Annotated in this window: 45 protein-coding genes and 1 pseudogene (1 of these 46 only partly in view); 27 read left to right on the forward strand and 19 right to left on the reverse strand. The window is 64.8% G+C overall.

Annotated elements, in window-relative coordinates; genetic code table 11:
* Positions 1-63: 63 nt before the first annotated feature.
* Positions 64-846 (reverse strand): sulfite exporter TauE/SafE family protein, encoded by a 783-nt coding sequence (locus OW493_RS10095; protein ID WP_077375183.1) that lies wholly within the window; start codon positions 844-846, stop codon positions 64-66.
* A 93-nt stretch (positions 847-939) separates the two neighbouring features.
* Positions 940-3,825 carry a response regulator gene (locus OW493_RS10100; RefSeq protein ID WP_176503159.1) on the reverse strand — a complete coding sequence of 962 codons (2,886 nt, stop codon included), beginning with the start codon at positions 3,823-3,825 and terminating at the stop codon, positions 940-942.
* Positions 3,826-4,094: 269 nt separating this feature from the next.
* Between OW493_RS10100 and OW493_RS10105 the strand changes: the two genes are divergently transcribed.
* Positions 4,095-4,988: an NRDE family protein gene (locus OW493_RS10105; protein WP_289864020.1), complete on the forward strand. Its 894-nt coding sequence runs from the start codon at positions 4,095-4,097 to the stop codon at positions 4,986-4,988.
* A 91-nt stretch (positions 4,989-5,079) separates the two neighbouring features.
* Here OW493_RS10105 and ptsP read toward each other — a convergent pair whose 3' ends face one another.
* On the reverse strand, positions 5,080-7,383 hold the full coding sequence (gene ptsP, locus OW493_RS10110; protein WP_084208018.1) for a phosphoenolpyruvate--protein phosphotransferase: 2,304 nt from the start codon (positions 7,381-7,383) through the stop codon (positions 5,080-5,082).
* Between the two features lie 202 nt (positions 7,384-7,585).
* Positions 7,586-8,050, reverse strand: a pseudogene (locus tag OW493_RS10115) (RNA pyrophosphohydrolase); the annotation flags it as partial.
* Positions 8,051-8,309: 259 nt separating this feature from the next.
* Here OW493_RS10115 and OW493_RS10120 point away from each other — a divergent pair.
* Together OW493_RS10120 and OW493_RS10125 are read left to right on the forward strand one after the other, a co-directional pair.
* The gene (locus tag OW493_RS10120) at positions 8,310-8,966 is read left to right on the forward strand and encodes an HAD family hydrolase (protein WP_077375196.1); all 657 of its coding nucleotides are present in this window, start codon (positions 8,310-8,312) and stop codon (positions 8,964-8,966) included.
* 254 nt (positions 8,967-9,220) lie between these two features.
* The gene (locus OW493_RS10125) at positions 9,221-10,612 is read left to right on the forward strand and encodes an FAD-dependent oxidoreductase (protein WP_077375199.1); all 1,392 of its coding nucleotides are present in this window, start codon (positions 9,221-9,223) and stop codon (positions 10,610-10,612) included.
* Positions 10,613-10,801: 189 nt separating this feature from the next.
* On the opposite strand, the gene rsd is transcribed toward OW493_RS10125, so the two are convergent.
* From rsd to OW493_RS10155, 6 genes are all read right to left on the reverse strand, one after another.
* A complete protein-coding gene (rsd, locus tag OW493_RS10130; RefSeq protein WP_077375202.1) occupies positions 10,802-11,296 on the reverse strand; it encodes a sigma D regulator in 495 nt (164 codons plus the stop codon).
* A 125-nt stretch (positions 11,297-11,421) separates the two neighbouring features.
* Complete coding sequence (locus tag OW493_RS10135) at positions 11,422-11,982, reverse strand: disulfide bond formation protein B (RefSeq protein WP_077375205.1); 561 nt, start codon at positions 11,980-11,982, stop codon at positions 11,422-11,424.
* Positions 11,983-12,242: 260 nt separating this feature from the next.
* Positions 12,243-13,841, reverse strand: coding sequence for a glutamate--cysteine ligase (gene gshA / locus OW493_RS10140; protein ID WP_289864021.1), 1,599 nt, complete (start codon positions 13,839-13,841; stop codon positions 12,243-12,245).
* A gap of 163 nt (positions 13,842-14,004) precedes the next feature.
* Positions 14,005-16,428, reverse strand: a complete 2,424-nt coding sequence (locus tag OW493_RS10145; protein WP_289864022.1) for a Tex family protein — start codon at positions 16,426-16,428, stop codon at positions 14,005-14,007.
* A gap of 139 nt (positions 16,429-16,567) precedes the next feature.
* The gene (gene msrB, locus OW493_RS10150; protein WP_084208014.1) at positions 16,568-17,065 is read right to left on the reverse strand and encodes a peptide-methionine (R)-S-oxide reductase MsrB; all 498 of its coding nucleotides are present in this window, start codon (positions 17,063-17,065) and stop codon (positions 16,568-16,570) included.
* 196 nt (positions 17,066-17,261) lie between these two features.
* Positions 17,262-18,023 carry an SDR family oxidoreductase gene (locus tag OW493_RS10155; protein WP_084208013.1) on the reverse strand — a complete coding sequence of 254 codons (762 nt, stop codon included), beginning with the start codon at positions 18,021-18,023 and terminating at the stop codon, positions 17,262-17,264.
* A gap of 565 nt (positions 18,024-18,588) precedes the next feature.
* On the opposite strand from OW493_RS10155, the gene OW493_RS10160 reads away from it, so the two are divergent.
* From OW493_RS10160 to OW493_RS10180, 5 genes are all read left to right on the forward strand, one after another.
* Positions 18,589-19,131 carry an FxsA family protein gene (locus tag OW493_RS10160; protein ID WP_289864023.1) on the forward strand — a complete coding sequence of 181 codons (543 nt, stop codon included), beginning with the start codon at positions 18,589-18,591 and terminating at the stop codon, positions 19,129-19,131.
* Positions 19,132-19,612: 481 nt separating this feature from the next.
* The gene (locus tag OW493_RS10165; RefSeq protein ID WP_043331438.1) at positions 19,613-19,906 is read left to right on the forward strand and encodes a co-chaperone GroES; all 294 of its coding nucleotides are present in this window, start codon (positions 19,613-19,615) and stop codon (positions 19,904-19,906) included.
* Between the two features lie 56 nt (positions 19,907-19,962).
* Positions 19,963-21,612: a chaperonin GroEL gene (gene groL, locus OW493_RS10170; protein ID WP_065392449.1), complete on the forward strand. Its 1,650-nt coding sequence runs from the start codon at positions 19,963-19,965 to the stop codon at positions 21,610-21,612.
* Between the two features lie 313 nt (positions 21,613-21,925).
* A complete protein-coding gene (locus tag OW493_RS10175) occupies positions 21,926-22,735 on the forward strand; it encodes an RNA methyltransferase (RefSeq protein WP_289864024.1) in 810 nt (269 codons plus the stop codon).
* A 334-nt stretch (positions 22,736-23,069) separates the two neighbouring features.
* The gene (locus OW493_RS10180; protein WP_077375227.1) at positions 23,070-23,279 is read left to right on the forward strand and encodes a hypothetical protein; all 210 of its coding nucleotides are present in this window, start codon (positions 23,070-23,072) and stop codon (positions 23,277-23,279) included.
* Positions 23,280-23,533: 254 nt separating this feature from the next.
* Here OW493_RS10180 and rpsA read toward each other — a convergent pair whose 3' ends face one another.
* From rpsA to OW493_RS10220, 8 genes are all read right to left on the reverse strand, one after another.
* Positions 23,534-25,213 (reverse strand): 30S ribosomal protein S1, encoded by a 1,680-nt coding sequence (gene rpsA, locus OW493_RS10185; protein WP_077375230.1) that lies wholly within the window; start codon positions 25,211-25,213, stop codon positions 23,534-23,536.
* A 334-nt stretch (positions 25,214-25,547) separates the two neighbouring features.
* On the reverse strand, positions 25,548-26,267 hold the full coding sequence (cmk, locus tag OW493_RS10190) for a (d)CMP kinase (protein ID WP_289864026.1): 720 nt from the start codon (positions 26,265-26,267) through the stop codon (positions 25,548-25,550).
* Positions 26,264-28,513 (reverse strand): bifunctional prephenate dehydrogenase/3-phosphoshikimate 1-carboxyvinyltransferase, encoded by a 2,250-nt coding sequence (locus OW493_RS10195; protein WP_289864110.1) that lies wholly within the window; start codon positions 28,511-28,513, stop codon positions 26,264-26,266. Before OW493_RS10195 ends, cmk begins: the two co-directional genes overlap by 4 nt.
* A 38-nt stretch (positions 28,514-28,551) precedes the next feature.
* The gene (gene pheA, locus OW493_RS10200) at positions 28,552-29,658 is read right to left on the reverse strand and encodes a prephenate dehydratase (protein WP_077375694.1); all 1,107 of its coding nucleotides are present in this window, start codon (positions 29,656-29,658) and stop codon (positions 28,552-28,554) included.
* Positions 29,659-29,703: 45 nt separating this feature from the next.
* Complete coding sequence (gene serC, locus OW493_RS10205; protein ID WP_289864027.1) at positions 29,704-30,798, reverse strand: 3-phosphoserine/phosphohydroxythreonine transaminase; 1,095 nt, start codon at positions 30,796-30,798, stop codon at positions 29,704-29,706.
* Positions 30,799-30,856: 58 nt separating this feature from the next.
* On the reverse strand, positions 30,857-33,670 hold the full coding sequence (gyrA, locus tag OW493_RS10210) for a DNA gyrase subunit A (protein WP_084208008.1): 2,814 nt from the start codon (positions 33,668-33,670) through the stop codon (positions 30,857-30,859).
* A 282-nt stretch (positions 33,671-33,952) separates the two neighbouring features.
* On the reverse strand, positions 33,953-34,444 hold the full coding sequence (locus OW493_RS10215) for a thioesterase family protein (RefSeq protein WP_084208007.1): 492 nt from the start codon (positions 34,442-34,444) through the stop codon (positions 33,953-33,955).
* Positions 34,445-34,624: 180 nt separating this feature from the next.
* Positions 34,625-35,752: a YHYH protein gene (locus OW493_RS10220; protein ID WP_289864030.1), complete on the reverse strand. Its 1,128-nt coding sequence runs from the start codon at positions 35,750-35,752 to the stop codon at positions 34,625-34,627.
* A 330-nt stretch (positions 35,753-36,082) separates the two neighbouring features.
* On the opposite strand from OW493_RS10220, the gene OW493_RS10225 reads away from it, so the two are divergent.
* Positions 36,083-37,003: a recombination-associated protein RdgC gene (locus OW493_RS10225; RefSeq protein ID WP_176503170.1), complete on the forward strand. Its 921-nt coding sequence runs from the start codon at positions 36,083-36,085 to the stop codon at positions 37,001-37,003.
* Positions 37,004-37,057: 54 nt separating this feature from the next.
* Positions 37,058-38,314: a 1-acyl-sn-glycerol-3-phosphate acyltransferase gene (locus tag OW493_RS10230; protein WP_077375253.1), complete on the forward strand. Its 1,257-nt coding sequence runs from the start codon at positions 37,058-37,060 to the stop codon at positions 38,312-38,314.
* Between the two features lie 102 nt (positions 38,315-38,416).
* On the opposite strand, the gene OW493_RS10235 is transcribed toward OW493_RS10230, so the two are convergent.
* Positions 38,417-39,880, reverse strand: coding sequence for a TrkH family potassium uptake protein (locus tag OW493_RS10235; protein ID WP_136938958.1), 1,464 nt, complete (start codon positions 39,878-39,880; stop codon positions 38,417-38,419).
* A gap of 429 nt (positions 39,881-40,309) precedes the next feature.
* Here OW493_RS10235 and OW493_RS10240 point away from each other — a divergent pair, with 429 nt between their 5' ends.
* The 17 genes from OW493_RS10240 to OW493_RS10320 all read left to right on the forward strand — a co-directional run.
* The gene (locus OW493_RS10240; protein ID WP_289864033.1) at positions 40,310-41,017 is read left to right on the forward strand and encodes a beta-ketoacyl synthase chain length factor; all 708 of its coding nucleotides are present in this window, start codon (positions 40,310-40,312) and stop codon (positions 41,015-41,017) included.
* A complete protein-coding gene (locus OW493_RS10245; RefSeq protein WP_289864034.1) occupies positions 41,017-41,862 on the forward strand; it encodes a lysophospholipid acyltransferase family protein in 846 nt (281 codons plus the stop codon). Before OW493_RS10240 ends, OW493_RS10245 begins: the two co-directional genes overlap by 1 nt.
* A gap of 160 nt (positions 41,863-42,022) precedes the next feature.
* Positions 42,023-42,292 (forward strand): phosphopantetheine-binding protein, encoded by a 270-nt coding sequence (locus OW493_RS10250; protein WP_077375262.1) that lies wholly within the window; start codon positions 42,023-42,025, stop codon positions 42,290-42,292.
* A complete protein-coding gene (locus tag OW493_RS10255) occupies positions 42,282-42,554 on the forward strand; it encodes an acyl carrier protein (RefSeq protein WP_240499665.1) in 273 nt (90 codons plus the stop codon). Before OW493_RS10250 ends, OW493_RS10255 begins: the two co-directional genes overlap by 11 nt.
* Positions 42,551-43,162 (forward strand): hypothetical protein, encoded by a 612-nt coding sequence (locus OW493_RS10260; RefSeq protein WP_077375266.1) that lies wholly within the window; start codon positions 42,551-42,553, stop codon positions 43,160-43,162. Before OW493_RS10255 ends, OW493_RS10260 begins: the two co-directional genes overlap by 4 nt.
* Complete coding sequence (locus OW493_RS10265; protein WP_289864036.1) at positions 43,162-45,153, forward strand: AMP-binding protein; 1,992 nt, start codon at positions 43,162-43,164, stop codon at positions 45,151-45,153. Before OW493_RS10260 ends, OW493_RS10265 begins: the two co-directional genes overlap by 1 nt.
* Positions 45,150-47,099, forward strand: a complete 1,950-nt coding sequence (locus OW493_RS10270) for a glycosyltransferase family 2 protein (RefSeq protein WP_289864037.1) — start codon at positions 45,150-45,152, stop codon at positions 47,097-47,099. Before OW493_RS10265 ends, OW493_RS10270 begins: the two co-directional genes overlap by 4 nt.
* A gap of 153 nt (positions 47,100-47,252) precedes the next feature.
* Positions 47,253-48,860, forward strand: coding sequence for an aromatic amino acid ammonia-lyase (locus OW493_RS10275; protein ID WP_289864039.1), 1,608 nt, complete (start codon positions 47,253-47,255; stop codon positions 48,858-48,860).
* A complete protein-coding gene (locus tag OW493_RS10280; protein WP_289864040.1) occupies positions 48,857-49,456 on the forward strand; it encodes an acyl-CoA thioesterase in 600 nt (199 codons plus the stop codon). Before OW493_RS10275 ends, OW493_RS10280 begins: the two co-directional genes overlap by 4 nt.
* Positions 49,456-50,031, forward strand: coding sequence for a LolA-related protein (locus OW493_RS10285; RefSeq protein WP_136938820.1), 576 nt, complete (start codon positions 49,456-49,458; stop codon positions 50,029-50,031). Before OW493_RS10280 ends, OW493_RS10285 begins: the two co-directional genes overlap by 1 nt.
* Positions 50,028-52,451: a hypothetical protein gene (locus tag OW493_RS10290; protein WP_289864112.1), complete on the forward strand. Its 2,424-nt coding sequence runs from the start codon at positions 50,028-50,030 to the stop codon at positions 52,449-52,451. Before OW493_RS10285 ends, OW493_RS10290 begins: the two co-directional genes overlap by 4 nt.
* 84 nt (positions 52,452-52,535) lie before the next feature.
* On the forward strand, positions 52,536-53,930 hold the full coding sequence (locus tag OW493_RS10295; RefSeq protein ID WP_289864042.1) for a tryptophan 7-halogenase: 1,395 nt from the start codon (positions 52,536-52,538) through the stop codon (positions 53,928-53,930).
* A 158-nt stretch (positions 53,931-54,088) separates the two neighbouring features.
* Positions 54,089-54,631, forward strand: coding sequence for a DUF3261 domain-containing protein (locus tag OW493_RS10300; protein WP_289864044.1), 543 nt, complete (start codon positions 54,089-54,091; stop codon positions 54,629-54,631).
* Between the two features lie 23 nt (positions 54,632-54,654).
* Positions 54,655-55,956, forward strand: a complete 1,302-nt coding sequence (locus OW493_RS10305) for a beta-ketoacyl-ACP synthase (protein WP_289864045.1) — start codon at positions 54,655-54,657, stop codon at positions 55,954-55,956.
* On the forward strand, positions 55,950-56,594 hold the full coding sequence (locus OW493_RS10310; protein WP_289864046.1) for a hypothetical protein: 645 nt from the start codon (positions 55,950-55,952) through the stop codon (positions 56,592-56,594). The genes OW493_RS10305 and OW493_RS10310 overlap by 7 nt, the downstream gene beginning before the upstream one ends.
* Positions 56,594-57,388, forward strand: a complete 795-nt coding sequence (gene fabG / locus OW493_RS10315) for a 3-oxoacyl-ACP reductase FabG (protein WP_289864047.1) — start codon at positions 56,594-56,596, stop codon at positions 57,386-57,388. The genes OW493_RS10310 and fabG overlap by 1 nt, the downstream gene beginning before the upstream one ends.
* A protein-coding gene (locus OW493_RS10320) for a beta-ketoacyl-ACP synthase (RefSeq protein ID WP_289864048.1) crosses the window boundary here: on the forward strand, positions 57,388-57,671 show its start. The gene runs 973 nt beyond the window's last position; only the first 284 of its 1,257 coding nucleotides appear in the window; it begins with the start codon at positions 57,388-57,390; its stop codon lies beyond the right edge, outside the window. Before fabG ends, OW493_RS10320 begins: the two co-directional genes overlap by 1 nt.

Raw genomic sequence — 57,671 nt, forward strand, 5'->3', positions numbered from 1 at the left:
AACAGCTCGCGCATGAACGCCACCTAGCAGCCCTTTCCGGCAAAGCGGACATGCCGAGATGACTCACGAGACGAGAAAGCGCAGCCCCACGATCACGAGAATCAACGCGAACAACCGCTTGAGCAACAGCGCCGGCAACGCATGGGCCAGCCGTGCGCCCACTCGCGCGAAAGGCACCGACACCAGCACGATGCCGAGCCAGGCAACCCAATGTACATAGCCGATGGCATGCTCCGGCAAGCCCGGGGCGTGCCAGCCCACCGCGATATTGGTCAGCGCTGCCACCAAGGCGATGGGAAACCCGGCCGCGGCCGCCGTCCCGACCGCCTCGGTCATGCGCGCCTGCCAGCTGGTCAACATCGGCACCATCACCGTCCCCCCTCCGATCCCGAAGAGCGCGGATACCACCCCGACGGTGCCACCGCCAAGAAACTGCCCGGCACGCCCCGGCGCCTGCGCCAGCTGACCCACCTTGAGATCCAGTCCCATCTTGACGGCGACCAGCAGCACGAAGCCACCGAACAGCAGCTTGAGCATCTCGCTGCTCAGTCCGCCCGCCAGCACCACCCCCAGCGCGGTTCCCACCACCAGTCCGGGCAGCAGGCGCTTGAGCCAGTCCAGACGCACGGCGCCACGCTCATGATGCGCACGCGCCGATGACAGCGAGGTCACCACGATGGTCGCCAGTGAGGTACCTATCGCCAGATGCATCAAGACATCAGTGGCGACACCTTGCAGCGCAAAGGCTGCCGCCAGCACCGGCACGATGACCAGCCCGCCACCGATACCGAACAGGCCGGCGATCAGACCCGCCACGGCCCCCAACACGGGATACCACCACCACATGCCCCACTCCTTGCACCTGTCTTCATCGAGAACCTCTGTCAAAGGGCCGGGTTGAGGCCATGAACCGATGGCTCATCGCTCACCCTTGCCAACTCAGACCCCATCACCCGTCACGCCACCTTCTGCTCCCGGTGCCTTCATCGTGGCCCGAGGCAGCCATTTGCGAACCTTGTCGATCAACGCCTGAGGACGATAGGGCTTGCCAAGATAATCATCCAGACCTGCCGCAAAGAAACGCTCGCGGTCCGCCTCGCTGGCATTGGCCGTCAGGGCAATGATCACGCTACGCCTGTCACTGCCGGCCCCGGCCTCCTGTTCGCGCCAATTCCGGGTAACGCTGACGCCATCCATGCCGGGCATGAAGATATCCATGAACACCAGGTCGTAGAAATGGCGCTCGCGCGCGGCCAGCGCATCTTCTCCACTGCTCGCCGTATCCACCACCAACCCCTGGCGGCCGAGCACCGTGCGCGCCAGCATGGCGTTCACCGGACCATCATCGACGACCAGAATGCGAGTTTCGACAGGATTGTCCGGCCAGGACAACGGCACCAGGATCTCCAGCACCTCCTCCCCTTGCGTCTCATGCTGTCGGTAGCGCCCGCCGAGCTCCTCCACCAGACGACGAGCCATCAACAGCGAGGAAGGGGCATTGCGCCCGACATCGAGGCCACAGTGATCGTGAAGCTCAAGCCTCAGCCAGCATTGCCCCCCTGTCTCCGTGTCCCTCAGGCCAGCTCCCGTCGGGCCACCGGCCAGCGACGACGCACCCTCGGCGTCCACCACCTCGACGAACACGCGATGCCGACCCGCGCTGGCGCGTCGACAACCATCTTCCGACAGATGCTCGAAGAGCTGCGCCAGACGCCGTACATCGCCACGCAGCAATGCAGGCAGCGCGCCCAGCTGCCACTCGAAGGGCAGTCCCACGTCGTGGTAGCGCTGCTGCATGTCATTGAGCAGCGCTCCCAGCGCCTCGGCCGGCGTGAACAGATTCTCCTCCAGCGGCGTGCGCACGACATCGTCGCGCTCCGTCAGCACATTCAGCAGCTGTGCCACGCTATCGAGACGCCCCTGCAGCAGGCTCAGCTCGGCATCCTCCAAATGACGCTCGCGACGCAACTGCCCCAGCTTGCGCACCAATCCCTGCAAGGGAGGCGTCAACTCGGCGTGCAGCATGTCCAGATAGTCACTCTTGAGGCGGGCTTCCTCGCGCGCCCTGTCGCGTGCGACCAGCAACTGCTGGCTGGCCTGATCATGTTCTGATTCATCAATCATCACGCCCAGCACCTGGGCGGGGTCGTTGTTGAAACGGCACAGCTCGAGACGCATGCGCCGCATGCGGCCCTCGGCATCATGGACACGCAATTCTCGACTGTTGGGTACGCTCGGGTTGGGCTCCAGCATCAGTAGACTCCCGACCGAGCGCCCCAGCGCTTCATGTAGCACCAGCCCGAACAGCTTCTCGAAGGCAGGATTGGCCATCGCCAGCAGGCCATGACGCATCACGAAGGCAGGCAGTGGCAAGGCATCCAGTTCGTGGCCACGACCACGGCGCAGCAATGCCACGGCAGCACGGTGACGGCGCAGAATCTCGTCGGCCGGATACGCCTGATGGGCCGAGACGGGATACTCCTCCATGACCTGCCCCTGCTCGAGCCGCACGCTCTGGCGTGCCAACCATTCCAGTGGCTGCCCCAGGCGCTGATCAAGGCGACGCAGGCGCCATTGCAGAATCAGCATGCTCACCGCGAAGACCAGCAGCAAGGCACCGGCGCTGCCCAGCAGCAATGACAGCAATGGCATCTCGCCCGGCACGTCAAGATCGCGCCGCGCCACCAGTCGCCAGCCATTGACAGGCAAGGTGTCCCAGACGACGGCACGCGCCGCAGGTCCTGGCAGCAAGGTAGCGCCACGCAGACCGCCGTCCACCGCCTGGGCCACGTCATCGGGCAGGCGTCGCGGCCGAGGGTCACGCGTATTGCTGCTGGCCGCCCACACTTCCAGGTCCTGACCGATCAGCCAATAGGGGGCCGTGCGGCCCTGACCAGGCAGCAGCAAGCGAGATTCCATCTGGGGGACCGCGAGATCCAGCCCGACATGGACCTTCTGTCCCGCGTTGAGTTCCACCTCGACCAGCGCGGTGATCTGAGGCAGGCCCGCCGGACCGGGATGTGGCGGCAGCCAGACGACCCGCGGCGCGCCGTTGTCCGAGCTGCTGGCCAGCTGGCGCTGAGTGGCAGGTGTGACATCGGTGTAGGGAAGGAGCCTGGTGCCCGGTGAGAAGGCATCCAGCACGTTGAACCAGGGGTAGAGCATGATCATGCTGTTGTCGAGACTGACGAACAGTCGCGAGATCAATGGGTCCGTGGAATACAGATCCGACAACAGCCATTGCATCCGGATCAGGCGTCGCGCCACGTCGTGATCCTGCTCATCCAATGCGCGGTGAAACTCTCCGTACAAGGCAGCGCCGCCACGCGTGATCGGCCGGAACAGCTGACCTTCCTCGGTCAACACCAGCTCATTCAATGACGAATCCGCCTCGCCCCCGGCATGGTCGAGATGGCGACGCGTGTAGCGCGCCAGGATCTGCAGACGACGCTGCTGCGCCTCGAAGCGCTCATTCACCAAGGCAGTGGCCAGCGAATGCTGCTGGCGAAGCTCGCCCAGGGCGCTGTCCACGAGCTTGTGCCGCTCGCTGTCCCAGGTGACCCAGGCCCCGACCAGACAGCTGAGCGCCACTGCCAGCTCGGCGAGCAGCAGCGGGCCCACCGTCAGGCGACTCATGCGCCGCCATACCGATTCCAGTCCACTGGGGCTGCTCTCGCTGCGGTTCCCCGCACTGCCGCCATCCTCGAGACGAGTGGCGTCGCCGGTGACGCCGGACGCTCCCGTCGGGGGAGCCTCCGCTTGGGAAGATTCAGCCTCGGGCGAGCGTGACGCTGGCTCGACAGGGGGAGGACGGCGCGAGAACATGGTCTGGGAGCATCCTGTAGATGGACCTGACAGCAAAAACCATCGGGCATGGGTGCAGCGATTCGTGACGTGGCGTGACATTGCCGCAGCAGTACGATCGGGTCGCATCGAGCCATACTGCCCGTAGCCCGACGTCACGGCAGATCGTCGGCCCGTTCGCCACAAGACTGCAGCATACGCAAGCCACTGACGGGCGTCATGTTCCCGGCGCGACACCTGTCACATCCTGATCCCCGGGAACCTCGCCCACCCTCTTTCGGAGTCTCGCCATGTGCCTGATGGCATTCGATTGGCAGCCAGATGCCACGACAGGACACTGCCTCACGCTGCTGGGCAACCGCGACGAGTTTCATGCCCGTGCGACCACTGGTCTGTGCCGCTGGCCGGATACCGCTCTGTGCGGTGGTCGTGATCTGGTGGCAGGAGGGGGATGGCTGGTCATGCATCGGGCCGGCGCCCTGGCGACGCTGACCAATGTCCGCCAGCTGGACCGCCCCTCCCATGCAGCCACCATCAGTCGCGGTCAGCTGGTCACGGCCGCCGTGCGACAGGCGGTGGCCAATGCCTCCACCCTGTCGCTTGGGGACTGGCTGGAGGCCCTGAGCGCTGGCGAGACCGTCATGGCAAGGCTCGCGGCGGACTCTCCCGAGCACTGCGAACCCCTGAGCTTGAGCGCACTTGACTGGTGCAATTTGCTGGTCTGCGATGGCCGGACTCTCTGGCGACTCCATCATGGGCCCGACGGCAGCCAGCTAATCCGACTCCCCCCTGGGCTGCATAGCCTGTCCAATGGTCACCCGGACAATGAATGGCCAAAGCAGCGGCGACTCAGACAGCGCCTTGCCGCGCTGAAGGCGTCTGCGGTCATGCACGATGACGATGCCTGTCTGGGTATCCTGCAGGATGGCTGGCGGCCGCCGACGGCACAGTTGCCGGCCACCGGCCTGGCACTTGAGCGGGAAGCCCTGCTGTCCAGCCCCTTCATCACCAGCCCCGAGTACGGCACCCGCGCGGCCACCCTGGTGCGCTGGCAGCGAGATGACAAGCGGACCTCACTGACACTGCATGAACGCCGCTTTTCACCACAAGGCCAGTGTGTCGCTCATCGCAAGGCCGTGTCGCACCTCCAGGAGGAAGCGACACGGGGATGGCATCTGAGCTGACGATTGCCTGCAGGGGACGTCTTGAGGGAAGGCCAGCGAGAGGACGCCACCCAAGGCAGGAGCGCAGGTCTGCGATCCTGCCTGCAAGTCGCTAACGAGAGACTGCCGCCTGGACCGCACTGGCATCCGGCGTGTGGTCACGCGGTGGCAACAGATGCGCCAGCTCCCATGCCTGCATGCGCTCCAGCAGCAGGCCATGCACCTGATTGGCCGTCGGCTGACACAGGACCTCGCTGACCAGCCCCTGGGCTGCCGCCAACGACACGCGGCGAATGGCGGCACGGACACGTGGCAGGCTGGGCGCATTCATCGACAGACCATCAAAGCCCATTCCCAGCAGCAGCAAGGCGCCGGCAGGGTCACCGGCCAGCTCACCGCAGACGCTCACCGGCATGCCCAGCGCTTTCGATTCTTCCGCCAAGCGCGCCAGCGCGCGCAATACCGCCGGGTGACACGCATCATAGAGACTCGCCACTCGCGGGTTGTTGCGGTCCACCGCCAGCAGGTACTGGGTGAGGTCGTTGGACCCCACCGAGAAGAAGTCGACCCGGGTCGCGAGCGCTTCCAGTTGATAGAGGGCCGCCGGCACCTCGATCATCACGCCGACGCTGGGCCGTGAGACGTTGACACCGTCTTCCGCCAGCTCGATCAAGGCACGATTGACCAGCGCCAGCGCGGCATCCACCTCCTCGATCCCCGAGACCATCGGCAACATGATACGCAGATTGTCCAGGCCCTCGGCGGCGCGCAGCATGGCACGCAGCTGCACCATCAGGACTTCCGGGTGATCCAGTGTCACGCGTATGCCGCGCCAGCCAAGGAAGGGGTTGGCCTCCTTGATGGGGAAATAGGGAAGATCCTTGTCGCCCCCGATATCCAGCGTACGCATGGTGACAGGCAGAGGGGCAAAACCGGCCAGCTGCTCACGGTAGAGTCGTGCCTGCTCTTGCTCGCTGGGGAAGCGATCATTCATCATGAAGGGCACTTCCGTGCGGTAGAGCCCCACGCCGCCAACCCGGGTCTTGAGCGAGGCCACGGCATCCAGCGCCAGGCCGGTATTGACCATCAATGGCATCACATGGCCATCAGGCGTCACGCTCGGCAGATCCTGCTCCTGCTCCAGCAGCACGCTCAGCGCCTGCTCCTCGGCGATCAGCCGCGAATAATGCACGCTGAGCTCATGCTCCGGACGCACCACCAAACGACCGCGATGGCCATCGAGGATCACCGGCGCGCCACCCAGGCGTGACAGCGGCAGGTCCACCATCCCGAGCACGGTCGGAATTCCCATGGCCCGCGCCAGGATGGCGACGTGGGAGGTGCTGGATCCGCTGACCGCCACCAGCCCCTTGAGCCGCTCCCGCGGTACCTCGCCCAGTGTCGCCGGGCTGATCTCATGGCCGATCAGGATGGTGTTCTCGGGGTACTCGATCGGGCCGCTGTCGCCCTCCTCCTGCAGATGCGCGAGCACCCGCCGGCCAAGATCGCGGATATCCGCGGCGCGCTCACGCAGATAGTCATCATCCACGCGCTCGAGATACTGAACATGCCGGCGCACGATATCGGCCAGTGCCGCAGGCGCCCACTGCCCTTCCCGGATACGCTTCTCGACCTCCTGACCCAGCGCCGCGTCGCCCAGCATCTGCTGGTAGACCTCGAACAGCGCATGCTCCTGAGTGGAGATACGACTGGCCAGCCGCTCTGCCGCGACACGGATTTCCTCGCGCACGGCGTTGATCGCCTCCTTCAGGCGAGCGATCTCGAAGTCGATGTCGGTGGGAATGAGGTCCGGCACCGAGTCCAGATCCGCCGGCGGAGAGAGCACGAAGGCCTTGCCGATGACGACACCGGGAGACCCGGCGACTCCCTTGAAGGTCGCCTGGCCGCTGGTCCCGGCCAGCTTGCCCAGTGCCCCGGTCGCCAACGCATGCGCCAGCACACCTGCCAGCTGCGCGCCCAGCGTGACAAGAAAGGCTTCTTCGCCCTCATCGAAACGACGCTTCTCGTGCTGCTGGATGACCAGTACGCCGAGCACGCGGCGCTGATGGATGATGGGGACGCCCAGGAAGCTGGAGAAGCGCTCCTCGCCGGTTTCCTCGAAATACCGGAACTGGGGATGCGCCGGGGCATCCTCGAGGTTGAGCGGCTCCTCTCTGAGCGCCACCATGCCCACCAGCCCTTCACCGCGCGCCATGCTGACCTGTCCCACGGAAGACGAGCGCAGGCCAATGGTGTCCTTGAGCACGAATCGGTCCGTCTCGGGCGCCAGAAGGTAGACGGAACAGACATCCGTCTTCATGGCCTTGCGAATGCGCAACACCATCGTCGCCAGCGCCGCGTCGAGTGAACGCGCGCCATTGACCTCCTGAACGATACGCCGCAATACCTCAAGCATGGTGTACCTCGAGCATGACGCGCCTCACGAGGAAACAGGGTTCCTGGCCCGGACGCGCACGTTGCAGATGATGAGCCCGACCTCAATCGGGGATGTGGCGATCATTTCCCGTCGGCCTGATGGCGGCCTTGTCCTCGTTGCAGGGCATGTTGCCTTGCACCGCAGAGAGCGGCAGATTGCCCTGCGAATCCACCAGTCGTTGCAGACGCGGTGCCAGTTCGCGCAACGCGCGCCGGTAGACCTCGCGCTTGAAGGCCACGACCTGACCCAGCGGATACCAGTAACTGACCCACCGCCAACCATCGAACTCCGGCTTGGGCGTGGAATCCACACTCACGCGGTTGTCCTGACAGCGGATCTGCAACAGGAACCACTTCTGTTTCTGACCGATGCAGATCGGTCGGGAGTGCGTTCTCACCATGCGTCTGGGCAACCGGTAGCGCAGCCATCCTCGGGTACAGGCCAGTATCTCGACGTCCTCGGCCTTGAGGCCGATCTCTTCCTCGAGTTCACGATACAACGCCTGTTGCGGTGTCTCGTTTGGCTTGATGCCCCCTTGCGGAAACTGCCACGCATTCTGTCCTACCCGGCGCGCCCAGAGCAGCTGGCCCTCACAGTTGGCAATGATGATGCCAACGTTGGGGCGAAAGCCGTCAGCGTCGATCACGGATGTCACCTTTGATTCGTTAATTGAAACCATTCTTCCACAAAGGCTGAAAGCGCTTCAATACGCGGTTTGGCGGTGTGAAAGGCCAGGCACGTCTGCAATAATCGACCCCTTCACCGTATTGCACTGCAACACCGCCTTCGGAAATCCTCCGTTGGCCCCCGTACACCCGCGCAAACACTGGGCCGGCGACCTTGCCGCGCCCCTCTGTCTGCGTCCGTCGCCCACGCCAACGGCTGGGCTGAGCAAGGAGTTCTCCGTGAGTCTGGCCATCTTTGATCTCGACAATACCCTGATCGCCGGGGACAGCGATCACGCCTGGGGCGAGTTCCTGGTTGAACAAGGCGCTGTCGACGCTGACACCTACCGTGAAGCCAACGAGCGCTATTTCCAGCTCTATCAGAGTGGCGAACTGGACATTCACGAGTACCTGGCCTTCTCACTCAAGCCGCTGGCCGAGAACAGTCCGGAACAACTCGCCGCCTGGCACCAGCAGTTCATGGCCGCCAAGATCGAGCCCATCATTCTGGCACGGGCAGAAGAGCTGCTGGCGCGTCACCGTGCACGCGGCGATACGCTGCTGATCATCACCGCCACCAACCGCTTCATCACTGCCCCCATCGCCGAGCGTCTTGGCGTGGATGACCTGATCGCCATCGAGCCCGAGATCATCGACGGGCGCTACACCGGCCGCGTCGACGGAGTTCCCAGCTTCCAGGGCGGCAAGGTCACTCGCCTCGAAGCCTGGCTTGCCGAGCGTGATCACACCCTGGATGGCAGCACCTTCTATAGTGACTCCATCAATGATCTTCCGCTGCTCGAGCGTGTCGATACTGCCATTGCAGTGGACCCGGATGAGCAACTGTTGGCGACCGCCCAGCAGCGCGGATGGCGCATCATCTCACTGCGCGACTGACAAGCCATTGATTTTAAAACAAATAATCGACCTATAAGGGAATGCAGCTTCATCTATAAGGTTTTCATGTGGCTACAGGCATTCACCATAAAGTCGACCTTATTTGCTGAATCATTTCGCGTCCGATGTGTCTATAATGTGTGTCCATCGAACCGTCGAGCCTGACGAGGCATGCCCCGTCACGGCAGGACGGCCCCCGGTAGCCCGGTCGGGTGCCGGGGGATGTCCCTCACCAACTCTGAGCGTGAGCAGCCATGTCCTCAACGACATACGATGTCCTGATTGTGGGTGGCGGCGTGTCCGGCACCGCCCTTCTCTATGAACTCGCCCGCTACACCGACCTCTCGTCGGTCGGCCTGGTGGAAAAATACGACCATGTCGCGATCGTCAACTCGCACGGTCGCAACAACTCCCAGACCATCCACTGCGGCGACATCGAGACCAACTACACGGTCGAGAAGGCGCGCGTGACCAAGCGCACCGCAGGCATGGTGGTCAACTTCGCCACCAAGCTCAGCGAGAGTGAGCGCGATCACATCGTCTACAAGTACCCGAAGATGGTACTGGCGGTCGGTGCCAAGGAATGCCAGTTCCTACGCAAGCGCTTCGAGACCTTCAAGCCACTGTTCCCGAATCTGAAGCTGCTCGAGCGTGATGACATCGCCGAGCTTGAGCCGAAGGTCGTGGAAGGTCGCCGTCCGGACGAGGAAATCGTCGCGCTGGGTTCCACCGACGAATACACCGCCGTCAACTACACCACCCTGTCGGAGGCCTTCGTCAGCGAAGGCGAGAAGGCAGCGGCCGAGAAAGGCATGAACTTCGACGTTCGCCTCTCGACCGCCGTGGAAGACATCCGCAAGGAAGGTGACGTCTACAAGGTCAAGACGGACAAGGGCGAGCTCAGCGCACGCTATGTCGTGGTCAGCGCCGGTGGTCACTCCCTGCTGTTCGCCCACAAGATGGGCTACGGACTGGACAAGTCCTGCCTGCCGATGGCTGGCTCCTTCTACTTCACGCCGAAGGTGCTCAACGGCAAGGTCTACACCATCCAGAACGAGAACCTGCCGTTCGCCGCCGTCCACGGCGACCCGGACGTGCTGGTGGAAGGCAAGACCCGCTTCGGGCCGACCGCTCTGATGCTGCCGCTGCTGGAGCGCTACAACGGCAAGACCTTCTGGGAGTTCCTCAAGGTACTGCGCATGGACCGCAACGTCGTCAAGGCCCTGTGGGACCTGATGAAGGTGCGCGACATCCGCAACTACATCTTCAAGAACTTCATGTTCGAGGTGCCGGTACTGCGTGAGCGCCTGTTCCACGGCGACATCAAGAAGATCGTCCCGAGCCTGGACGTCAAGGATGTCAGCTTCGCCAAGGGCTTCGGCGGCGTGCGCCCGCAGCTGATCGACAAGAGCAAGCAGAAGCTCGTGATGGGCGAAGCCAAGATCAATCCGGGCACCGGCATCGTCTTCAACATGACGCCGTCACCGGGTGGCACCAGCTGTCTGGGCAACGCCGAGAAGGACATGTATCTCGCTCAGGAATTCCTTGGTTTCAACATCGACAAGGATGCCTTCGAGCGTGACCTGCTCACCGGCGAGATCGAGCTGACCGAACTCGAACGCCCGGAAGCCTCTTCCCTGATGTGATACGCCGCGCGGCGCCAACCGCCGCGCAGGTGAGCTGAAGGAAGTCGAGCCGAACGAAAAGCCCCCGCCAGCATCTGCTGACGGGGGCTTTTTCGTGTTGCCACTGACGGCGGCTGGCACTCAGCACTCAGTACTCAGCACTCAGCACTCAGTACTCAGGCGGACAGCATGTCTGCCTGAGTCATTCGCTCATGCCACGGGTTGCCGCGAGTGAGCCAGTGGCTCGTGTACCGCATGCAGGCGCTGAATCAGTTGATCTTCCAGCGCGAAGCGCTCCGTCAGCCCCTCCTGAAGACGGGCCAGCCACTCGGGCAGGCGTGTGCGGTAGTGCTGGCAGCGGGTCGGACTCGAGAAGTCTTCATCGAAGGACAGTACCAGCTCCGTCGAGGGCTCCAGACGCAGCATCAACTTCTCCGCAGCGGCCAGAGCCTGGGTGTCCTCGAAGACACGCCCCTCTTCCTTGAGCTGAGGATAGACTTCGAAATGGCCCGCCGAGATGTAATCCATCAACAGCTCGATGAAGCGATTGACGCGTGTCATGTCGAGCTGCTCGAGATCATTGACGCAGGCCTCGTGCAGATCCATGAAGCAGACCAGCATCTCGCGTCGCTGATCCAGCCAGCGATCAACCAACTGATGAACGCCACGAAAGCGTTCCGCCGCAGTGGTGCATTCCTCCAGCATGGGCGCCTCCTCTGGCATGACCCGAACGGTGGGGCTGACATCAGGTGCTCACCCCGCTGCCAACCCACTATCCTCCATGCGACGGACGCTGCCAACCCCCCACCATGGTGGCAGGCGTCATGCCCTCAACGCCGGAAGCTGCTCCACAGCATGGCCAGCGGTACCAGTGCCAGAGCACAGAAGCCGATCAGCGACCACTGAGGGATCGAGAGACCCAGCCACTGGGCACTGATCTGCGCGCATTCACCGGAGGCATTGAGCACTTGGGTGATCACGTCCCATACCGGCAGCACTTCCAGCATGTAGTTGAGGCCCGGGCCACAGGCCGGCACCTGATCCGGCGGAAGGGATTGCAGCCAGACATGACGACCGGCCAGCACGATGGCACCCACACTGCCCGCCAGCGCACCCAGCGCGTAGACGCGGGTACCGATACGCCCCGGTCCATGCACGGCACCCAGTAGGAAGAAGACGCCTGCCACGGCCACCGCCACGCGCTGGAAGATGCACAGCGAACATGGTGCCAGACCGAAGGCAAACTGCAGCACGAAGGCGACACCGAGCAGCAACGCGCACCCCAGCGCCCCCAGCAGGCACCACTGACGCCCGCTCCAGCGCGCCAGACAGGCGAGACCCCCACCCTGGCGTGTCGGCTGTTGTCCTGATTGATTGTCCGCGTGTGTCATTTGCTGTCCTTGCCGTCCGACTCCACTGGAGTCATTGGTGAGAAATGGCGCGATCACGAAGACATCTCTCCATGACCACCTCAGAGCATGCGTGGCGTCATTGCCTGGCCAGAACGCACGCATGGGCCAGAGACATCATCGGCGCCTCAAGTCTGAGGCGCCGATGATGTCGCGATGGCCGGTGTCGCCGCGATCAGCGATGGATGCCTATCATGCCGCGCAGGGATGACCTGAACATGAATCGGCGTTGCATCGACGAGTCAGGCCGGTTGCGTGGCATGCGCCGAGGCAAAGTATTCGGCCATGAAGGTATCGAAGTCCTGATGGTCGCCGGCCTCGATATCGCCCTGTTGCTGCAGGGAAGTCTCGACCAGTTGATCCAGCAGGTAGCCACGTGCACGCTCCATCGGCTCCGTCTTGAACTGCTCGGCCTGCCCCTTGGCCAGCGCCAGCACCTCATCGACGAAGTTGCTGCCGTTGTCGAGCATGCTGGTCAGCAGACGGCCCGAGGGCGTGGTCTGGGCATCGTCGAAGCGCGGCGCGAGTGCCGCCAGCGCATCGCGATGCTCGCTGCCTGACTTGTGATTCTCGTCCAGCAGGCTTGCCACTTCGCCAAGCTCATCCATCACGTTGGCGGCCAGTTCACGCAGACGCCGCTCCTCACCCTTGACGTTCAGGGTCAGCTCGGGGTCACGCCCCGCCTCCACGACGCGTCGCTTGCTGTCGTCAAGGTTGGCGCATTCCTCATCATCGATCCATGGGCTATCGGTCAGCAGACACCAGATCAGGAAGGTATCGAGGAAGCGGATCTGCGTCTCGTCGATCCCCACCGGCAGGAAGGGATTGAGATCCAGACAGCGCACCTCGATGTATTCGACGCCCCGGCCTTCCAGCGCCTGGCTGGGCGTCTCGTTGTGCCGGGTGACACGCTTGGGACGGATGTCGGAGTAGTACTCGTTCTCGATCTGCAGGATGTTGCTGGAGAGCTGCGACCAGCTGCCATCGGCCTGCTTCACCCCCAGCTTCTCGTAGTCCTTCCACGGCGTGACGATGGCGTGACGCAGCGTCCCGACGAAGTTGTCCAGCGAGTTGAAGCAGATCTTGAGCTGTGCCTGGACCTTGTTCTGATAGCCCAGGTCCGACATGCGCAGGCTGGTGGCATAGGCCGAGACCAGACTGCGGTCGGCCTGACGCTTGAGGCGGTCATCATTGCCGCCATCCAGGAAGCTTTCGTCGATCCCCGGCGAGGCGCCGAACAGATAGAGCAGAATCCAGCTATGGCGCCGGAAGTTGCGGATCAGCTCGAAGTAGCGGCGCGAGCGGAAGTCACGCGCATCCTCGCCTTCGGCATTCTCCATCTTCTGAAGCAGCGTCCAGAAATCATCCGGCAGCGAGAAGTTGTAATGGATACCGGCAATGGACTGCATGATGCGCCCGTAGCGCACATCCAGCCCCTTGCGGTAGACATGCTTCATGGTGCCGGTGTTGGAGGTGCCATAATCCGCGATCGGCACGCTGTCATTGCCGTTCAGCCTCGGCGGCATGCTGGCCGGCCAGATCAGCTCATCCCCCAGATTGCGATAGCTGAAACGATGCAGGTCCGCCAGAAACTCCAGGGAATCCTTGGGACGCGAGAAGACCGGCGTGATGTACTCGAGCAGCGACTCGGAATAATCCGTGGTGATGTACGGGTGAGTCAGCTTGGACCCCAGAGCACGCGGGTGCGGGGTCTGGCTGATGCGGCCGTCGGCGTCGACCCTGAGGCCTTCTTTCTCGATGCCACGGCGCAGACGCCCGAAGAGTCCCTGACGGGCGGGGGCCTTGAGTCGCGCAATGGCGGACGCGAGTTGCTCGGACAAGGTATTGACCCTTTCGCATGGGGAGAAGCCCAGCCTCTCCGGTCGAGTTGGATGACCATGGCCCGCGGACTGCACCGGATGCCATGCAAGACGCGAACGGCATCCACCGTTCGCGTCAGTCAGTATGCCCACATTATGGGCGCGTAAAAAATGCTTTCAAGGCTTATGATTTCGACTTGCGTGCATTGAGCAGGGCCGCTGCCATGGCATTGTTGGCGGGTGCCGCGCCGCCTCCTGCACTGGAGCCGCTGCCGCGACCGCCTCGTTCCTGACGGCCACCGCCGGTCTGGGAGCGCCCTCCACGATTGCCCTCGCTCCCGCGTCGCGCCTCGCCTCCCGCGCCTTTTTCACCGGGAGTATCGCTCATGCGCATGCTCAGCGCGATGCGTCCACGCGGTATGTCGACCTCCATCACCTTGACGCTGACGATGTCACCGGCCTTCACCACTTCACGCGGGTCGGCAACATACTTTTGCGACAGAGCAGAGATGTGTACCAGGCCATCCTGATGCACACCGATGTCCACGAAGGCCCCGAAATGGGTGACGTTGGTCACGACACCTTCAAGTTTCATGCCCGGTTCGAGATCCTTGAGCGTCTCGACCCCTTCCTTGAACTCGGCGAAGCGGAATTCAGGACGCGGGTCGCGCCCCGGCTTGTCCAGCTCCCGCAGGATGTCCGTGACTGTCGGCAACCCGAAGTGATCATCCGTGAACTCGGCAGGCTTCACGCTGCGCAGGAAACTGCTGTCGCCCAGCAGGCTGGGCAGCTCACGACCATGCGCTCTGGCGATACGCTCGACCAGCGGGTAGGCCTCAGGGTGAACGGCGCTGGCATCCAGCGGGTTCTCACCCTCGGCGATACGCAGGAAGCCGGCGCACTGCTCGAAGGTACGTGGCCCGAGCCGACTGACCTTCAGAAGCTCCTTGCGCGAGGCGAAGCGGCCATTGGCATCACGATGCGCGACGATGTTCTCGGCAAGCGTGGTATTCAGACCCGCGACGCGTGACAGCAGCGCACTGGACGCCATGTTGAGATCGACACCGACGCCATTGACGCAGTCCTCGACCACCGCCTCCAGACTGCGCCCCAGCTGCACCTGACTGACATCATGCTGATACTGGCCGACCCCGATGGACTTGGGCTCGATCTTGACCAGCTCGCCGAGCGGGTCCTGCAGGCGACGGGCAATGGAGACCGCACCACGAATGGTCACGTCCAGATCCGGGAACTCACGCGCGGCATATTCCGAAGCGGAGTAGATGGACGCCCCTGCCTCGTTGACCATCACCTTCTGCAGGCGACGACCGGACAGGCGGGTCAGCACGTCGGCGGCCAGCTTGTCGGTCTCGCGTGATGCGGTCCCGTTGCCGATGGCGATCAGCTCGACATCATGACGCTCGACCAGCCTGACCAGCTCCGCCACCGAGGCATCCCAACGATTGTGAGGCGCATGCGGGTAGAGGGTGGCCTGATCGACATACTTGCCGGTGGCGTCCACCACCGCGACCTTGACGCCGGTACGCAGGCCCGGATCCAGCCCCAGGGTGGCCTTGGGCCCCGCCGGGGCTGCCAGCAGCAGATCCTTCAGGTTGTCGGCGAAGACCTGGATGGCCTCCTGCTCGGCACGCTCACGCAGGCGGCCGATCAGCTCGCTTTCCAGATGGGTATAGAGCTTGACCCGCCAGGTCCAGCGCACCACCTCCTTCAACCAGCGATCCGCGGCGCGCCCCTGGTCCTCGAGGGAGAAATGCGCCGCGATGGCACCCTCCATCGGGTGCCGCGGCAACTCGTCCTCGCCTTCCAGCTTGAGCGCGAGGCTCAGCACGCCTTCATTGCGACCCCGCAGCATGGCCAGCGCGCGATGCGACGGTGCCTTGTGCAGCGGCTCGTCGTGTTCGAAGTAATCGGAGAACTTGGCGCCTTCCTGTTCCTTGCCCTTCATCACCCGGGCACTGAGGATACCGTCATCCCACAGACGCTGACGCAGACGACCGACAAGCGCGGCGTCTTCCGCGAAGCGCTCCATCAGAATCTGCTTGGCCCCATCCAGTGCCGCCTTGGGGTCGGCCACGTCCTTGTCGGCATCGACGAAGCCAGCTGCCTCGTCTTCCGGCACGAGCGTCGGGTCGCCAAGCAAGGCATCCGCCAACGGCTCAAGACCCGCCTCACGGGCAATCTGGGCCTTGGTACGACGCTTCTTGCGATACGGCAGGTAGAGGTCTTCCAGACGCTGCTTGCTGTCGGCAGCCAGCACATCGCGCTCGAGACTCGCGGTCAGCTTGCTCTGCTCGGCAATGGATTCGAGTACCACCTGACGGCGCTCTTCCAGCTCACGCAGGTAGCGCAGGCGCTCTTCCAGAAGACGCATCTGGGTGTCATCCAGCCCGCCGGTCGCCTCCTTGCGGTAACGCGAGATGAAGGGCACGGTGGCGCCGCCATCCAGCAGCTCCACCGTCGCGGTGATCTGTTCTTCACGCACGTCCAGCTCCGCCGCCAGCGCCTGCTGGATACGGCGAGCGGTAGCAGCAGGCGACAGCGTCGGTGCAGGGCGAGCGGTAGTGGCGTCAGTTGCGGTAGCGTCCATGAAACATCGATCCCTTCACGACTATGATTCTGGTGACAAGACGCAGGCGGCCCGGTCGCTGAGTCGACCGGGCCGCCTGCATCACGATGCCGTCACGTTACCACAAAGCCCGTGGATTGCTTTAGCTTCACAGGCCCCCTCAGGCCGGCACGAAACGCAGCGCCACCCCATTGTTGCACCAGCGCAGTCCCGTGGGCCTGGGGCCGTCCTCGAACACGTGTCCCTGATGCCCTCCGCAGCGTGCGCAGTGATATTCGGTACGCGGCCACACCAGCCCGTAGTCCGTCTTGGTCAACAGATGCCCTTCGATATGATCGAAGAAACTCGGCCAGCCAGTGCCGGACTCGAACTTGGTACGCGAGGTGAACAGCGTAAGGTCACAGCCGGCACAACGGTACTCACCGTCACGCGATTCCTTGTTGAGCGCGCTGGAGCCTGAGCGCTCGGTGCCTTCCTCGCGCAGCACGCGATACTGCTCTGCACTCAGGCGTGCGCGCCACTCGTCGTCATCCAGCACGAGCTCGGCAATGTCCGGCGAGCGCTCCAGCTCAAGCTCCGGGCGAGCGGCAGCCAGTCCCGGCAGTGCCAACATCGCACCGCCACCCAATACAAGCCCCATGAATTGGCGACGTTGCATGACGAATCTCCTTTATCCGATATGAACCGCGATACCGGGATTACGCACGGCACGCCTCGTTGGATGCATGTCACCTTGGCCCTCGCACGCAAGTCGACTCTCTCGCATGCACGAAAAAGCCCCCATATCGGCAGATCCGGCATGGGGGCTTGCGCATTCACAGAGGGAGGCATGACGTCAGGCAGGAGACATCGGCTCAGATACGCAGACCGCCATCACATTCGATCACGCGCCCCGTGAAGTAATCATTGTCGAAGATGAAGGCCACGCTGCCCGCGATGTCTTCCGGACGTCCCAGATCACGCATCGGGATGCCACTCTTGATCTTGTCGAGCATCTCCGGCTTCATGCCGGCGGTCATTTCAGTGGCGATGAAGCCCGGTGCCACGGCACCGACACGAATCTTGTAGCGCGCCAGCTCCTTGGCCCAGGTGACGCTCATCGCGGCGACACCCGCCTTGGCTGCGGTGTAATTGCTCTGCCCCATGTTGCCGGCGCGCGAGATGCTGGAGATGTTGACGATCACGCCCGGCTGACCGGCCTCGATCATCTGACTGGCGGCTTCACGCGTGCACAGGAAGACACCGGTCAGATTGACATCGATGACCTGCTGCCAGCTGGACAGCGACATGGTCTTCTCCACGACTCCATCACGCGCCTTGATCAGCAGACCATCTCGGGTAATGCCGGCATTGTTGACCAGACCACTCACCGGACCCAGCGCCGCCTTGATGGCAGAGAAGGCTTGCGTGACGGAGGCCTCGTCCGCGACGTCGGTCACGAACCCCTGCGCCTTGATGCCCGCCGCTTCCAGGCTCGAGACAGCGTCATCCAGACCGCCCTGTTCGATATCCAGCAGCGCCAGCACGGCGCCCTTCTCACCCAGATGTCGCGCCATGGCCAGCCCCAGCCCACGAGCGCCGCCCGTAATCGCGATGACCTTGTCGTCAAGCTTCATGTCCCGTCTCCCAGGTTGTCTGCCGACAGCGAGAAATGCCTGCCGGGTGCGAGGCCCGCATGCCGTACGAGCGTCACGATCAATGTGTCGAGTGTCCCGCACCGCGTCCATCCGCGTGTGCCTCCGTGACTGGAGCTGTCACGGATGACGAACGCTGCAGGCTCACGGTGAATCTGCATGACGCAGTGCAACAGATTGCGACGTGTCCTGCCTCAACGCTGGCCCAACCGGCCAACGCAACCGGTCTCGTCATCAACGTAGCGGCCTGCAGGCGGGTGCTGATGCGGCGTGCCCATGTCCCTTCCGGCCGCCATGGGGCCCGCCTGGTCAGGCGTATCGTTGCCACCTTCGGACACTTGAGACATCCGTCGCGCCTGACACGGTATCACTCGCCGTCATTGTGCACTGCAACATCCAGCATGGCACCGCTCTACCACCAGCGCCAGCCATCCACGTCGGCCGGCATGAGCCTTTCATGACATCGATTCGACTGTTCCCCATCCTGCTGCTGGTTTACCCTTGACGCATTGGTGCAAGCTGCCATTTACCGGATTCGGGAGAGACGATGCCCATACTGCTAGTGATTACCCTGTTCGGGTTATTGGATTTCGTGGTGCTGTTCAGTCTTGGCAGCCAGATAGGGCTGTTGCCGACGCTGGCACTGGTACTGATCACCGGCGCCGTGGGCCTGCATCTGATTCGACGCGAAGGTCGCGCGACATTGATGCGTGCTCAGGAGCGCCTGCAACGTGGCGAGATGCCCTCCGGTGAACTGATGGAAGGCGCGGCGCTGATCTTCGGTGGCGCGCTGCTCATGGCACCGGGATTTCTCTCGGATGGCCTGGGGCTGCTCTGCCTGCTGCCGGCCTCGCGTGGACTGCTGACCCGAGGCCTGAGCGGCAACAACGTCATCGCACGCTTCTTCAAGGGTCGCTTCTCCGCACAGAGTCAGTCACGTCAGACGCACTCCGGCAACTGGCAGTCCAAGGATCACGGCACTGCCCAGCAGGAGGAGCCACAGCGCGAATCAGGCCGCGCCAATAGCGGTGACAAGGGTGGGCAGCCGCTGGAAGGCGATTACATCAGCCGCGATGAGCCACGTCTGTAGGCCGGCATCGCGCCTCGACAGGCAAAGAGCCCGACGAGCCCCCACTGCATGATGATGATCTAAGCCCGGTACGGGAGCCCATCTCCCCTGCCGGGCTTTTCGTTGCCATGCATGGCCGCGCTGTGCAACGCGCCTCATCGCTGACACCTAGTACCAATGGACGTCATTCACCGTCGGGCGTCCACATGCCAGAGGCGTATGGCTCAGATACACTCAACTGCTTGATTCAACTCACAGTAGTGCATCGGGATAGTCGGCACCTCAAGTGCGTGCCTTTCAGGCGACGCAGTTGATGACGAGATTTGAAATTTTTTTATGTTCGCCTACTTGAAAGCTGTCCTCTCGCCACCATAAAAGCGGTGCAATGGATAACGGCCTCGCCTCTGCGAGGCCCAACACTCGGTAGGCAACCCCATTGAACGCCAGACGTGCCGGCAAAGACCGGCAGATGGCGGGATTTACCATCAGGAGAACGTGAGCAATGAACATCCGTCCCTTGCACGATCGCGTCGTGGTCCGTCGCGTGGAAGAAGAACAGAAAACTGCAGGTGGCATCGTTCTGCCCGGCAGCGCTCAGGAAAAGCCGACGCGCGGTGAAATTCTTGCCGCCGGCAACGGCCGCATCCTCGAGAACGGTGAAGTTCGCCCGCTTGACGTGAAAGTCGGCGACACCGTCATCTTCAAGGATGGCTACGGCGTCGAGAAGCAGAAGATCGACGGCGAAGAAGTGCTGATCATGAGCGAGAGCGACATCCTCGCCGTGGTGGAAGGCTGATTTCCAGCGTTTCCGGTTTAAATGCTACGACTTACTGATTAAAGGTAGAGATAACAATGGCTGCAAAAGACGTTCGTTTCTCCGATGATGCTCGCAAGCGCATGGCGCGTGGTGTCAATGTCCTGGCGGATGCCGTCAAGACTACCCTCGGCCCGAAAGGCCGCAACGTGGTGCTGGAAAAATCCTTCGGCGCACCGACCGTGACCAAGGACGGTGTGTCCGTCGCCAAGGAAATCGAGCTGAAGGATCGCTTCGAGAACATGGGCGCCCAGATGGTCAAGGAAGTCGCTTCCAAGACTTCCGACGTCGCGGGTGACGGCACCACCACCGCCACCGTGCTGGCTCAGTCCATCGTCAATGAAGGCCTGAAGGGCGTGACCGCCGGCATGAACCCGATGGACCTGAAGCGCGGCATCGACAAGGCCGTCATCGAAGCCGTCAAGGCCGTGCGTGAGCTGTCCGTGCCGTGCACCGACACCAAGGCCATCGCCCAGGTCGGTACCATCTCCGCCAATGGCGACTCTCGCATCGGCGAGATCATCGCGGAAGCGATGGAGAAGGTCGGCAAGGAAGGCGTCATCACCGTCGATGAAGGCCGTGGCTTCGAAGACGAGCTGGAAGTCGTCGAAGGCATGCAGTTCGACCGTGGCTACCTGTCTCCGTACTTCGTCACCAACCAGGACACCATGGCGGTCGAGCTCGAAGACCCGTACATCCTGCTGGTCGACAAGAAGATCTCCAACATCCGCGAACTGCTGCCGGTGCTGGAAGGCGTCGCCAAGTCCGGCAAGCCGCTGGCGATCGTCGCCGAAGACATCGAAGGTGAAGCGCTGGCGACTCTGGTCGTCAACACCATGCGCGGTATCGTCAAGGTCGCGGCCGTCAAGGCGCCGGGCTTCGGTGATCGTCGCAAGGCCATGCTGCAGGACATCGCTGTCCTGACCGGCGGCACCGTGATTTCCGAAGAAGTCGGCCTCAACCTCGAGCAGGCCAACCTGGACCACCTGGGCACCGCCAAGCGCGTGACCATGTCCAAGGAAAACACCACCATCATCGATGGCGCCGGCAACGAAGGCGATATCGAAGCTCGTGTCTCCCAGATCCGCGCGCAGATCGAGGAAACCTCCTCTGACTACGACCGCGAGAAGCTGCAGGAGCGTGTCGCCAAGCTGGCCGGCGGTGTTGCCGTCATCCGCGTCGGTGCTGCTACCGAAGTCGAGATGAAAGAGAAGAAGGCTCGCGTCGAAGACGCCCTGCACTCCACTCGTGCAGCCGTCGAGGAAGGTGTCGTGCCTGGCGGTGGTACCGCCCTGGTTCGCGTCCTCAACCAGCTGACCGAGCTGAAAGGCGACAACGAAGACCAGACTCACGGTATCGCCATCGCGCTGCGCGCCATGGAAGCGCCGCTGCGTCAGATCGTCACCAACGCTGGCGAAGAAGCCTCCGTCGTGCTGAACAACGTCAAGGCAGGTGAAGGCAACTACGGTTACAACGCCTCCACCGGTGTCTACGGCGACATGTTCGAGATGGGCGTGCTGGACCCGGCCAAGGTGACGCGTTCTGCCCTGCAGTCCGCAGCCTCCATCGGCGGCCTGATGATCACCACCGAATGCATGATCGCCGAAGACCCGGAAGACAAGGCAGCTGCCGGCGGCGGCGACATGGGTGGCATGGGCGGAATGGGTGGCATGGGCGGCATGATGTAAGCCAGCCTCACCCCACGACTCACCCGTCGTGACCCGAACCGCTCCTGCGCAAGCAGGGGCGGTTTTTTCATGCCTGACATTCACGCTTCCCGCCGTGACATGCCTCGCTTGCACGGCGCAGGCCGCTACCTGACTCCTCTCGCCCGTCACGCTACACTAGGCGCCACTTTTTTGCGGCGACCTGAGACATTGCCTCTTCGTGATGACAGTGCATGACGCTGGCAGTACACGAGGCTGGCAGCGCATTGACGCCCACGATCAATGACGACAACCGCTCAGGCCGCGCGCCTCGCTTGCCCAGGATCTTCTTCTCATGACTGATACCTCCAGCTCTGCCTCGAGCCCTGCCACCCTCGACAATGTGCGTGTCGTGCTGGTGCAGACCTTCCATCCCGGCAATATCGGCGCTACCGCTCGCGCCATCCTGACCATGGGCATCAAGGACCTGGTGCTGGTCAACCCGCGCTGCTTCCCCGATGAGGAAGCCACACGCATGGCCAGCGGCGCCGCGGAGCTTCTGGAAAACGCCCGCGTGGTCGAGCATCTCGAAGACGCCGTCAATGACTGCCAGCTGGTCATCGGTGCCAGTGCCCGCCTGCGCAGTCTGCCGCTGCCTCACTTCGATGAGCCGAGCGAGATGGCCGCGCGCGTCATCGATACCGCCCAGGATGGCAAGGTGGCGCTGGTGTTCGGCCGTGAACGCTTCGGGCTGACCAACGAGGAGATCGGCTGCTGCACGCACCAGGTGTCCATCCCCACCAACCCCGACTACGGCATCCTCAATGTCTCCCAGGCCGTACAGGTACTCGCCCACGAGTGTCGCAGCGCCTGGCGTCGCACCCTGGAGCCAACCAGCGAGGCTCCGGTCGCGCGTCGTGAGGATGACCAGCTGCCGACCCGCGAGCAGCTCGGCCACTTCCACGAGCACCTCGGCCGTGCCCTGCGCGGTTCCGGCTTCCTCAATCAACCGCACTCACAGACCGAAGAGCGTCTGCGTGCACTGTTTGCCCGCGCCGAACCGACACGCCGTGAGCTGTCCATCCTGCGCGGCATGCTGGCCAACCTGGAACGCCAGACCGCGGCCGCTGAAGCCACCAAGCCCGATCAGAACGAGAACGACTAGACCACGCAGGGCTGGGCGGGGATGAGCCAATCAAGAGACGATGGGGCCGGCAACGACTGGTGCTTGGTCTGCTGGCCCGACCCGCCAATCCCACAGGCAGACTGTCAGCTCGACGTCATCGTCCTGACATGGATCAAGGCGCACGCTTGAACATCGTCCAGACTGTAGTGGTCACGACGATGACTCGCGACGGAAGGTGGCAGGGTCACGCAGACCCCGCCGCCCCTGTCGCCACCTCAGGCAAAGACTCCCGATGAGCGCGCGACAGCTCGCCACGAGAGGCGTCACGCCTGACCCTTGCAATGATGTTCATTGAACTCAAGGAGCGCCCACCATGACTCAGACAGCCTCTCTCAGCCCTCAGCAACTGGCCCGCGACATCCAGCAACTGGAAAAGCGCCTGCATCAGATCGACCCGACGGAGCAGCCGGCACAGTACCGCAGCCTCTACTGCACCATCTCCCTGCGCCAGATGCAGCTTCTCGCCCAGAACAGTCAGCGTGTGGACTCCGGGCATTCTCTCGCCAGCGGAATCAACCGGTAACGTCCGCACAGCGAGGACAGGGTGCACAGGCACGATCTCTGCACTTTCCAGACACGATCTCCGCACTTCCCGGACACGATCTCTGGACACAAAAAAACCGCCACCCCGAAGGGTGGCGGTTTTTTTCGTTCCTGCGCATGACATGCGTCGTGTGCAGGATACCGATTCGGAGACGCTGAGGTGGCAACCAGAGGCATGTCACCTCAGCGTGGATCCGGACATCCCGCCTCACGAGGAGGCGGAATGTCTCGGGATCACTCCTGACCCAGCTGCTGCTTGATCAGGTCACCGATGGTCGTCGGGCCGTTGCTCTCGACTTCCTGGGTACGCGGCTTGGCAGCATCGCGACGCGGTGCTTCCACCTGGTCCTTGGACTTGACGGACAGGTTGATCAGGCGGCTCTTGCGATCCACACCGACGATCTTGGCTTCGACAGCATCGCCGACGCTCAGGACGTTGCGTGCGTCTTCGACACGATCAGCGCTGATTTCAGACGCCTTCAGGATGGCGATGACGTCAGTGGCCAGCTCGACCTGAACTTCCTTGGCGTCGATGTCGACAACACGACCGGACACGATGGCGCCCTTGTCGTTGACGGCCAGGTATTCAGAGACCGGATCGCTCTCGAGCTGCTTGATGCCCAGAGAGATGCGCTCACGTTCCGGATCGATGGACAGGATGACCGCTTCAGCTTCTTCACCCTTCTTGTAACGACGCACGGCTTCTTCGCCAGCTTCGTTCCAGGAGATGTCAGACAGGTGAACCAGGCCGTCGATGCCGCCTTCCAGACCGATGAAGATACCGAAGTCAGTGATTGACTTGATGGTACCGGAGACACGGTCGCCCTTGTTGTGCTTGCCGCTGAAGTCTTCCCACGGGTTGGTGGTGCACTGCTTGATACCCAGGGAGATACGACGACGCTCTTCGTCGATGTCCAGAATCATCACTTCCACGTCATCGCCGACATTGACGACCTTGGACGGGTGGATGTTCTTGTTGGTCCAATCCATTTCGGACACGTGGACCAGACCTTCGACGCCCTCTTCCAGCTCGGCGAAGCAGCCGTAGTCGGTGAGGTTGGTGACGCGTGCGTTGATCTTGGCGCCTTCCGGGTAGCGAGCCTTGATGTTGACCCACGGATCTTCACCCAGCTGCTTGAGACCCAGAGACACACGGTTGCGCTCGCGGTCGAACTTCAGCACCTTGACGTTGATCTCGTCGCCGACAGCAACGATCTCGGACGGATGCTTGATGCGCTTCCAGGCCATGTCGGTGATGTGCAGCAGGCCGTCAACGCCGCCGAGGTCGACGAAGGCGCCGTAGTCGGTCAGGTTCTTGACGATACCCTGAATCTGCTGACCTTCCTGCAGAGTGGCCAGGAGGGCTTCACGCTCAGCGCTGTTCTCGGCTTCGAGGACGGCACGACGAGACACGACAACGTTGTTGCGCTTGGCGTCGAGCTTGATGACCTTGAAGTCCAGTTCCTTGTTCTCGAGGTGGGCGGTGTCGCGCACAGGGCGGACATCGACCAGAGAACCCGGCAGGAAGGCACGGATGGTGTTGATGTCGACGGTAAAGCCACCTTTGACCTTGCCGTTGATCACGCCCTTGACGATCTCGTCCTTCTCGAAGGCGGCTTCCAGCTCTTTCCACGCTTCGGCACGCTTGGCCTTCTCGCGGGACAGGCGGGTCTCACCGAAGCCATCTTCGACGGCTTCCAGCGCGACCATGACTTCGTCGCCGATGCTGATGGACAGCTGGCCACTTTCGTCACGGAACTGTTCAGACGGAATCTGACCTTCAGATTTCAGACCGGCATTGACAGTGATCCAGTCGCCATCGATATCGACGATGGTGGCGGACACGATTGCGCCCGGCTCCATGTTGATGTCCTGGAGTGACTGTTCAAATAAATCAGCAAAGCTCTCGCTCATGGTATTCCTACATGATCAACGTTTGGGGCGGCTTGCACCGCAGTCTCCGTACCACCAGCAAGCACGGGCCATATCTACATATCCCCGGGGGCGTTGACGCTGGTTCGAGATACACCGGCTTTCCGCTTGCCGCCGATGCACCCCATGACACCTGGCCGGGGGGTTGATGACACCGCAGTGTCATCTGGGTCGTGCCTTGTCCTGCGTCTCCGCTCGCAGAGCGAGCGAAGCCTGCCACTGCCCGGCCCGAAGGCCTTGATGCAGCAGCAGGCTATCAATCGATTGTCCTGACACAACAGGTACGCTTGCCGATGAAGGCCACGGACATGCCGTTTCAGCGTTCCGCCACCAGGCCATACTCGACCAGCAGCTGCTGGATGCGCTCGACCACCTGCTCGATGTCGAGATCCGTCGTATCGAGGATCACGCCATCATCTGCCGGCTTGAGCGGGGCGACTGCCCGGCCCATGTCGCGTGCATCGCGCGCCTGTATTTCTGTCAAAAGGCTCGAAATATTAGCATCCACACCCGCTTCCTGCAACTGGGCATGACGTCTGCGCGCACGTTCCTCGGCCGAGGCGGTGAGGAAGATCTTGAGCGGCGCCTCGGTGAAGACCACCGTGCCCATGTCGCGACCGTCGGCCACCAGGCCCGGCGCACGCGCGAAGGCACGCTGACGTGCCAGCAGTGCGGTGCGCACGCGCGGCTGGGCCGCGATGATGGAGGCGTTGTTGCCGACCGTCTCGAGACGGATGTCACGCGTGACGTCTTCACCCTCGAGAATCACGCGAGTGACATCCCCCTCGGCATCGAACTGGACATCGAGGTGCTCGGCGATGGTGGCCACCGCGGACTCGTCCTCCAAGGCCACACCGTGACGCTCGGCGGCCAGAGCCGTCAGGCGATACAGCGCACCGGAGTCCAGCAGGTGCCAGCCCAGGCTCGCCGCTACCAGACGGCTGATGGTACCCTTGCCGGCCCCGCCGGGGCCATCGAGGGTCAGCACCGGCTCATCGCTCACCTGGCTGTGATGCGGAGTCGCTTCACCACTCATGACGCCTCCTTTCCGGGTGCCACGGCACCGAGGTTCTCGACCTGCATGCCAACTTCACTGGCCAGCGCCACGAAGTTCGGGAAGGAGGTCGCGACATTGGCACAATCATCGATCAGGATCTCGCCCTGCGCACGCAGCGCCGCCACGCTGAAGGCCATCGCGATACGGTGGTCACCGTGACTGTCGACCAGACCGCCACCGTAGGCACCGCCACGGATGTCGATACCGTCGGCGACGACTTCGTGCTCGACACCGATCTGCGCCAGACCGTCCGCCATCACCTGGATGCGGTCGGATTCCTTGACGCGCAGCTCCTCGGCGCCACGCAGGCGGGTCATGCCCTCGGCATTGGCCGCCGCGATGAACAGCGCCGGGAATTCGTCGATGGCCAGCGGGACCTGATCTTCCGGGATGTCGATCCCCTTGAGCGGCGCATAGCGGATGTGCAGGTCCGCCACCGGCTCACCGCCGACTTCACGCTCGTTGGAGATGCTCAGATCGGCACCCATCGCCTTGAGGATGTTGATCACGCCGATGCGCGTCGGGTTGATGCCGACGTGCTCCAGCACCAGATCGGCACCCGGCGTGATGGCCGCGGCGACCAGGAAGAAGGTCGCGGAGGAGATGTCGGCCGGCACGTCGATCGGGCAGGCCTCGAGGCTGCCACCACCGGTCAGCCATGCCTCGGCGCCCTGACGCTCGACCTTGTAGCCGAAGCCGTTGAGCATGCGCTCGGTGTGATCACGCGTCGGTGCCGGCTCGATGGCGCGGGTCTCGCCTTCGGCGTAGAGACCGGCCAGCAGCAGGCAGGACTTGACCTGAGCGGACGCCATCGGCATCTCGTAGCGGATCCCCTTGAGCGGCTGACCACCGTGGATACGCAGCGGCGGACGGCCATTCTCGGCGGTATCGATCACCGCGCCCATCTCGCGCAGCGGGTTGGCGACGCGGTCCATCGGGCGCTTGGTCAGCGAGGCATCACCGGTCAGCTCGGTATCGAAGGCCTGACCGGCCAGCAGGCCGGCGAACAGACGCATCGCGGTGCCGGAGTTGCCGACATACAGCGGGCCCGGCGGCTGCTTCAGGCCGTTGAGGCCCACGCCATGAATGGTCACACGACCCTGATGCGGGCCTTCGATGACCACGCCCATGTCGCGGAAGGCCTGCAGCGTGGCCAGGCTGTCTTCACCCTCGAGGAAGCCCTCGACCTCGGTCACGCCGTTCGCCAGCGCGCCCAGCATGATGGAGCGATGTGACATGGACTTGTCACCCGGCACACGAATGCGCCCCTGAACCTGCCCACCCGGCAGTGCACGGTACCGCACGTTCTGCTGTTCCATTGTCTGATAACTCGTCTGTTTCAATAGGGTATTGAAGTAGTGTCGAGCGTGGCTGGCGCGGGTGAATATCCCCAGCATCGCCTCGCCATCGCCCGCGGTCACGGCAGCACGCACTCGCGCTACCCCGGCCTCGAATTCATCCAGCGCCTCCAGCACCGCATCGCGGTTGGCCAGATAGACGTCACGCCACATCACCGGGTCACTGCCCGCGATACGCGTGAAGTCGCGGAAACCGCCCGCCGCGTAGCGGAAGATTTCCAGGCGCTCATCCTGACGCGCCAGGCTGTCCACCAGCGAGAACGCCAGCAGATGCGGCAGATGGCTGGTGCGTGCCAGGACCTCGTCGTGGCGTGCCACGCTCATGTCCAGCAGCTGAGCACCACACACCGACCACATGGCGGCCACGCGTGCCACGGCCTCGGGGTCACTGTCCGGTTCCGGTGTCAGAATCACCTTGTGATCGCGATAGAGCTCGGGATTGGACGCCGCCACCCCGCTCTTCTCGGAACCGGCGATCGGATGCCCGAGCACCAGATTCGGCGGCATGTGACCGAACACGTCGATCGCCGCGTCGCGGATCGCCCCCTTGGTGCTGCCGACATCGGTGACCACCGCATCATCGTCCAGCAGCGGTGCGATCTCCGCCATCACGCCCTGCATCGCCATCACCGGCACGCACAGCACCACCAGCGAGGCGCCGGGCACCAGCCCAGCCAGCTGAGTACTGCCGCCATCGATCAGCTTCATGCGCTGACCGAGGCAGATCTCGTTGGAATCCCGATCACAGGCGAGAATCTCGCCGCGATGACCCGCCGCACGCAATGCGGCGGCAAGCGAGCCACCGATCAACCCCAGCCCGACCAGCAGGATACGCCGCTCGCCGGCCAGCCGCTCCGAGGACAGCATGTCCGCCGCCGCGCCAGTCACTGCCTGTTCCGACTCGCTCACAGCACACCGACCGGGTAGGACCCGAGCACCTTGACGTCCGCCGCGCACTGACGCAGCTCTTCCAGCGTCTCCGTGATGAGCGGATCATCACGGTGGCCACGGAAGTCGATGAAGAAGACATAGTTCCAGGCACCCGAGCGCGACGGCCGCGTCTCGACACGGGTCAGATCGATCTGGTGGCGGTGGAACGGTGCCAGCAGGTCATGCAGCGCCCCCGGCTGGTTGCGCATCGCCACCACGATGGAGGTCTTGTCATCACCGGACGCCGGCACCGAGCTGTCGCCGATGATCAGGAAACGCGTGGAGTTGTCGGGGCTGTCCTCGATCTTCTCCTCGACCTTCTCCAGCTCATAGAGCTTGGCCGCCATGTCACCGGCAATCGCCGCACTGTGCCACTCGGTGCGCACCTGACGCGCGGCCTCGGCATTCGAGGACACCGCGATGCGCTCGGCGTGCGGGAAGTGGGCATCCAGCCACTTGCGGCACTGGGCCAGCGACTGGGCGTGGGAATAGATGCGCGAGATCTTCTCGCGACGCGTATTCGGGCCCACCAGCAGGTGATGGTGAATGCGCAGCACCACCTCGCCGGAGATCTTGAGCTGCGAGCCCATGAACGAATCCAGCGTGTGATTGATGACGCCCTCGGTGGAGTTTTCCACCGGCACCACACCGTACTGCACCGCGCCGGCTTCCACTTCGCGGAATACCTCGTCGATGGCGGCCATCGGCTTGGTCACGGCGCTGTCACCGAAGTGCTTGAGCGCGGCCTGCTGGGTAAAGGTCCCTTCCGGGCCGAGATAGGCCAGACGAATCGGCTGCTCCAGCGCCAGACAGGCGGACATGATCTCGCGGAACAGACGCGCCATCTCCTCGCCCTTCAGCGGGCCGGGGTTGTCGGCCATGATACGGCGCAACACCTGGGCTTCACGCTCAGGACGATAGAACTGCACCTGGCCATCCTCGCCCACGTCGCCGGCCGCCATCTTGACCTCGGCCACCTGCTGCGCACAGCCCGCCCGCTCGCTGATCAGGCGCAGCAGCTCGCTGTCGATGGTATCGATGCGCTGACGCAGCTCGTCCAGCGTGACCGCCTTGGCAGCCACCTGCGGCGCAGGATTCTGCTTGGAATCCGTCATCTCACCTCTCCCTTAGCCGTGACGACGCGCGAAGTCGCCCATGAAGTCCACCAGCGCAGTGACGGCAGTTTCCGGCACGGCGTTGTAGAGACTGGCACGCATGCCACCGACACTGCGGTGACCGGCCAGATTGAGCAGACCCGCCGCCTCGGACTCGGCAAGGAAGGTCTTGTCGAGACGATCATCGGCCAGCACGAACGGCACGTTCATGCGTGAACGGTTCTCGGTGACGATCGGATTGGAGTAGAAGTCGTTGCCGTCGATGGCCGCATAAAGTGCCTGCGCCTTGCGATCATTGATCGCATTCATGGCATCGAGACCCCCGACCTCATCCTTCAGCCACTCGAACACCAGGCCTGAGAGATACCAGGCATAGGTCGGCGGGGTGTTGAACATGGAGCCCGCCTCGGCGGCCGTCTTCCAGTTCAGCATGGTCGGGCAGTCCTTGCGCGCACGCTCGAGCAGATCTTCACGCACGATGACCAGCGTCAGACCCGCCGGACCGATGTTCTTCTGGGCACCGGCATAGATGACACCGAAACGGCTGACATCCAGCGGCCCCGACAGGATGGAAGACGACATGTCACACACCAGCGGCACGCCATCCGCTGCCACCTCGGGAATGTAGTCGAACTCGAGGCCGCCGATGGTCTCGTTGGCGGTGTAGTGCAGATAGCCCACATCACCCGAGAGCTGGATCGCATTCTGACGCGGCACGGCAATCAGGCCATTGCTCTCGCTGGAGGCGGCCACATGGCTGCCCACGGCCAGATGCTCGGCTTCCTTGATCGCCTTCTTGCCCCAGATACCGGTATACAGATAGTTGGCGCTGCCGCCCTCGCCCAGCAGGTTCAGAGGCACCCCCGCGAACTGGGTGGAAGCGCCGCCCTGCATGAACAGCACGCGATAGTGGGACGGAATGTCGAGCAGTTCGCGCAGATCCGCCTCGGCCTTCTCGGCGATGGCCACGAAGTCGTCGGAGCGATGACTCATCTCCATGACGGACAGTCCGCGGCCCTGATAATCCAGCATCTCGGCGCGTGCGCGTTCCAGGACAGCGGTCGGCAGTGCAGCAGGACCGGCGCAGAAATTGAACTTGCGTGTCATGTCGTCTTAATTCCCGAAAGTGAAGCGACCGCCCCGAAGGCGGTCGCAATCCAGCGTCTTATTCCACGTCTGTCGGCGGGGTATCCGTCGACTCGGCAGCGTCTCCCGCCTGCACCTGTTCATCGGTGCTCAGCGCGTCCTTCTTGCCTTCTTCCTGACCCTCGACGTCGTGAGCGACCGTACCGTCTTCGTCGATCACCACGACATCTTCCGGCTCGTCGACACGCACCGTGGTCACCAGTCGCTCCTCTTCCGCCGTGCGGATCAGGGTCACGCCCTGAGTGTTGCGCGAGGTGATGGACACCTCGGCCACACGGGTCCGCACCAGGGTGCCGCGGTCGGTGATCAGCATCAGTTCATCGTTGTCGCTGACCTGAACCGCGCTGACCAGATCGCCGTTGCGCTCGCTGGTCTGCATCGCGATCACGCCCTGGCCACCGCGGCCACGCAGCGGGAACTCTTCCAGGCGCGTACGCTTGCCGTAGCCATTGGCCGAGGCCGTCAGGATGTAGCACTGCGGCACCTCACCGGTCGCGACGCCTTCATCCGTCGCGACATCAGTGGCTGCCACATCAGCGCTCTCGACGCCATCCGCCGTCACATCCAGCGAATCATCGAGGTCAGCCTCGTTGTCATCGATGGCCGTGGTGCGCGGGATGATCAGACTGATGACCTGAGCATCGCCGATCAGACGCATGCCGCGCACACCGCGAGCGGTACGGCCCATGACACGCACGTTCTGCTCCTCGAAGCGGATCGCCTTGCCGTTGGACGACAGCAGCATGACGTGGTCGGAGCCGGAAGTGATATCGGCGCCGATCAGACGGTCGCCTTCCTCGATGTCCAGCGCGATCAGACCGACGCTGCGCGGACGCGAGAACTGGCTCAGCGCCGTGCGCTTGACCGTGCCGTTGGCCGTGGCGAAGAAGATGTAGCTGTCGGCGGCGTAATCACGCACCGGCAGGATGGTGGTCACCCACTCGCCTTCCGCCAGCGGAATCAGGTTGACCAGCGGCTTGCCGCGCGAACCACGCGAGGCCTGCGGCATCTCGTAGACCTTGAGCCAGTACACCTTGCCCTTGTTGGAGAACAGCAGCACGGTGTCATGGGTCGAGGCGACCAGCAGGTGCTCGATGACATCCTCGTCCTTCATCGCGGTCGCCGACTTGCCACGGCCACCGCGCTTCTGGGCCTGGTAGTCAGACAGCGGCTGGGTCTTGGCATAACCGCTGCGCGAGACCGTCACCACCATGTCTTCCTCGTTGATGAGGTCTTCGATGGTCAGGTCGCGACGGCTGGTCATGATCTCGGTGCGGCGCTCATCGGCGTACTGGGCACGCACTTCACGCAGCTCTTCGCGGATGACCTCCATCAGGCGATCGGCAGAGGACAGAATCTCCATCAGCTCGGCGATGCGCTCGAGGATGGAGGAGTACTCGGCCAGCAGCTTCTCGGTCTCGAGACCGGTCAGGCGATGCAGGCGCAGCTCGAGGATGGCCTGGGCCTGGGCCGGCGACAGACGATAATGCCTGGCATCTTCAGACAGCCCCAGACCTTCCGGCAGGTCTTCCGGACGGCAGGAAGTGGCACCGGCGCGCTCGAGCATCTCGACCACCTGACCCGGCTGCCATTCACGATCGATCAGCTTTTCCTTGGCTTCCGCCGCGCTCGGCGAGCCCTTGATCAGCTCGATCACCTCATCGATGTTCGAGATCGCCACCGCCAGACCTTCAAGAATGTGGCCGCGTTCGCGCGCCTTCTTGAGTTCGAACAGCGTACGACGGGTGACGACTTCACGACGGTGACGCACGAAGGATTCCAGAATCTGCTTGAGATTCAGGATCTTCGGTTGACCTTCGTGCAGCGCGACCATGTTGATGCCGAACACGGTCTCGAGCTGGGTCTGGGAGAAGAGGTTGTTGACGACCACTTCACCGGACTCACCACGCTTGGTCTCGATGACCACGCGCAGACCGTCCTTGTCGGACTCGTCACGCAGCTCGGCGATGCCCTCGATCTTCTTGTCCTTGACCAGTTCGGCGATCTTCTCGATCAGACGCGCCTTGTTCACCTGGTAGGGAAGCTCGGTGATGATGATGTGGTCACGACCGCTCTTGTCGTGGTGCTCGATGGTGTGCACGGCACGCACATAGATGCGACCACGGCCGGTGCGATAGGCATCGAGGATGCCGGCACGGCCGTTGATGATACCCGCGGTCGGGAAGTCCGGCCCCGGGATGTATTCCATCAGCTCATCGATGGTCAGGTCGCCGTTGTCGATCAGCGCCAGACAGCCATCGATGACCTCGCCCATGTTGTGCGGCGGGATGTTGGTGGCCATGCCCACGGCGATACCGGAGGAGCCGTTGACCAGCAGGTTCGGGGTCTTGGTCGGCAACACGGCAGGAATGCGCTCGGTGCCGTCATAGTTGTCGACCCAGTCGACGGTGTCCTTCTCGAGGTCGGCCAGCAGCTCGTGCGCCAGGCGCGCCATGCGCACCTCGGTGTAACGCATCGCCGCGGCGCTGTCGCCATCGATGGAACCGAAGTTGCCCTGCCCATCCACCAGCACATAACGCATGGAGAAGTGCTGGGCCATGCGGACGATGGTGTCATAGACCGCACTGTCACCGTGCGGGTGGTATTTACCGATCACATCGCCGACGACACGGGCGGATTTCTTGTAGGCCTTGTTCCAGTCATTGTTCAGTTCGTGCATCGCGAACAGCACGCGACGGTGAACCGGTTTGAGGCCATCGCGGACATCCGGCAAGGCACGCCCGATGATGACGCTCATCGCGTAATCGAGATACGACTGTTTGAGCTCGTCCTCGATGTTGACTGGCAGTATCTCTCTGGCGATCTCACCCATGATTCGTCAAATCCTTGAACTCAACTGTTGGCGCCACTGCGGCAGCGACAATGTTTCGGGGCAGCAACCGTATTTCGGGCAGCATCAGGTTTCGGTCGCTACTGCAGCGCGGCAGTGGCGTGAAGCGGACACGGGGTGCCAGCTCCGCGGCACCGAAGTGGCGGGATTATATCACTTGCGCGCTCACCTAGCAGCTCACACGAGCCCGCAAACGGATGTCAGTACGGTAGTACGGCCTCAAGGGCACGCGGCCCACTGCCGCGCCCCTGTCGCTGACAGCGCTCATTGCGGCTCGGGCGACAGCAATGATACCAGCAGCGTGCCGATTTCTCCCTCCAGCGGCATGGCCCGTCCGGTCTGGGTATTCATCAGCACGAAGGTGAAATCCGCGCGGGAGACCAGTGCGCCGGAGCGCGGATGCACCTCGCCCATTCGAGTCTCGCCCAGATGGATCTCCTGATGCATGATCATCTTGCGCCGCCCGACCCGAGCGAGTCGCGTGGTGATCACCAGCTCATCATGCACGGTGGCCGGATAATGCCAGTCCAGATTGACATTGACCGCCACCATCGCGATGCCCTCGCGCTTGAGGTCCGCCAGGTCCAGATGCGCGAGCATGAACTCCCAGCGCCCTTCTTCGTAGAACTCCAGATACCGGGCGTTGTTGACGTGCCCATAGCCATCCAGGTGATAACCTCGCACCGTCAGTGTCGTGCGACTGAAAGTGCCGGCGGTCTCATCGGCGGCGTCCTGTTGACGGCTGTCCTGTTGCATCCTTGCCTCCTGTGCGGGAAACGGATGAGCCTGCTCGGCCCTCGTCATCAGATCTTAGGCCGGGCACGAGCAGAAAAACAAACGCTTGGTTGAATGATCGCGCCTGCCCTGCACGCCATCCTGACAAGGCGGCGGGATCTGCCACGGACGATGCCCTTCACGTCCAGACCTGCAGGACGGCTACTCGCCGGGCGGGCCCTGCGGCGGCCTCTCGCCTCCCTCCTCGTCGAGGAAGTGCCCCTTCTCGCCCATGAAACAGCCGAATATCTGGTTAACCCCCGGCGCGGAGGCGTGGTAGTGATAGCCACGCACCGGGTCCGTCTCGCCGCCACAGTCATCCAGGTCAGCGGGAACATTGCCGTCCTTGTCCTCTCTGGCATAGATGGCATAGCCATCCAGCGCATAGCCGATCATCGGCGAATGGCCATCCTCCTGAATGCCGATCTCGGAGCAGCCGGTGGCGGTGTGATAGTGATAGCCCTCATGCGGATTGGCATGCGCGCCACAATCATCGAGCACCCCCAGGGTGTGAGAGCTCAGGATCAGCTCCAGCGGTGCCGGCGGGCCGAACAGCACGCCATTGAGCGCCACGCCGGTGTTGGCGCGGCCGGCCAGCGAGGTCGGCTCGGCGGCCGGTACCGGCACCCTGGGGATCACGACAGTCTTCTCGATGCCGCCGTCCAGTTCCTCAAGCGGACACTCGAGACAGAAGTTGTCGAAGCCTTCGATGGGGTTCGGGTCCCCCGCCACCTCACAACCACGCGCGCCATCGATCACGGTGATCTCGCCCGTGTTGACGTCGTACATCTGCCACTCCTTGTCCTGATAGAGAGTGGCAAGATTCTTGATGAACTCGCCGTCCACCTGATAGAGGGTGCCCTCGCCATCCATCCAGGTGCCGCCTTCCTCCTCACCGGAATGGATATTGGGCGGGCAGAAAGGCCCCTCCGGCGAGGTTTCCGGGTCCGCGGGCGCACCGGCCACGCGGAACTGATAGCAGGTCGTCTGCGTGCCGCCGCTCAGGGTGCAGTCGACGGTCTCGACCTCACCGACGATCGCGCCCGCGGCAAATATCTGAGGATCCAGTCCAACCGCCGCCGGGGCAGGTTCGCCGTCCGTGGCTTCCTCTGCAGCGACTGTCTCTTTCGTGACCGTTGCACTGGCCGCCGCCGTGCTGGCCGCCCTGTCGTGCGCGTCATCCTCCCCGCTGCAGCCGAACAGCAGCAGGGTCAGCGCCGCCAGCGTCAGCGGCCGTGCCCGTCTTGCCGCGCTCGCGCCCGACGCTCTGCTCTTCACAAAAGCCGCCACAACCGTCTCCTCAGCAGTCCCCACAGCAGTCTTCATAACACCGTCGTCGATCACTCTGCCGCCCTCCGCGTCTCAAATCTGATGGTCGATGCCTGCGGGTCGATATCTATCGGGCGATACCGCAAACCGCCAGACCGCGAACCGTCAGGTCGATCTCAGACTAGCGCCACAGCGTGCACACAGTATGTCTTTGCGCTCGCGCGCGATGGCCGGCAACCGCAGTGTGACGCAGGGTCACGTCCACGGCGGATGACCCGCCGCATGAGTTTCGCCATAATATGCGCCATTCAGACGGGCAGCCCCCGTTCACCGGACTCAAGGACTGGTCGCATGTGGTTCAAGAACCTGCAACTGTATCGCCTGCACGATAGCGCACCGCTGGAAGAGGGCCGTCTCGCCGACGCCCTGCCGGAGCATGTCTTCCGCCCGGTCACCGGCGTCGAAGCCAAGCGTATCGGCTGGGTCGCTCCGGGCGGTCGCAACAGCGACATGCTGGTCCACGAGATCCAGGGCCATTATCTGATCAGCGCACTGCGTCAGGAACGTGTCCTGCCCACTGCCGTGGTCAAGGAAGAACTCGAGGAGCGAGTCGCCGAGCGCGAGACGGCGGAAGGTCGTCCGCTGCGTCGCCGCGAGAAGCTGACCCTCAAGGAGCAGATCTACGAGGAGCTGCTGCCACGCGCCTTCACGCGCTCCTCGCGCACTGACCTGTGGTGGGACAGCCGTCGCGGGCTGATCGCCGTCAACGCCTCGAACGCCAAGCGCGCCGAAGAAGTCCTCGACCTGCTGCGCCAGACGCTGGGCTCGCTCAAGGTCACGCCGCTGGCCGTCGCCCAGCCGCCCTCCCAGGTGATGACCACCTGGCTGAAGGACGTGGCCTCGCGTCCGGATGACCTCATCGTCGGTGATCAGGTCGAGCTCAAGGCGCCGGGCGGCGAGGATGGCGTGCTGCGTGCCCGTCAGTTCGACCTCGACGGCGAGGAAATCCAGACGGCGCTCACTCTGGGCCGCGTGGTCAGCAAGCTGGCACTGGAAGTCGAGGGCCGCGTCGCGTTGATCCTCGGCGAGGACATGGCGCTCAAGAGCCTCAAGTTCGCCGATGCCGTCATCGATGAAGCCAATGCCCAGGAGGATGGTGAAGACCCCATCCTGCGACTGGAGACCGACTTCGCGCTGATGGCCCAGGTGCTCTCCGGCGTGATTGAGCAGATGACCGCCTGGCTGGGCGGCGAAGCTCAGCCGGGAAGCTGAGCGCCACCCCCTTTCTTCTCTTCTCAAGAATGACAATCCGGATGACGTGCGTCGATGACTGACACAGCAACGCCCAAGCCTGCCACGCCTGACGAACAGGACCCGTTCGCCAGGATTCGCCCCTACCACGATCACGAGGTAAGTGAGGTACTGGTGCGCCTCGAGCAGGACCGCGAACTGCTCGACACCCTGACTCGCTTCCGCCTGCCGGGACTGACCCAGCGCTTCCCGTGGCTGGCGCGCCAGATCGCTCGCCTGGCCATCAAGCGCGAGATGATGGGCGTGAAGGACGTGGCCAGTTTCCAGACCCGCATCGCCAGCTACATGGCGCGCATGATCCATACCACCACCACCAGTTTCGAGACGGTGGGACTCGAGCGTCTGTCGGAAGACACGCCGTATCTGTTCCTGTCCAATCACCGCGACATCTCGCTGGACCCGGCCTTCGTCAACTACGCGCTCTATCGCCACGGCCGCGACACGGTGCGCATCGCCATCGGCGACAACCTGCTGCAGAAGCCCTTCGTCACCGACCTGATGCGCCTCAACAAGAGCTTCATCGTGCCGCGCTCCGCTAAGGGCAAGCGCGCGATGCTGGCGGCCTACCAGTCACTGTCGGGCTATATTCGTCACTCCTTGATCCACGATCGGCACTCCATCTGGCTGGCCCAGCGGGAAGGACGTGCCAAGGATGGCCGTGACGGCACCGAAAGCGCCATCATCAAGATGCTGACCATGGCGGCCCGCACCGCCGACAAGACACGCCCCTTCAGCGAGAGCGTCAGCGAGCTCAACATCGTGCCGGTGTCCATCAGCTACGAATTCGACCCCTGCGATCTGCAGAAGGCGCGCGAGCTGGCGGCCATCGCCAATGAAGGGCGCTACGAGAAGGTGCAGTACGAGGACATCCAGTCGATCGCCGCCGGCATCAGCGGTCACAAGGGGCGCGTCAAGCTGGTGTTCGGCGAGCCGCTCAAGGGCGATTTCGCCACTCCGGACGACGTGGTCGCCGAAGTCGACCGCCAGGTACTCCAGCACTACACCCTCTACCCGAGCCACCAGCTGGCCCTCGAGAAGCTGGCCGCCAGCCGTCCGCAGCTGCGCGACGAGCCACGCCTGGCCGCCGCGCTGGATGTCTCCGCCATCAGTGGTGCCGAGCGCGCCGTGTTCGAGAACCGTCTCGCCGGCGTGCCGAGTGAGCTCAGGGACTGGTGGCTGGTGCAGTACGCCAACCCGATCCTCAATCGTGAAGGCCTGTCCATCGATCTCGACGAGAAGCTGGACGCCGCCGAGGCCACCGCCACCGACTGATCACGCTCACGGGATATCTCCCTGGACACGACAACGCCACCGTCCTGCGACGGTGGCGTTGTCGTGTCTGGCCGCTTCATGCAGCCTGCTGCCGGCGAGCGCCTACTTGCGCCAGAAGCTGGGCGAGAACAGCACCAGCACGGTCAGGATCTCGAGGCGCCCCATCAGCATGCCGATGCACAGCAGCCATTTGGCGCTGTCAGGCAGCGGTGCGAAGTTGCCGGCCGGGCCGATGATATCCCCAAGCCCGGGGCCGACGTTGGTGACGGCGGTCACGGCACCGGTCACGGCGGTCACCAGATCCAGCCCGATCAATGACAGCGCCAGTGCCAGCCCGCCGATGGTGATGAAGAAGAAGAACGAGAAGGCGATGACCGCGCGCACCACTTCATCCGGCAGGGCGCGCCCGTTGTAGCGCTGGGAGAAGACCCCGTTGGCATGGATCAGCGAGCGCAGGTGATTGCCGAGCATGATCAGGCCGATCTGCAGGCGGAAGATCTTCATGCCCCCGCTGGTGGAGCCGCTGCAGCCCCCGACGAAGGTCAGATAGAAGAAGGCCACCACCGCGAAGGGCCCCCAGGCACTGTAGTCATCGCTGGCATAGCCCGTGGTGGTCACCACCGACATGACGTTGAAGGTCACCTGGGTCAGCGCCGTGAAGAGATCCTCCCCCAGCACGACGCGATAGAGCGTCAGCGCCGCGATCACCCAGCCCAGCAAACGCAGGAAGCCGCGCACCTGGGCGTCGCACCACATCACCCCGGCACTGTCCTGCCAGGCGCGGATGAACAGCACGAAGGGCAGCGCCCCCAGCAGCATGAAGGCGGAAGCCATCCACAGCAGATGCGGGCGATCGGAATAGATGCCCATCGAGCTGTCGTAGTTGGCGAACCCGCCCGTGGCCAGCGAGGTCATGCCATGCACCACGGCATCCAGCGGCAGCATGCCCCCCAGCCAGTAGCTCAGGATCGCCAGCAGCGTCAGCCCCACATAGACCAGCCCGATCGCCTTGGCGACACCCCCGGCACGTGGCAGCACCTTGTCGGACCAGTCCGAGGATTCGGTCTGGAACAGGCGCATGCCGCCCACCTTCAGGAACGGCAGGATCGCGATGGCCATCACGATGATGCCGATCCCCCCCACCCACTGCATCAGGCCCCGCCACAGCTTCAGGCCATCCGACAGTCCTTCGATGTGGGTCAGCACGGTCGAGCCGGTAGTGGTGATCGCCGAGACCGACTCGAAGACGGCATCGGTGACGCCCAGGTGGGTCGCGCCGAAGATCAAGGGCAGGCTCGAGTAGGCTGACACCAGCACCCAGCTCAGGGTCGTCAGCACGAACATCGCGCGGGGCTTGAGCTGCAGCTCCACCTGGTGCGAGACCAGCAGCATCACCAGAGCCGACCCCAGCGTGATGCCCAGCGATATCGCGAAGGCCCATGCATCCGCATCGCCCTCTTCCAGCAACAGCAGCAGCGGCACCAGCATCATCACCGCCACCACGCACAGCAGCAGGCCGAGCACCCGGACCACCGGCAGCCACTCCGTCACCTGCAGACGGCGCATCAAGGCGGCACCGTGCCCCCCCGCTCTCGCCTCCCTCGGCGTGCTCATGACGTTGCCTCACGCATGATCGGCTTCATTCCCCATCCTCACCCTTCGTTATGACCACCAGAAGGCATGACAGGACCGCCCGGCAGGCGCACACGCCCCCGCTGCCGGCGCTCCCATCGCCCTCAGGCCCTCGGCCTCTGGCTAGCTGAAGCGACACCTTACACCGTCATCGCGGGCAGTCCAGTGCTCATGCCCGCAAGGCGCCCAGCGCGCGGTGGCGCGAGGCGCCGGGTCCGCGACGTCTCACTCGGCCGGCATCGGGCATTTGTCCACCAGAGCGCCAACGGTCGGCCTGATGGGCCGCTGGCTTGGGCTGGCCGTTTCCCCTGCGGTACACTGAGGCTCCAATATGGCAACGATGCGTTCACGGACAGGAACCTCATGCGTCTGACTGATTGGCGAGCCTGGCAGGCGAGTGCGACACGCACAACCCACGACGGTCGCACCGACATCACCTCCTCCCCGCGTGCCGAACAGGTACCGGCGATGCTGCGCCGCCGACTGAGTCCGGTCGGGCAGGCATGCTGCAAGCTGCTGTTCACCCTCGACCCTGAGGGCGATCTGCCGATCATCCACGCCTCCCGACATGGCGACACCAGCAAGATACTTGCCCTGCTCGACTCGGCCACCCAGCCGCAGGAAGCCTTGTCACCCGCACGCTTCTCGCTCTCGGTGCACAACGCCATCCTTGGCATGTACTCGATCACGCGTCAGTCCCATCAGCCGCTCGAGGCGCTCGCCGCCTGCGGTGACGAGTTCGATGCACTGATGAGCGAAGCGCTCGGCTATCTGGGGGAGCGGGAGGAAGTCATCGTGCTGTTCTCCGATATCGCCGCGCCAGAGGCCTTCCAGCACCACGGCGACTATCCCGAGCATGCCAGTGCCGTCGCCATGCGCTTGAGCCGTACCTCGCCTGAGGCCCCGCGGCTCGCCGCCTTGCCAGTCGACGCCGAGGAGCCGGCCCACCACGCCCCGACCCCCATCGAGGTGATCGAGTGGCTGGAAGCCGCCGGACAGACACCGCTCGTCTGTCGCCGGCAGGCCTGGCAACTGAACCCTCCTCCCGCCACTGACGCCGCGCCGCAGTGATGACGCCTCGTCGTGCCTTCTGGCTATCCTCCCCCCTCGGGCGCCTGTGGCGTGGCATCGCCACCGCCATCAGCTTCAGCGTCTTCGGACTGGGTGGCCTGCTGCTGGGGGGGCTGCTGCCCCTGCTGACAGTGAGCATGCGCGATGGCGAACGCCGCCAGCGCCTGGCGCGCCGCATCATCCATCACGCCATGCGCGGCTTCCTCCAGCTGATGCGCGGCCTGGGTGTGCTCGACTACCGTCTGCACGACTGTCAGCGTCTGCAGCGCCCGGGGCTGCTGGTGCTGGCCAATCACCCCACACTGATCGACGTGGTCTTCCTGATCGCGCTGATCCCCCACGCCGACTGCGTGGTCAAGGGGCGTCTGGCCCGCAACCCGTTCACTCGCGGCCCGATCCGCGCCGCCGGCTATATCACCAACAACGAGCCACAAGGCGTGATGGATGCCGCCCGCGAGAGCCTGGCCAAGGGCAACGCCCTGATCCTGTTCCCCGAGGGGACACGCAGCGTGCCGGGCCGCGCCCTGAAGTTCCGTCGCGGCGCCGCCAACATCGCCCTGCGCACGCCCTGTGACATCACCCCGGTGCTCATCGACTGCCAGCCCAGCACGCTGACCAAGGGCGAGCCCTGGTACCACATCCCCGCGCAGCGCGTGATGCTCAACCTCAAGGTACTGCCGGACATGGCCCCCGAGGTCTCCCGTACACAGGAGCAGGATGAGCCGGAGGCGCCGCTGTCCCGGGATGCCCGCGAACTGACCCGCCAGCTGGCGGGCACCTTCGCCACGCAGCTCGAGCGTTTCCAGCAGGCCATCGCGGAGCCTGACAGCCCCCATCAGGCATGAAAGTCTGTGCAGGAAGGCCAGGCATGAGTGGCAGACATGTCACGAAGGCATGCCGCAGATTCATCCAGATGGCATATCTGCCGTTATTGAATGACTGACCCCCGACATCATCGCTGATCCATGGATCAACGACCCTGACGCGCTAGAGAGAGGATTTCCCATGAGTGATACCACCTCGCTGGAACTGGAACTCAAGCAGCTGATCATCGATACGCTGGAGCTTGAAGACATCACCCCGGACGACATCGTCGCCGATGAGCCGCTGTTCGTGGACGGCCTGGGGCTGGATTCGATTGACGCCTTGGAGCTGGGCCTCGCGCTGCAGAAGCGCTACGGCATCACCCTGGATGCCGAATCCGAGGACACCCGGGCCCACTTCGCCAGCCTCAACGCGCTGCGCGAGATGGTGGAGGCCCGTCGTGAGCGCTGATCAACCGACCCCCTCCCGCGAGGAGATCTACGCCCATGTCCGCAGCACCCTGATCGAGCTGTTCGAGATCGAGGCCGCTGACATCCACCCCGAGGCGCGCCTCTACGAGGATCTCGACATCGACAGCATCGATGCCGTGGACCTGGTGGTCGAGCTCAAGAAGTTCACCGGCCGACGCATCGACGCCAACGACTTCAAGAGCGTGCGCACGCTCAACGATGTGGTCACCGCCGTCGAACAGCTGACACAGCGCCAGGCATGACGCCGTCGTCCCCTGACAGCCGCACGCGCCCCGCACTGAGCAGGGTGCTGCTCGGCGTGCTGGGCATCGTGGCCGCTCTTGGCTGGCCACTGCTGGTCTACGCCCTGCTGTCGCGCCTCACCGCAGACAGCGGCGCGGTCAGTGGACACTCGTCGCCCTGGGTGTGGGCCTTGATCCTGTTCGGCGCCCTGCTGATCCAGCGCCTGCCGCTGCATCCGGCACTGCGCCTGGGTCTGGCCGCCCTGCTGGTGGGCATCAGCGTGGCGAGCGAGGCCGAACTCGGGCTGCGGGCCTATCCGGTACTGGTCAATCTGGCCATGCTCAGCGTCTTCGCCACCAGCCTGTGGCGCGGCATGCCGGTGATCGAGCGCCTCGCACGCCTCAAGGAACCCGACCTGCCCCCTGCCGGCGTGCGCTACACCCGCCAGGTCACCCGGGTGTGGTGTGCCTTCTTCCTCTTCAATGCCAGCATCGCCGGCTGGACGGCCCTGCATGCCGACCTGGCGACCTGGACGCTCTACAACGGCCTGATCAGCTATGTGCTGATGGGCCTCCTGTTCGGCGGTGAATGGCTGGTTCGCCGTCGCCTGCGGAGTTCACACACCTGATGCCTGACTCATCTCCCGTCAGCCCGGATACGCCGGTCACGTCGCTGTTGACGCAGCATGTCTGGCGTCAACTCGCCGAACAGTCACCCGAGGCGCCGGCCTGCTGGCTGGCCATCCCCGGTCACCCACTGCGCGCATTGACGCGTGCCGAACTGATGGCGCGCGTGGACGCCTGGCATCACTGGCTGGACTGCCTGCCCGGTGATCACGACGCCCGCCAGCCCGGCGCACGCTGGGTGCTGTTCCAGCCCACCACGCTGGGCGCCTGCGTACAGCTGCTGGCGCTGTGGGAACGCGGCATGCGGGCGATCCTGCCGGGAGATGACCGCCCCGAGACCCTGGCACGTCTGGCGGGCGACAGCGCCGGCCAGCTCCCCGAGACCACCGCCGATGGCTGGCCACCGGGACAGCCCGACCCTGCAGGTACTGCCGCGACGGCTTCTGCCCCTGCCCCTGTACGACCGGACACCACGCCCGATGCCGCACGCATCGCACTGGAGCTTTGCACCTCCGGCTCCACCGGCGAGCCACTGCGCATCGCCAAGCGCTTCGACCAGCTCGAGGCCGAACTGGCCGTGCATCGCGCGCTATGGCCGCTGGCGACAGGCCCTGATACAGCCCTGGCGTCCACGCCGGACACCGTCAGCCTCAGTCAGGTCAGCCATCAGCACATCTACGGCCTGCTGGTCTCGCTGCTGCGTCCGCTCAGCGAAGGCGTGCCGTTCCTGAGCGAAGCCTGCCACTACCCGGAGCAGCTGGCCGCCGCCATCGCTCAGCTTTCCGGGCTTGGTCATCGCTGCCAGCTGGTCAGCTCTCCGGCCCAGCTGGCGCGTCTGCCACAGACCGATGAACAGACGCCATCCGCCGTCCCTCTGGCGGAACTCGGTCAGGTATTGCGGGTCTTTTCTTCGGGCGCTCCGCTGCCGGCCGAGGCTGCCCGTCATGCCGAGGCCAGCCTGAAGGCGCCGGTGATCGAACTCTATGGCAGCACCGAGACGGGCGGCATCGCCCGGCGCCGCCAGCAAGAGACAGCCCACTGGACGCCGCTGCCGGCAGTGGAGATCACCTTCTCGCCGGACTTCGCGGTGCGCTCGCCATTTCTGGCAGCGCCTGATCAATGGTGGCAGCAGGCCGACAAGGCGGCGCTGGTGGAGGACGCGGCAGAGGGTGACGACGCACGGAACGCGGCGCCACGCTTTCAGCTGCTGGGGCGCAGTGATCGGCTGGTCAAGCTGGCCGGCAAGCGGGTCTCGTTGAGCGCGGTGGAGCGCTGCCTGAGCGAGCAAGCGGAGGTGCTTGAAGTGCGTTGCCTGCCGATGCCCACGCGTGAGCATCGCCTGGGCGCAGTGGTGGTGATGGATGAGTGCGCGCTGCCGCAGGATCACTCCAGCCGCCGCGATCTGATCGCCCGCCTGCGCCGCGCGCTGATGCCGGGCTTCGAGCGCATCGCCCTGCCGCGCTACTGGCGCTTCGTCACGCGCCTGCCGCTCAATGCCCAGGGCAAGTTCACCGCGGACTCCATCGCGCGGCTGTTCGCCGATCTCGATGATCCGCGCCTGCCACGCTGGCTGGGAGACACCTCCAGCGGGCCACAGCAGAACACCCTGGAAGCCGAGGTGCCTGATGGTCTGGTCTATCTCGACGGCCACTTCGCCGCCCAACCGCTGGTGCCGGGCGTGGTGATGCTCAAGTGGGCACGCGAGCAAGGCAGGACACTGCGGGTGAACGGCGTAGGCATGGACGATGCGCCCTTCCTGCGCCTGGAACGCCTCAAATTCTCCAACCTGCTGCTGCCCGGCATGCGCTTCACGCTGAGCACTCACCTGTTGGAAGACGCCCAGGGCCTGCGCCTCGACTTCCGGCTGGAATCCCGCGCAGGCCTGCATGCCAGTGGACGGCTGCGTCATGGTCAGCCGCATGCTCCGGACGTCACCCGCGATGACGGGCCCGCGGCCACCCCATCCCCCCATTCCACCTCGGAGGCGTCATGAGCCAATCCCCTGCGCCTGTGAGCGACTCGCAGCACGATTCTGAGCAGCATCTCTCTCGCCAGAGCGCTCCTGAACAGAGCAACGCCCTGCGCGCCTGCGTGGTGATCCCGGTCTACGATCACCCCGCCACCATCGCCGGCGTGTGTGCGGGCCTGGCACCGCTCGGCCTGCCCATCGTGCTGGTGGATGATGGCTGCAGTGCCCCCTGCGCCGAGGTACTCGATCAGCTGGCGGCCGAGGGCCATCACCTGGTGCGTCGCACGCACAACGGCGGCAAGGGAGCGGCGGTGCGCAGTGGCCTGCAGGCTGCCGAGCAGCTCGGCTTCACCCATGCCCTGCAGGTGGACGCCGATGGCCAGCACGATGTCAGTGACCTGCCCGCCTTCCTGAAGGGCATGCAGGACAATCCCGACTGCCTGCAGATCGGCTATCCCGAATACGATGCCAGCGTGCCGCGCATCCGCTTCTACGGTCGCTACGCCTCACATGTCTGGGTATGGATCAACACCCTGTCACTGGCCATCCGCGACACCATGTGCGGCGTGCGCCTCTACCCGCTGGCCGCCACCAATCGCCTGTTGGCGCGCAATGACTGTGGCGATCGCATGTCCTTCGACACCGAGGTACTGGTGCGCTGGTACTGGGCCGGGGGGGAGGTGGCCAACCTGCCGGTGCGTGTCAGCTATCCCACCGGAGGCGTCAGCCACTTCCGCCCCGGCCACGACAACCTGTTGATCAGCGCCATGCATACCCGCCTGTTCTGCGGCATGCTGCTGCGCTCGCCGACACTGGCCTGGCGCACGCTGAGCCGCCGAGGCGGCAAGCGGCAAACCGCCCACGCTCAAGATGACGCGCTGACAGATGGCGAAGACCGTGCAGCACAGACCGCCGACGACAGCGTCGCGCCCAATCACTGGGCCCGCCTATCCGAAACCGGCTCATTGAGCGGCATGCGGCTGATGGTGACGATCCGCCGTCGGCTCGGGGCCTGGCCGTTTCGCATCGCGCTGTTCCCGGTGCTGATGTGGTATTTCCTGCTGCGCGGCGTGGCGCGACGTGCCTCCTTCGATTACCTCAGACGCCTGGAGCCCGGACTTGGCGGCGTGCGCCTGTGGGCCAGAAGCTTCGCCCACTTCATGCAGTTCGGTGAGGCGATCATGGACAAGGTCTCGGCCTGGAGCGGCGAGATTCCGCTCTCCTCGCTGACCGGCACCGGCCCGGAAGACCTGCGCGATGCCGCGCTGCGTGGCGAGGGCGGCATCATCCTCGTCGCCCACCACGGCAATCTGGATGTGATCAATGCCATCGGCGAGCGCCACGACATCGACCTGTGCGCGCTGGTGCACACGCGTCACGCCGAGAAGTTCAACCAGTTGCTGGAACAGGCCACCGGGCGCAAGCCGCCGCAGATGATCGAGGTCAGCGAGATCACCCCCGCCACCGCCATGGCGCTGGGTGACCGCGTCAATCGCGGTGGCTTCGTGGTCATCGCCGCGGACCGCGTGCCGATTCCCCCCGAAAGCGTGGCGGCAGAACGGGAAAACGCGGGGGGAAGCGAGCGGGAGAGCGTGGAACAGAGCGCCGTCACCCGCGCCCGTGTCCAGCACTGCGACTTCATCGATCAACCTGCGCCCTTCCCCGTGGGCCCCTTCATGCTGGCGGCGCTGCTGCGCTGTCACGTCTACACCCTGAGCTGCGTGCGAGAGCAGGGCGGTGCCAATCCCCGCTTCCGGGTCGATTTCGCGCCCTTCGATGACAGCCGCGCCGTCAAGCGCAGCACCCGCGAGGCATGGATTGAGCAGGCCATGCAGCGCCATGCTGGCCATCTGGAAGCCCGCGTGAAACGCCACCCGCTGCAATGGTTCAACTTCTTCGACTTCTGGCACCAGGCGCCCGACGTCCCGACCTCTAGCGAAGGTGCCTCGGGGTCCGAGCGAGTGACCTGACGGCTGGCGCGTCACCCCGTCTTTCTCTGTTTCAGTTTCAGTTTCAGGTTCAGATTCAGGATCAAGCTCAGGCTCAGATTCAGGTTCAGGTTCAGGTTCCGGTTCAGATTCAGTTGTCCGTCTTTCAGGCTCTCGGCTTTCAGGTACCTCGTCATGTCATATCCCGTCTCAACCACTGCCCCGGCGCTGACGCTCGACGGCAGTGATATCACCCTCGAGCAGCTGATCGACGTCGCCGAGGGCCGGTGTGGCGTACGTCTGAGTGATGCGCCTGCCTTTCGAGCGCGCATCGAGGCAGGCCCCGCCCTGCTGGAACGCCTGCTGGAGGAGGAAGGCGTGGTCTACGGCGTCACCACCGGCTACGGCGATTCCGTGACCCGCGCCGTGCAAGGCGCGGAAGACCTCGAGGCCCTGCCACGCCACCTCTACACCTTCCACGGCTGTGGCATGGGCGCGGACCTTGACGTGGTCAGCAGCCGCGCGGTGGTGATGGTGCGCCTCGTCTCGCTGTGCCGTGGTGTCTCCGGGGTCAGCCTGGCGCTGCTGGAACGCCTTGTCTGGCTGCTCGACCACGACATCCTGCCGCGCATCCCCGAGGAAGGCTCGGTGGGCGCTAGTGGCGATCTCACTCCGCTGTCCTATCTCGCCGCCGTGCTGTGTGGCGAGCGCGAGGTGTGGGTGCGCCCCGGCGTAGGCCAGCCACATGCGCTGCGCCCGACCGCTGACGTCTTCGCCCAGCACGGCCTGACACCCTATGTGCTGCGCCCAAAGGAAGGCCTGGCGCTGATGAACGGCACCGCCGTGATGACGGCCCTCGCTGCACTGGCCTTCGGTCGCACCTGCTACCTCAGCCGTCTGAGTGCGCGCATCACCGCGCTCAGCGTGCAGGCGCTGGAAGGCAATCCCTACCACTTCGATGCCGACCTGTTCACCGCCAAGCCGCATCCCGGTCAGGCCCGCGTGGCACAGTGGCTGCGTGATGATCTGGCCCACCCGGCGGCACCGGAGGTCGATGCCACACCGATCAACTCACCGCGCCTGCAGGACCGCTACTCGACGCGCTGCGCGCCCCACGTCATCGGCGTGGTCGAGGACAGTCTCGACTGGTGGCGCCGCTTCCTGGAGACCGAGCTCAACAGCGCCAACGACAACCCGCTGATCGATGTCGAGGCGGGCAAGATCCTCCACGGCGGCCACTTCTACGGCGGCCATGTGGCGATGGTGATGGATAGCCTCAAGACGGCGGTCGCCAACCTGGCCGACCTGCTCGACCGCCAGCTGGCCCTGCTGGTCGACAGCCGCTACAACCGTGGCCTGCCCAGCAACCTCAGCGGTGCCACGCCTGAGCGCGCGCCGCTCAACCATGGCTACAAGGCGGTGCAGATCGGCGCCTCGGCCTGGACGGCGGAAGCCCTCAAGCTGACCATGCCGGCCAGCGTCTTCTCGCGCTCCACCGAATGCCACAATCAGGATAAGGTCAGCATGGGCACCATCGCCGCGCGGGATGCCCTGCGCGTGCTGGCGCTGGTCGAGCAGGTCGCCGCCGCCACCCTGCACGCCGCCGCGCAGGGCTGTGAGCAACGCGCCGCCATCGCCGGCCACAGCGCCACGCCGCCGAGCCTGGCGGCCTTCGTCAGCGAGCTGCGCGAGGACATCGCCCCGCTCGAGGAAGATCGCGGTCTGGAGGCCGATCTGCGCCTGCTGTGTGCGCGCATCCGTGAGCGCCACTGGGCCCTGAGCACAGACGAGGCCCACGCATGAGCGAGCGGACAGCCTTGAGCGAGAAAACAGCCCTGAGCGAGCAGACAGCCTTGAGCGAGAAAAACGCCATGAACCAGCCCGCCGAAACGCCGATGCCCAGCGCCACGGTGGAAATGGAAGTGCCCTTCCACGACGTCGACATGATGGAAGTCGCCTGGCACGGCCATTACGTGCGCTATCTCGAGATCGCCCGCTGCAAGCTGCTCGACATGCTCGACTACAACTACTCGCAGATGCGCGAGTCAGGCTATGCCTGGCCGGTGATCGACCTGCGCCTGCGCTACGCGGGCCCGGCGCGCTTCGGCCAGCGCATCGCCGTCACCGCGCGCCTGCGCGAGTGGGAAAACCGCCTCAAGCTCGATTACGTGATCCGCGATGTCGAGAGCGGCAAGCGCCTGACCCGTGGCCATAGCGTGCAGGTCGCCGTCGGACTCGCGGATGGTGAGATGCTGCTGGCCTCGCCGCCTGCGCTCAGCGAGCGGCTGGCCGCCTGGCAGGCCAGCCAGTCACAGACCAGCCCGTCGCAGGCAGACCCGTCACAGACAGCCGACGAGGACGCGCCTGCCACCCCGCCCCCGACACGAGGAACGCCGTGATGACGTCACGCCTTGCCATTGCCGCCACTACCCTGCTGCTGACTGCCAGTGCCTTCGGGGCCAGCGCCGCCGAATTCGACGCCCGCGCCCTGACCCAACAGCTGGCGCGCACCGCCCCTGTCTGCGGTGATTTCCAGCAGACCCGCTGGCTCGAGGATGTCGGCGCACAGCTCAAGAGTCGTGGCCAGTTCCATCTGATCGGGGATCCGAACGCGCCCGAAGGCCTGGTGTGGGAAACCACCTCCCCCATCGAGGACCGTCTCGAGATGCGCCCGAATGCCAGCGAAGGCCCGGATGGCGAGCCGCTGCCCGCCGACCAGCAGGCGATGGCGGAGCTGTTGGTCAACTTCTTCCACGGCGACTGGCAGGCGCTCGAGGAGCACTTCACCCTGACGCTCACCGGCAGCGCGGATGACTGGCAGGCCAGCCTGACACCGCGTGATGCCCGTCTGGCCGAGGCCATCGAGCACCTCGAGATCGAGGGTGGCAGCTGGCTTGACCACCTGACCCTCACCAGCGGCGACGGTGACCGTCTCGCCCTGACCCTGACACCGCGCGATCAGTGCCCCGAATGACAGGGCGCGGCGACTCGCATGACACGGGGCTGGATCGCGCCGCCTGGCGCTGGCTGTGGGCCGGCGTGCTGCTGCTGTGCGCGGTGCTGCTGGCCGGGAAACTCGCCCCGCAGAGCCCATGGCGAGGCGCGATCGACACCCGCATCACCGCCATGCTGCCAGCGCAGGAACGCAGCCCGTTGGCCGCGCGCGCCGAATCGCTGGAGGACACCGCCAATCGGCTGGTGATTCTGGTCGGCACACGCGATGCCAGCGCCACGTCACTCAAGCAGCGTGACGCCGCCGCCCAGGCGCTGCGTCAGGCGCTCGCGCCCATCGCGAGGCTGGATGACGGCAAGAGCCTCGAAAGCCTGCGCCTGCCGGCAGAGGTCCAACCGGCCCTGATCGCCCCGTCGCTTGCAGGCCTGAGTGACGATGACTGGCAGGCGCGCGCCCTCAGGCAACTGTTCCAGCCCGGCGGCCAGCGCGACCTGATCCGTGACCCCTTCGGCCTCGCCGGCGCCTGGCAGAGCTGGCTGACGCCCGCCAACCTGTCGCTGTCCGGCGGCCAGCTGTTGCTGCGTGCGCCGGCTTCCGCTGGCTCAGTCAGTAACGAACAGGACAGTGACGAGCAGAACAGCGAAGAAGGCGGTAGCGGCTATCGCCTGATCAGCGCCACCCTCACCGGCAGCGCCTACGCGATGGGGGATCAGCAGGCGCTGGAACAGGCCGTGGATGGCGTGAAGGCCGACTACCCCGACGTCAGGCTGCTGCGCTCCGGACTGGTCTTCCATGCCAGTGCCGGAGCGCAGCAGGCCAGACAGGAGATGTCGACCATCGGGCTCGGCTCGCTGATCGGCGTGCTGCTGTTGCTGTGGGCGGTGTTCCGCACTCCGCGACGGCTGCCGTTGCTGCTGGTACCGGTGGCCACGGGCGTGCTGTTCGCGCTGCCGCTGACCTGGTGGGCCTTCGGCAGCCTGCACGTTCTGACGCTGGCCTTCGGCGCCAGCCTGATCGGCATCTCCATCGATTACGTGCTGCATCTGGAATGCATGCGCCGCCTGGCGACGACAGACGGTCGCGGCGGACTCGCCGCGCTGTGGCCGGGCCTGACATTGGGCCTTTGCTCCAGCCTCGCCGCCTATCTGGCCATCACCCTGACGCCGATGCCCGGCCTGCGCCAGATGGGCATGTTCGCCGCCCTCGGCTTGCTCGGCGCCTGGCTGAGCGTGCGCCTGTGGCTGCCGCGTCTCTCGCTACCGGCGGATGCCACCCGCGAGGATTCCCCCGCCGCCCGCACTGCAGGATGGCTGGCACGCGTACTTCCCGGCAGGCGCAGCTGGCAGGCGCTGAGTCTGCTGCTGGTGGCCGCGCTGGCGAGCCTCTACGGACTGCGCAGCGATGACCGTCTCACTCAGCTCAACCCCTCGCCTGCGTCGCTGATCGATGAGCAACGCGAGGTACAGCGCCTGCTCGCCGAACCGGACGGCCTGCGCTACCTGATCGTGCAGGCCGAGGATGACGCCGCGCTGCTCACGCGCCTGCAGGCACTGGAAGGCACCTTCCAGCAGCTGAATGCCCAGCAGCAACTGGGGCACTGGGCGAGCCTCGCCCAGCAACTGCCGACGTTTGCCCAGCAGCAGGCCAATCTCGGCGCCATGCGTGAGCGCACCCGCACCCTGCTGCCCCAGGTGCTGAGCACCGCAGGCCTGCCCGCCGCGCTGCTCACGCGGGCCGAGCAGGCCATCGAAAGCGCCCATCCGCTGCGCCCTGCCGACTGGGTCACGCTGCCTGCCGGCGAGATGGGCCAGCGACTGTGGCTCGACTCACGCACTGCCGCCATCGGCATCGTGCGCTTTGGTGACGTCACGGCCGAGGGTAGCGCCGCCCTGGTACGCCTCGCGGCAGGCGATGACCGCCTCGAGTACGTCGATCAGGTCGCCAGGCTTTCGACGACGCTCGGCAGCATTCGCAGCGAAATGGCCTGGCTGGTCAGTGCTGCGGTGGTGGTGATCAGCCTGCTGCTGGCGCTGCGCTATCGCCGCAGCACCTGGCGCGCCCTGCTGCCGCCGCTGGGCGGACTGGTACTGACGCTGTCGGCCCTGACGCTGGCGGGCGTCGGCCTCAACCTGTTCCACCTGCTGGGCCTGCTGCTGGTACTGGGGATTGGCCTGGATGCGGGTATCTTCTGTGCCGAGCATCCCGCGCGCAGCGCAGAGAAAGGTAATCCTGCGCGCAGCGCAGAAAAAGACAGGAGCGGAGACACCGCCAGCCGCGCCTCGCAAGCCAGTCTGCTGGCGATCTCGCTGTCATGTGCCTCCAGCCTGCTAGCCTTCGGATTGTTGAGTTTCAGTCAGACACCGGCATTGGCCGCACTGGGGCTGGCCTGCCTGCTGGGGCTGACGGCCACCTGGTGCCTGGTGCCCTTCGCCCGCAGTTGAGGCGATCTCGTCACACGGGCCAGACGGAGGCGGGAACACGAATGCCGTCATGAACACATAACGACAACGACAGGGGACGATGCCATGGAATCGGCAGATCGCAGCAACAACCCACCACGCAAGGAAGTCATCATCATCGGCGCCGGACCTGCCGGTGCGGCGGCGGCAGCCTGGCTGGCGCGCGCCGGCCACGCCGTGCGCGTGCTGGAGCGCAGCCACTTCCCGCGCTTCTCCATCGGCGAGAGCCTGCTGCCGCGCTGCATGCAGCATCTGGAGGCCTGTGGCCTGATGGAGGCCGCCGCCGCCGGAGGCTATCAGCGCAAGACCGGTGCGGCCTTCACCCGCCGCGGCGAGCATCGCGTGATCGACTTCCGCGACAAGTTCAGCGACGGCCCCGGCACCACCTGGCAGGTGGAGCGCGCCGACTTTGACCAGCGTCTGATCGAAGGCGCACGGGCGGCGGGGGCCGAGGTCGAATTCGGCGTCACCGTCACGGGTTTCACTCCCGCTCGCCCCACGCAGAGTGACACCGCTGGCCATGCCCAGGGGCCGCGTCTCACGCTGGCCGATGGCCGCGAGCTTCAGGCCGCCTTCGTGCTGGATGCCAGCGGCTATGGGCGCGTGCTGGCACGGCTCGAATCGCTTGAGCGTGATCCGCGTCTGGAGCCGCGCATGGCGCTGTTCGGCCACGTCCACGATGGCATCGCCGACCTCGCGCCGCCCGCCGAGGGCTATCGTCGCGACACTATCCTGATCGCCTCGCACCCGAAGCATCCGGATGTCTGGTACTGGCTGATTCCCTTCGCCAATGGCCGCGCCTCGCTGGGCGTGGTCGGCCCGCGTGAGCTGATCGAGCCTGCCGCCGAGGACGATGCGCAGACACGCCTGTGGCAGTGGGTGATGGAAGAACCGCGCCTGGCGGAGCTGCTGCGCGATGCCACGCCCGCCAATGCCGTGCAGTCGCTGGGCGGTTACAGCGCCGATGTCAGCCGCCTGCATGGCCCGGGCTATGCACTGCTCGGCAATGCCGGCGAGTTTCTGGACCCGGTGTTCTCCTCCGGCGTGACCATCGCGCTGGAATCCGCCCTGCGCGCCGCGCCGCTGGTCGCGCGCGAACTGACCGCGACCCGTGATGAGCAGCGCCCGGACTGGGCTCGCGAATACGAGCAGCCGTTGCGGCGTGGCATCGAGGTGTTCCGCGAGTTCGTCACCGCCTGGTACGACAGCCGCCTGACCAACATCATCTATCACCCTCGCTCGCCGGACCGCATTCGCCAGATGATCAGCTCGGTCCTCGCCGGCTACGCCTGGGACGAGGCCAATCCCTTCGTCAGCGCCAGTCGTCGTCGCCTGACCGCACTGGCCACGCTCTCGGCAGCGCAGGCGACGCAAGCGGAGACCTGCGAGCACGCCGCAAGCGCTCTCTCAACGGCCGGCACGCGGCAGAATGACGCCAGAAAAGGTAAAGTATCGTCATGATATCCATGCGTCTCTCGCCTCATGCCATCTCAGTCGGACTGCGCTCTTTCAGAAAGTGTTCTGTCGGGCGGCGATCCGTCGGACTGCTGCTGGCGACCAGCCTGCTGTTGAGCGGCTGCAGCCTGCTCGTGCCCGGTCCGCTCAGCGCCGAGAGCCCGATGCCGGCCCTGACGAGCCTGCAGGAGAGCAGCACCCAACGTCTGATTCTGCGCGTTGAGCGTAACAAGAGTGAGGCCAGCGAGAATCGCGCGGCAGCAGACGCCGCTGAGGACGAGGCTCGCGACCTGCCGCCCCTCATCGGCGTGCTGCGCCAATCGCCCGAGGCCATGCGGCTGGTGCTGCTCAGCGTGCAGGGCCAGCGACTGCTGACACTGGTGCATGACGCCGATGGCAGCCGCTTCGAGAAGGCCCGCCCCGAGGTGCTCGACAAGCTGCCCTTCACCGCCGACTGGCTGGCCCGTCGCATCGCCTGGGTCCACTGGCCACAGGCCGCGATCGATGACGCCTTTGCCGGCAGCGCCTGGCAACTGGTGCAGCACGGCGAGTGGGACACGCCTCACCAGGCCTCGCAGCGCCTCATCCTGCGCGATGGCGAGCGCATGGCCGAGCTGACCCGCGACGCCAAAGGCCGCGTGATCCTGCGGGACCCGGCCACCGAGATGCAGATGACGCTAGATCCCCTGTCTTCCCCCAGCCCCTGACGACTCACCGGAAGCTTCCCCGCATGACTGAACCCGTCACACCCGAGGCACCTGATACCCGCCATGGCCTCACCCCTCGCAGCCCATGCCGTCTGTCTCGGCCCGGTATCGTCTGTCCGCTGGGCGCCGACCACGGGCTGATCAGCAGTGCGCTGTTCAGCGCCAGTCGCGGCCTGCGCGTCAGTGATGACTTCAGTCCCGGCACGCCGCTGTCTCTGGGCCGTGTCACCGCGCGGCTGGTGGATGACAGCGACTGGCCGGCCCCGCTGCGCTCACGCAACAACCGCTTGCTGGCCACCGCGCTTGAGCAGCTGACACCGGAGCTTGAGGCCCTCAAGCGCCAGGGCATCGCGCCGGAGCGCATCGGCGTGGTGCTGGGCACCAGTACCTCCGGTATCGGTGAGACGGAAGCTGCGATGGACGCCCAGCGCGCCGCCGTTGCCCGGGGCACGCCGAGCGCCGACAGCTGGCCGGAGAGCTTTGAATACCGCCGTCAGGAACTGGGCGCGCCCGCCGAGTGCGTGGCCTGGTTGAGCGGCGCGCGCGGGCCGGTCTACACCCTCTCCACCGCCTGCACCTCCAGCGCCAAGGCCCTGGCCAGCGCACGGCGTCTACTGGCCTCCGGGCAGTGTGATGCGGTGATCGCCGGTGGGGCCGACAGCCTGTGCCACATGACGGTGAAGGGCTTCATGAGTCTGGAGGCCGTCAGCCGCCAGCAAAGCCAGCCGCTGGGCGCCGCGCGCGACGGCATCAATCTGGGCGAGGCCGCGGTGCTGTTCGTGGTCACGCCGGAGCACGGCGGCGTGCAGCTGACCGGCGTCGGCGAATCCAGCGATGCCCATCACATCTCCGCGCCCTGCCCGGATGGCAGCGGTGCCGAGGCCGCGATGCGTGGCGCGCTCGCCAGCGCCGGCCGCGCCCCCGGCGAGATCGACTACATCAACCTGCACGGCACGGCCACGCCGCTCAATGACGCCATGGAAAGCCTCGCCATCAGCCGCCTGTTCGGTCCCGATGGCGACAAGGCCGCAAGCCGCCCGCCCGCCGTCAGTTCCACAAAGGCCCTCACCGGCCATACGCTGGGGGCCTGCGGGGCACTGGAAGCCGCCTTCTGCTGGCTGACGCTGGAACATGGTCGCCTGCCGCCGCACGCCACCCCGCGTGAGGCGCTGGACCCGTCATTGCCCGCGCTCAACATCGTCTATCGTGACCGCCCCGAGACCCCGCCGCTCAGAGTGATGAGCAATGCCTTCGCCTTCGGCGGCAACAACATCTCGCTGATACTGGAGCGTCACGCCACCGACCCGGAGTCCTCTGCATGCTGACCCCGACCGCTACCCCCGCCACGCCGCTACCCGACGGCACGTCTTCCCGTGACGAGGGCTATCCCGTCATGCCCTGCGCCATCGGCCCCTATGTGCCACACGAGGCGGGCATGTGCCTGCTGGATGAGGTACTGGCCTGTGACGAGCACTCGCTGAGCGCGAGCGTGCGCCCCTCGCCCGAGGATCTGTTCGCGGAGCTGGACGGCGCTGGCCAGGCCGTGATTCCCGCCTGGGTCGGGCTCGAGTGGATGGCCCAGGCCATCGCCGCCTGGTCCGGCCTGCAGGCCGCGCGCACAGGCCAGTCACCCCGTGTCGGGTTTCTGCTCGGCAGCCGCCGCTATGAGAGCGATCTGCCCGCCTTCGCCTGCGGGCAACGCTGGCAGATAGACGTGCAGCTCGACTATCGCGCCGACAACGGCCTGGGCGCCTTCAAGGCCACCCTCAGCGACGAGCACGGCACGCAGGTCGCCCGTGCCGGCGTGAATGTCTTCGAGCCGCCCGCCCAGGCCATGGCGTCTGCCGTGTCGAAGGAAGGAAGCCCCGAAGCAGGCCCACAGGGGCACTCACCAGAACACTCACAAGAACACTCACCCGGTCAGCAGGATGCTGCCGGTGCCGCACCGCAAGGTAATGTCTGATGTCCGTCACACTCCCCGCTACTCGAACTTCCCCTGCCGACAACCAGGGTGCCGCCGCTGCCAATGAGACGCGCGAGTGGATTCTGGTCACCGGCTCCAGCCGTGGCATCGGCCGCGCCATCGCGCTGCGTCTGGCCCGCGAAGGCTACAATCTGGTGCTGCACTGCCGCTCCCGACGTGACGCCGCCGAGGAGGTCGCCCGCGAGATCAGCGCCCTGGGCGGTGAATCGCGCATCCTGAGCTTCGATGTCGCCGACCGCGAGGCCGCACGCAGCGCACTGGAGGCCGATGTCGAGGCCCACGGCTGCTACTACGGCGTCATCTGCAATGCCGGCATCCACGCCGACAACGCCTTCCCGGCGCTCACCGATGAGGACTGGGACAGCGTGATCCGCACCAACCTCGATGGCTTCTATAACGTGGTCAAGCCGCTGGCGATGCCGATGGTGCGTCGCCGCAAGCCGGGGCGCATCATCGTGATGTCCTCGGTGTCCGGCATGATGGGCAATCGCGGTCAGGTCAACTATTCCGCCGCCAAGGCGGGGCTGATCGGCGCGGTCAAGGCGCTGGCGGTGGAGCTGGCCAAGCGCCGCATCACCGTGAATGCCGTCGCGCCGGGGGTCATCGCCACCGAGATGACCGAAGGGGTCGAGATGGACGAGGCGCTGAAGATGATTCCCATGCGCCGCGCGGGCGAGGCCGAGGAAGTCGCCGCCACCGTGGCCTTCCTGTGCTCGAAGGATGCCGGCTACATCACCCGCCAGACCATCGCGGTGAACGGAGGGATGTTCTGATGACAGCTCCCTCTTCCCCGCTGCGCGGCCATCGCGTCGTCGTCACCGGCATGCATGGCTTCTCGCCCATCGGCAATGACTGGCCGACCCTGCGCGCCAATCTGGCCGCGGGCCGCACCGGCATCCGCTATATCGAGGATTGGGACAAGTACGACGGCCTCAACACGCGTCTCGGCGCGCCGGTCAGCGATTTCGAACTGCCCAAGCACTACAACCGCCGGGCGCTGCGCAGCATGGGGCGCGTGGCCCAGCTGGCGACCCGCTCCAGCGAGCTGGCGCTGGA

The organism is Cobetia sp. 14N.309.X.WAT.E.A4 (assembly GCF_030397495.1).
Classification (GTDB): Bacteria; Pseudomonadota; Gammaproteobacteria; order Pseudomonadales; family Halomonadaceae; genus Cobetia; species Cobetia marina.

Coding starts and splice junctions, on each gene's coding strand:
- OW493_RS10095 (WP_077375183.1), bottom strand. CDS start 846: ATGTGGTGGTGGTATCCCGTGTTGGGGGCCGTGGCGGGTCTGATCGCC.
- OW493_RS10100 (WP_176503159.1), bottom strand. CDS start 3,825: ATGTTCTCGCGCCGTCCTCCCCCTGTCGAGCCAGCGTCACGCTCGCCC.
- OW493_RS10105 (WP_289864020.1), top strand. CDS start 4,095: ATGTGCCTGATGGCATTCGATTGGCAGCCAGATGCCACGACAGGACAC.
- ptsP (WP_084208018.1), bottom strand. CDS start 7,383: ATGCTTGAGGTATTGCGGCGTATCGTTCAGGAGGTCAATGGCGCGCGT.
- OW493_RS10125 (WP_077375199.1), top strand. CDS start 9,221: ATGTCCTCAACGACATACGATGTCCTGATTGTGGGTGGCGGCGTGTCC.
- rsd (WP_077375202.1), bottom strand. CDS start 11,296: ATGCTGGAGGAATGCACCACTGCGGCGGAACGCTTTCGTGGCGTTCAT.
- OW493_RS10135 (WP_077375205.1), bottom strand. CDS start 11,982: ATGACACACGCGGACAATCAATCAGGACAACAGCCGACACGCCAGGGT.
- OW493_RS10145 (WP_289864022.1), bottom strand. CDS start 16,428: ATGGACGCTACCGCAACTGACGCCACTACCGCTCGCCCTGCACCGACG.
- msrB (WP_084208014.1), bottom strand. CDS start 17,065: ATGCAACGTCGCCAATTCATGGGGCTTGTATTGGGTGGCGGTGCGATG.
- OW493_RS10155 (WP_084208013.1), bottom strand. CDS start 18,023: ATGAAGCTTGACGACAAGGTCATCGCGATTACGGGCGGCGCTCGTGGG.
- OW493_RS10160 (WP_289864023.1), top strand. CDS start 18,589: ATGCCCATACTGCTAGTGATTACCCTGTTCGGGTTATTGGATTTCGTG.
- OW493_RS10165 (WP_043331438.1), top strand. CDS start 19,613: ATGAACATCCGTCCCTTGCACGATCGCGTCGTGGTCCGTCGCGTGGAA.
- groL (WP_065392449.1), top strand. CDS start 19,963: ATGGCTGCAAAAGACGTTCGTTTCTCCGATGATGCTCGCAAGCGCATG.
- OW493_RS10175 (WP_289864024.1), top strand. CDS start 21,926: ATGACTGATACCTCCAGCTCTGCCTCGAGCCCTGCCACCCTCGACAAT.
- OW493_RS10180 (WP_077375227.1), top strand. CDS start 23,070: ATGACTCAGACAGCCTCTCTCAGCCCTCAGCAACTGGCCCGCGACATC.
- rpsA (WP_077375230.1), bottom strand. CDS start 25,213: ATGAGCGAGAGCTTTGCTGATTTATTTGAACAGTCACTCCAGGACATC.
- cmk (WP_289864026.1), bottom strand. CDS start 26,267: ATGAGTGGTGAAGCGACTCCGCATCACAGCCAGGTGAGCGATGAGCCG.
- OW493_RS10195 (WP_289864110.1), bottom strand. CDS start 28,513: ATGCTGTCCTCGGAGCGGCTGGCCGGCGAGCGGCGTATCCTGCTGGTC.
- serC (WP_289864027.1), bottom strand. CDS start 30,798: ATGACACGCAAGTTCAATTTCTGCGCCGGTCCTGCTGCACTGCCGACC.
- gyrA (WP_084208008.1), bottom strand. CDS start 33,670: ATGGGTGAGATCGCCAGAGAGATACTGCCAGTCAACATCGAGGACGAG.
- OW493_RS10215 (WP_084208007.1), bottom strand. CDS start 34,444: ATGCAACAGGACAGCCGTCAACAGGACGCCGCCGATGAGACCGCCGGC.
- OW493_RS10225 (WP_176503170.1), top strand. CDS start 36,083: ATGTGGTTCAAGAACCTGCAACTGTATCGCCTGCACGATAGCGCACCG.
- OW493_RS10230 (WP_077375253.1), top strand. CDS start 37,058: ATGACTGACACAGCAACGCCCAAGCCTGCCACGCCTGACGAACAGGAC.
- OW493_RS10235 (WP_136938958.1), bottom strand. CDS start 39,880: ATGCGCCGTCTGCAGGTGACGGAGTGGCTGCCGGTGGTCCGGGTGCTC.
- OW493_RS10240 (WP_289864033.1), top strand. CDS start 40,310: ATGCGTCTGACTGATTGGCGAGCCTGGCAGGCGAGTGCGACACGCACA.
- OW493_RS10245 (WP_289864034.1), top strand. CDS start 41,017: ATGACGCCTCGTCGTGCCTTCTGGCTATCCTCCCCCCTCGGGCGCCTG.
- OW493_RS10250 (WP_077375262.1), top strand. CDS start 42,023: ATGAGTGATACCACCTCGCTGGAACTGGAACTCAAGCAGCTGATCATC.
- OW493_RS10260 (WP_077375266.1), top strand. CDS start 42,551: ATGACGCCGTCGTCCCCTGACAGCCGCACGCGCCCCGCACTGAGCAGG.
- OW493_RS10265 (WP_289864036.1), top strand. CDS start 43,162: ATGCCTGACTCATCTCCCGTCAGCCCGGATACGCCGGTCACGTCGCTG.
- OW493_RS10270 (WP_289864037.1), top strand. CDS start 45,150: ATGAGCCAATCCCCTGCGCCTGTGAGCGACTCGCAGCACGATTCTGAG.
- OW493_RS10275 (WP_289864039.1), top strand. CDS start 47,253: ATGTCATATCCCGTCTCAACCACTGCCCCGGCGCTGACGCTCGACGGC.
- OW493_RS10280 (WP_289864040.1), top strand. CDS start 48,857: ATGAGCGAGCGGACAGCCTTGAGCGAGAAAACAGCCCTGAGCGAGCAG.
- OW493_RS10285 (WP_136938820.1), top strand. CDS start 49,456: ATGACGTCACGCCTTGCCATTGCCGCCACTACCCTGCTGCTGACTGCC.
- OW493_RS10290 (WP_289864112.1), top strand. CDS start 50,028: ATGACAGGGCGCGGCGACTCGCATGACACGGGGCTGGATCGCGCCGCC.
- OW493_RS10295 (WP_289864042.1), top strand. CDS start 52,536: ATGGAATCGGCAGATCGCAGCAACAACCCACCACGCAAGGAAGTCATC.
- OW493_RS10300 (WP_289864044.1), top strand. CDS start 54,089: ATGCCGGCCCTGACGAGCCTGCAGGAGAGCAGCACCCAACGTCTGATT.
- OW493_RS10305 (WP_289864045.1), top strand. CDS start 54,655: ATGACTGAACCCGTCACACCCGAGGCACCTGATACCCGCCATGGCCTC.
- OW493_RS10310 (WP_289864046.1), top strand. CDS start 55,950: ATGCTGACCCCGACCGCTACCCCCGCCACGCCGCTACCCGACGGCACG.
- fabG (WP_289864047.1), top strand. CDS start 56,594: ATGTCCGTCACACTCCCCGCTACTCGAACTTCCCCTGCCGACAACCAG.